The organism is Micromonospora sp. ATA51, from assembly GCF_016802855.1.
GTDB lineage: Bacteria > Actinomycetota > Actinomycetes > Mycobacteriales > Micromonosporaceae > Micromonospora > Micromonospora sicca.
In genome coordinates this window covers 1-43,478 of the sequence record NZ_JAEVHJ010000017.1, presented here as the reverse complement: position 1 = coordinate 43,478, position 43,478 = coordinate 1, and the positions used below count along the sequence as shown (strand labels likewise).

At 69.2% G+C, this 43,478-nt stretch carries 37 protein-coding genes and 4 pseudogenes; 18 read left to right on the top strand and 23 right to left on the bottom strand.

Annotated features, from left to right (window positions below; all coding sequences use genetic code 11):
* Nucleotides 1–100: 100 nt before the first annotated feature.
* Together JNW87_RS05400 and JNW87_RS05395 are read left to right on the top strand one after the other, a co-directional pair.
* Nucleotides 101–415 (top strand): annotated as a pseudogene (locus JNW87_RS05400) (Lsr2 family protein); the annotation flags it as partial.
* A gap of 1,401 nt (nt 416–1,816) precedes the next feature.
* Entirely contained in the window at nt 1,817–3,016 is a 1,200-nt protein-coding gene (locus JNW87_RS05395) for an acyl-CoA dehydrogenase family protein (protein WP_109801492.1), read from the top strand.
* A 7-nt stretch (nt 3,017–3,023) separates the two neighbouring features.
* Here the strand turns inward: JNW87_RS05395 and JNW87_RS05390 are convergent, their stop codons facing one another.
* The 7 genes from JNW87_RS05390 to JNW87_RS05360 form a co-directional block, all read right to left on the bottom strand.
* Nucleotides 3,024–3,623 (bottom strand): GAF domain-containing protein, encoded by a 600-nt coding sequence (locus JNW87_RS05390; protein WP_238453227.1) that lies wholly within the window; start codon nt 3,621–3,623, stop codon nt 3,024–3,026.
* Entirely contained in the window at nt 3,620–4,210 is a 591-nt protein-coding gene (locus JNW87_RS05385) for an ATP/GTP-binding protein (protein ID WP_109801490.1), read from the bottom strand. The genes JNW87_RS05390 and JNW87_RS05385 overlap by 4 nt, the downstream gene beginning before the upstream one ends.
* Complete coding sequence (locus JNW87_RS05380; protein WP_109801499.1) at nt 4,188–4,559, bottom strand: DUF742 domain-containing protein; 372 nt, start codon at nt 4,557–4,559, stop codon at nt 4,188–4,190. The genes JNW87_RS05385 and JNW87_RS05380 overlap by 23 nt, the downstream gene beginning before the upstream one ends.
* A gap of 2 nt (nt 4,560–4,561) precedes the next feature.
* Nucleotides 4,562–4,996, bottom strand: a complete 435-nt coding sequence (locus tag JNW87_RS05375) for a roadblock/LC7 domain-containing protein (protein ID WP_109801489.1) — start codon at nt 4,994–4,996, stop codon at nt 4,562–4,564.
* 32 nt (nt 4,997–5,028) lie between these two features.
* Entirely contained in the window at nt 5,029–6,618 is a 1,590-nt protein-coding gene (locus JNW87_RS05370; RefSeq protein ID WP_238453226.1) for a sensor histidine kinase KdpD, read from the bottom strand.
* A 627-nt stretch (nt 6,619–7,245) separates the two neighbouring features.
* Nucleotides 7,246–7,983: a hypothetical protein gene (locus JNW87_RS05365; RefSeq protein WP_146231040.1), complete on the bottom strand. Its 738-nt coding sequence runs from the start codon at nt 7,981–7,983 to the stop codon at nt 7,246–7,248.
* Nucleotides 7,984–8,453: 470 nt separating this feature from the next.
* Nucleotides 8,454–8,813 carry a metalloregulator ArsR/SmtB family transcription factor gene (locus JNW87_RS05360; protein ID WP_255543460.1) on the bottom strand — a complete coding sequence of 120 codons (360 nt, stop codon included), beginning with the start codon at nt 8,811–8,813 and terminating at the stop codon, nt 8,454–8,456.
* Between the two features lie 384 nt (nt 8,814–9,197).
* On the opposite strand from JNW87_RS05360, the pseudogene JNW87_RS40185 reads away from it, so the two are divergent.
* The 6 genes and pseudogenes from JNW87_RS40185 to JNW87_RS05330 all read left to right on the top strand — a co-directional run.
* Nucleotides 9,198–10,055: pseudogene (locus JNW87_RS40185) on the top strand (HAD-IC family P-type ATPase); the annotation flags it as partial.
* 184 nt (nt 10,056–10,239) lie between these two features.
* Nucleotides 10,240–10,896 (top strand): HAD-IC family P-type ATPase, encoded by a 657-nt coding sequence (locus JNW87_RS40180; RefSeq protein ID WP_375373465.1) that lies wholly within the window; start codon nt 10,240–10,242, stop codon nt 10,894–10,896.
* Between the two features lie 335 nt (nt 10,897–11,231).
* Entirely contained in the window at nt 11,232–11,690 is a 459-nt protein-coding gene (locus JNW87_RS05350) for a YcxB family protein (RefSeq protein ID WP_238453224.1), read from the top strand.
* A 441-nt stretch (nt 11,691–12,131) separates the two neighbouring features.
* Nucleotides 12,132–12,503: an SCP2 sterol-binding domain-containing protein gene (locus JNW87_RS05340; RefSeq protein ID WP_109805466.1), complete on the top strand. Its 372-nt coding sequence runs from the start codon at nt 12,132–12,134 to the stop codon at nt 12,501–12,503.
* A complete protein-coding gene (locus JNW87_RS05335; protein WP_238453223.1) occupies nt 12,496–14,580 on the top strand; it encodes a glycogen debranching N-terminal domain-containing protein in 2,085 nt (694 codons plus the stop codon). Before JNW87_RS05340 ends, JNW87_RS05335 begins: the two co-directional genes overlap by 8 nt.
* Before the next feature lie 11 nt (nt 14,581–14,591).
* Nucleotides 14,592–15,194, top strand: coding sequence for a cysteine hydrolase family protein (locus tag JNW87_RS05330; RefSeq protein ID WP_109805464.1), 603 nt, complete (start codon nt 14,592–14,594; stop codon nt 15,192–15,194).
* A gap of 709 nt (nt 15,195–15,903) precedes the next feature.
* On the opposite strand, the gene JNW87_RS05325 is transcribed toward JNW87_RS05330, so the two are convergent.
* From JNW87_RS05325 to JNW87_RS05300, 6 genes are all read right to left on the bottom strand, one after another.
* The gene (locus tag JNW87_RS05325) at nt 15,904–16,311 is read right to left on the bottom strand and encodes a hypothetical protein (protein ID WP_146231281.1); all 408 of its coding nucleotides are present in this window, start codon (nt 16,309–16,311) and stop codon (nt 15,904–15,906) included.
* Nucleotides 16,312–16,893: 582 nt separating this feature from the next.
* Complete coding sequence (locus JNW87_RS05320; RefSeq protein ID WP_238453222.1) at nt 16,894–17,886, bottom strand: hypothetical protein; 993 nt, start codon at nt 17,884–17,886, stop codon at nt 16,894–16,896.
* A 268-nt stretch (nt 17,887–18,154) separates the two neighbouring features.
* Nucleotides 18,155–19,096: a hypothetical protein gene (locus tag JNW87_RS05315; protein ID WP_109803974.1), complete on the bottom strand. Its 942-nt coding sequence runs from the start codon at nt 19,094–19,096 to the stop codon at nt 18,155–18,157.
* Between the two features lie 202 nt (nt 19,097–19,298).
* Complete coding sequence (locus tag JNW87_RS05310; RefSeq protein ID WP_238453221.1) at nt 19,299–19,598, bottom strand: hypothetical protein; 300 nt, start codon at nt 19,596–19,598, stop codon at nt 19,299–19,301.
* A 503-nt stretch (nt 19,599–20,101) separates the two neighbouring features.
* Nucleotides 20,102–20,782: a hypothetical protein gene (locus tag JNW87_RS05305; RefSeq protein WP_238453220.1), complete on the bottom strand. Its 681-nt coding sequence runs from the start codon at nt 20,780–20,782 to the stop codon at nt 20,102–20,104.
* A 160-nt stretch (nt 20,783–20,942) separates the two neighbouring features.
* Nucleotides 20,943–22,055 (bottom strand): hypothetical protein, encoded by a 1,113-nt coding sequence (locus tag JNW87_RS05300; RefSeq protein WP_238453219.1) that lies wholly within the window; start codon nt 22,053–22,055, stop codon nt 20,943–20,945.
* A gap of 541 nt (nt 22,056–22,596) precedes the next feature.
* Here JNW87_RS05300 and JNW87_RS05295 point away from each other — a divergent pair.
* Nucleotides 22,597–22,840 (top strand): annotated as a pseudogene (locus JNW87_RS05295) (XRE family transcriptional regulator); the annotation flags it as partial.
* A gap of 73 nt (nt 22,841–22,913) precedes the next feature.
* On the opposite strand, the gene JNW87_RS05290 reads toward JNW87_RS05295, so the two are convergent.
* Together JNW87_RS05290 and JNW87_RS05285 are read right to left on the bottom strand one after the other, a co-directional pair.
* Nucleotides 22,914–23,291, bottom strand: a complete 378-nt coding sequence (locus JNW87_RS05290; RefSeq protein ID WP_238453228.1) for a helix-turn-helix transcriptional regulator — start codon at nt 23,289–23,291, stop codon at nt 22,914–22,916.
* 85 nt (nt 23,292–23,376) lie between these two features.
* A complete protein-coding gene (locus JNW87_RS05285) occupies nt 23,377–23,676 on the bottom strand; it encodes a hypothetical protein (RefSeq protein ID WP_238453218.1) in 300 nt (99 codons plus the stop codon).
* Nucleotides 23,677–23,710: 34 nt separating this feature from the next.
* On the opposite strand from JNW87_RS05285, the gene JNW87_RS05280 reads away from it, so the two are divergent.
* Both JNW87_RS05280 and JNW87_RS05275 read left to right on the top strand, forming a co-directional pair.
* Entirely contained in the window at nt 23,711–23,914 is a 204-nt protein-coding gene (locus tag JNW87_RS05280) for a hypothetical protein (RefSeq protein WP_146231202.1), read from the top strand.
* A gap of 196 nt (nt 23,915–24,110) precedes the next feature.
* Nucleotides 24,111–24,335, top strand: a pseudogene (locus JNW87_RS05275) (transposase); the annotation flags it as partial.
* A gap of 29 nt (nt 24,336–24,364) precedes the next feature.
* On the opposite strand, the gene JNW87_RS05270 reads toward JNW87_RS05275, so the two are convergent.
* Nucleotides 24,365–25,873: a hypothetical protein gene (locus JNW87_RS05270; protein WP_238453217.1), complete on the bottom strand. Its 1,509-nt coding sequence runs from the start codon at nt 25,871–25,873 to the stop codon at nt 24,365–24,367.
* Between the two features lie 415 nt (nt 25,874–26,288).
* On the opposite strand from JNW87_RS05270, the gene JNW87_RS05265 reads away from it, so the two are divergent.
* Genes JNW87_RS05265 through JNW87_RS05245 form a run of 5 tightly spaced genes read left to right on the top strand, consistent with a single transcriptional unit; the run spans nt 26,289 to nt 31,852 of the window.
* The gene (locus tag JNW87_RS05265; RefSeq protein WP_109803982.1) at nt 26,289–27,323 is read left to right on the top strand and encodes a polysaccharide biosynthesis protein; all 1,035 of its coding nucleotides are present in this window, start codon (nt 26,289–26,291) and stop codon (nt 27,321–27,323) included.
* Nucleotides 27,320–28,453, top strand: a complete 1,134-nt coding sequence (locus JNW87_RS05260; protein ID WP_238453216.1) for an NAD-dependent epimerase/dehydratase family protein — start codon at nt 27,320–27,322, stop codon at nt 28,451–28,453. Before JNW87_RS05265 ends, JNW87_RS05260 begins: the two co-directional genes overlap by 4 nt.
* Nucleotides 28,450–29,688: a glycosyltransferase family 4 protein gene (locus tag JNW87_RS05255; RefSeq protein ID WP_238453215.1), complete on the top strand. Its 1,239-nt coding sequence runs from the start codon at nt 28,450–28,452 to the stop codon at nt 29,686–29,688. Before JNW87_RS05260 ends, JNW87_RS05255 begins: the two co-directional genes overlap by 4 nt.
* Nucleotides 29,685–30,809 (top strand): non-hydrolyzing UDP-N-acetylglucosamine 2-epimerase, encoded by a 1,125-nt coding sequence (wecB, locus tag JNW87_RS05250; RefSeq protein WP_109803985.1) that lies wholly within the window; start codon nt 29,685–29,687, stop codon nt 30,807–30,809. Before JNW87_RS05255 ends, wecB begins: the two co-directional genes overlap by 4 nt.
* 56 nt (nt 30,810–30,865) lie before the next feature.
* Nucleotides 30,866–31,852, top strand: a complete 987-nt coding sequence (locus JNW87_RS05245) for an LCP family protein (protein ID WP_238453214.1) — start codon at nt 30,866–30,868, stop codon at nt 31,850–31,852.
* A 63-nt stretch (nt 31,853–31,915) separates the two neighbouring features.
* Here JNW87_RS05245 and JNW87_RS05240 read toward each other — a convergent pair whose 3' ends face one another.
* The 3 genes from JNW87_RS05240 to JNW87_RS05230 form a co-directional block, all read right to left on the bottom strand.
* Nucleotides 31,916–33,034, bottom strand: coding sequence for a glycosyltransferase family 4 protein (locus JNW87_RS05240; RefSeq protein ID WP_236648278.1), 1,119 nt, complete (start codon nt 33,032–33,034; stop codon nt 31,916–31,918).
* 71 nt (nt 33,035–33,105) lie between these two features.
* Nucleotides 33,106–34,461 (bottom strand): glycosyltransferase, encoded by a 1,356-nt coding sequence (locus JNW87_RS05235; RefSeq protein ID WP_236648288.1) that lies wholly within the window; start codon nt 34,459–34,461, stop codon nt 33,106–33,108.
* A gap of 6 nt (nt 34,462–34,467) precedes the next feature.
* The gene (locus JNW87_RS05230) at nt 34,468–35,742 is read right to left on the bottom strand and encodes a lipopolysaccharide biosynthesis protein (RefSeq protein WP_236648297.1); all 1,275 of its coding nucleotides are present in this window, start codon (nt 35,740–35,742) and stop codon (nt 34,468–34,470) included.
* Between the two features lie 1,023 nt (nt 35,743–36,765).
* Here JNW87_RS05230 and JNW87_RS05225 point away from each other — a divergent pair.
* Entirely contained in the window at nt 36,766–38,238 is a 1,473-nt protein-coding gene (locus tag JNW87_RS05225; protein ID WP_238453213.1) for a M1 family metallopeptidase, read from the top strand.
* A 48-nt stretch (nt 38,239–38,286) separates the two neighbouring features.
* On the opposite strand, the gene argS is transcribed toward JNW87_RS05225, so the two are convergent.
* From argS to JNW87_RS05205, 4 genes are all read right to left on the bottom strand, one after another.
* Entirely contained in the window at nt 38,287–40,005 is a 1,719-nt protein-coding gene (gene argS / locus JNW87_RS05220) for an arginine--tRNA ligase (protein ID WP_109803989.1), read from the bottom strand.
* Between the two features lie 283 nt (nt 40,006–40,288).
* Nucleotides 40,289–41,347 (bottom strand): tryptophan--tRNA ligase, encoded by a 1,059-nt coding sequence (gene trpS / locus JNW87_RS05215; RefSeq protein WP_109803990.1) that lies wholly within the window; start codon nt 41,345–41,347, stop codon nt 40,289–40,291.
* A 91-nt stretch (nt 41,348–41,438) separates the two neighbouring features.
* Entirely contained in the window at nt 41,439–41,606 is a 168-nt protein-coding gene (locus JNW87_RS05210) for a hypothetical protein (RefSeq protein WP_201749849.1), read from the bottom strand.
* 41 nt (nt 41,607–41,647) lie between these two features.
* A complete protein-coding gene (locus tag JNW87_RS05205) occupies nt 41,648–42,082 on the bottom strand; it encodes a PRC-barrel domain-containing protein (RefSeq protein ID WP_109803994.1) in 435 nt (144 codons plus the stop codon).
* 186 nt (nt 42,083–42,268) lie between these two features.
* On the opposite strand from JNW87_RS05205, the gene JNW87_RS05200 reads away from it, so the two are divergent.
* Nucleotides 42,269–42,532 (top strand): SCO4848 family membrane protein, encoded by a 264-nt coding sequence (locus JNW87_RS05200; protein WP_109803991.1) that lies wholly within the window; start codon nt 42,269–42,271, stop codon nt 42,530–42,532.
* Nucleotides 42,533–43,478: the final 946 nt, after the last annotated feature.

The following is a 43,478-nucleotide window of genomic DNA, read 5'->3' as shown; positions in this document are numbered from 1 at the left end:
CGAGACCAACATCGCCCGCGCCACCCGACGCGCCAACCGCCGCCCACACGACCTCATCACCGCCGTGACCAGCAGCAACCCCAGAACGCAATGACCCTGCCTCGACGGGAGCAAGGCGGATCGCACCGTCGAGCTCAGCCTGGACGGCGTTTCCTACGTGATCGACCTCTCGGACCAGAACGCCGGGGCTCTCCGCAAGGCTCTGGACGAGTACATCAACGCCGGCCGGCGGATCGGTCGAGGCGGTGTCGACGCACGCCGGGCCACACGTCGGCCGGGGAGTCCCGCGGCTCCCGGGGCAGCCAACCGGGTGCGGAGTGGCGCGATCCGTGAGTGGGCCGCGCAGAACGGCTACAAGGTCTCCGACCGGGGACGCATTCCGACCTCGCTCATGGAGGCGTACAGCAATCGCTGATCGGTCTTGGGACCGCCCGTGAGCAGTCGGGCGGCACTCGGCTGGAAAGGCCACGTTGACAGGCCGAGTTCGCGGCGGCGTACCCGCAGGCCGCCACTACGAACTGAGGGGTGTTTACCGGTCCCTCGGTGACTGCGCGGGGCAGCGCCCACCCGGCCGATCAGGCCGGGGATATGCCCGCCGGTGCCGGCTGCCCGGTCAAGGCGTGGGGTGAGCAGCTGTTTTCGCCGACCGGCGCGGCCCGGTGTTCGACGGCGGCTGGCAGTACGACGCCCAGCTCGGATGAACTGCTTCTGCCGCCGCGATAGGCGGGTGTGTCGGCGTTTGAACGGCGCCCAGATGGCGCCACCGGCGCCTTGGTGGCCCTTGTCCGCGAAGGTCATCTCGCCGGCGCTGGTCAGGCGGCGACCAGGCCGCCGGCGCGGGCGGCGGGCAGATCATGGCTGGAGTCGAACAGGGCGGGTGAGGCCCCGATCAGCGACCACCCGGGGTCGGGGAGGACCTGCACGCTCACGCCGTGTCGCTTTGCTTGCCACAGTAGTAAGGGCCGCTGATCGGCGATCCAGTCGATCGGATCAACTTGCCGCCGAGGATCGCCTAGACCAGTCGGGTGACCCCGCCGCATCGCGTCGGCGAGGCCATCGGTATGAGCTGAGCCGGCGACAGCCTCCCGCAGGTACCGCCACACCGTTGTCACCGATACGCCGACTCTGGCGACCCCCGGTGAGGATGTCACCTTTGCCCAGGTGGGCGGCGGGAGCCTTCTCGTTGTCCGTGACGGCTGTCGCCGTCGGCAGCGATAGCGCGCGTCCTCTGCGGAGAGCGGAAACGCCCACCGTTTGGCCTGACTTGGGACTCAGCGTCCCAAGTACTGATAGGAGGGTGCTGCTGTGGATCTCCGCGGATACCATCAGCGGCGAACCGGTTGGGAGGCGGAGGATGAGACAGCAGGCCTCTTCTGGTCGCCGCATCATCATCGCGCCTGGTCAGAGTTCGAATACACGCACCGGCGCCCACCCCCTACGGTTGCGACCATGAGCGGCGCCAAGGCGACGGGCGGCGGTAGGAACCGGGGCCCCCTAAGCCGTCACAGCTGGCTCGCCGTCCGTGCTCGGCCATTCACGCATGGCGCTGGTGCTGCAGTAGCGGCCCACCTCCGAGCGTGGCTTTGCCATCGGTCTTTGCCATGAACCTGCCGACTTGTCCAATAGCCGCACCGGCGGTGGTGATTGGCCTGCGGCCGGGTCAGCGGCGCAGCCGAGCCCGAGTCGACCCGTCGAACCGCTGGCGCATCAACGGCGAACCCGAAGATGCGTGCGGCGGCGACCAGAATCTTGTGGCCTGGCCGGATTCAACCGGATCCGCCAAGGTCGGCAGGCGAACTCACGAGGGGATCTGCTCATGGACAGCTACTTCACCACGAAGCGTCACGAGCGTCTACGGGAGGAGGTGCGAACGTTTGCGGAGGCCGAGGTACGCCCCCGGATTCCGGAAATGGAAGCGTCTCGCTCGGTTCAGCACGAACTGTCGCGGTTAATCGCGCACCAGGGCTGGATCGGTGTCACGATCAGCCCCGACTACGGCGGGATGGGCCTGGGACACCTCGCGAAGACGATCATCATCGAAGAGCTGTCACGGGTCAGCGGCGCGATGGGCGCCATGGTGCAGGCCAGCCAGCTGGGCGTGGCCAAAATCGTGCACTTCGGCAACGACAGCCAGAAGAGGCAGTGGCTACCGGCCATCGCCGACGGAACCTGCCTGCCCACCATCGCGGTCACCGAGCCACAGTCCGGTGGCCATGTCCTCGGCATGGAGGCCACCGCCGTACGCGACGGCGACGACTACATTCTGAACGGCCGGAAGGTGTTCGTCGGCAACAGTCACGTCGGTGACCTGCACGGCGTGGTGGTCCGCACCGGCGCGGGCTCTCAGGGACTGTCGGCCTTCCTGGTCGAGTCGGACCGTTCGGGCTTCTCGCTCGGCCCGCATCGCGCGGCCATGGGCCTGCACGGCTTCAGCTTCGGCGAACTCGTCTTCGAGGACTGCCGCGTACCCGCGGCGAACCTGCTCGGCGTCGAGGGTGACGGCCTGGCCGTCGCCTACTCCTCCAGCATCCTGTACGGCCGGCCGAACCTGACCGCGGTCTCCCTCGGCATCCACCAGGCCCTACTTGAGGAGACCTCGGCATACGTCACCGAGCAGCACCGCTACGGCAAGCCGCTGGGTGATCTCCTCCCAATCAAGCTGAAGGTCGGGCAGATGCAGTCCCGGCTGATGACCGCCCGGCTGGCCGCTTATCACGCGGTGCACTTGCTGGACCAAGGCCTGCCCTGCGACGCGGAGTTGATGAACGCCAAGCTCATCAACGTCGAGTACGCCCTCGACTCGGCCCGTAACGCGATGGAAGTGCACGCCGCGTGCGGGCTCTACCCCGACCGGCCGGTAGAGCGGTATGTCCGCGACGCCCACCACATCTTCGCTCCAGCCGGCACCTCGGACGTCCAACTGATCCGTCTCGGCGAGGTGGCACTGGGCACGTCCAAGGGGCAGTGGTCGGAGCGGCTCGCCGCCCCTTTGCTGGAAGCGGCGGCCACTTCCTGACGTCGTCCTATCGCCGGCTGCGCTGGTTGATCCGTTCCGTCAGCTCGGCGGCCAGGGACTTGATGGTCTCCAGTCCCTGCCGTCCCCACGGGCGCGGCTCGGTGTCCACCACGCAGATCGTGCCGAGGGCCATACCGGTGTGGTCGATCAGTGGCGCGCCCAGGTAAGAGCGGATGCCGATCTCGTCGACCACGGGGTTGCCGGCGAACCGCGGGTAGTCGCACACGTCGTCGAGTACCAGCGCCTTGCGCCGGACCACGACGTGCGGGCAGTAGCCGTGGTCTCGTGACATCACCCGGCCAGGCTGCCCGGCGGCCGCGACCTCCGGCGTGGCGCTGGCTCGCCCGGCCGGGGCGGTGTAGAGGCCGGCGAAGAACTGGCGGTCCTCGCTGATGAAGTTCACCATCGCGTACGGGGCTTTGGTGATCTGTGCGAGTTTTTGGGCGAATTCGTCAAACTCGGGGTCTGGGCTTTCCCCGAGGCCGAGATCGCGCAGCCGCTGCACACGTTGCGGCGCTTCCTGATCAGTCGGCGTCAGTGACTGGTAGGCCGGGGATTCGTAGATCATTTCTGGCTCCATATCTGCTGCAGGTCTGACGCGTCTCACGCCGAGTGGGATGGGGAAGTGCCGAGTAAGTGCTGGAGCAGGGCGATCAGCACCGCGGTCGCGGAGCGGCTTTGACGGGCGTCGCACATGACGATCGGCACATCGGGTTTGAGCTCGAGAGCGGCCCGCACCTCCTCAGGGTTGTATTGGAACGAGCCGTCGAATTGATTGACGGCGACCAAAAAATCGATGCCGCGGGCTTCGAAGAAATCGACGGCTGCGAAGGAGTCCTGTAGGCGGCGGGTGTCGGCGAGGACCACAGCCCCGAGGGCTCCGGCAGACAACTCGTCCCACATGAACCAGAAGCGCTCCTGTCCGGGTGTGCCGAACACGTACAGGATGTGGCGAGGATCGACGGTGATGCGGCCGAAGTCCAGCGCCACCGTGGTGGTGGACTTGCCCTCCACCCCCGTCAGGCTGTCGGTGCCCACGCTGGCGGTGGTCAGGATCTCCTCCGTGCGCAACGGCCGGATCTCGCTCACCGCACCGACGAACGTCGTCTTACCGACGCCGAACCCCCCAGCGACGAGGATCTTGAGCGCAGTCGGGAACACCGGAGACAGTTCAGAGTCGTTGTTGTAGGCCATAGAGAACCGCCTCCAATACGGATCGGTCAGCGGGGTCTGCGATAGGGCTGGGAGCTCGGGTGCTCAGCGCGCCACAATCGACCAAGTCGGAAAGCACCACCTTCGTGATAGCAGCGGGCAGTTTCAGGTGTGCCGAGATCTCGGCGACCGTGGTCGGGCCGCCGCAGAGGCGAAGCGCCCGGGCATGGTCCGGCTCCAGGTGTCCCCGAGGTAACCGGCCGGTCGCCATCACCCAGGACAGCAACTCCATGTGCGTGCTGGGTCGGGTGCGCCCGTTACTGACCGTGTACGGGCGCACCAGGCGCCCCGCGTCGTCGTCGAGAAAGGGTTCGTCCTCCGGACCCACCATGGTCACCGAATAATGTCGTCAGAACTGGCGATCCCCGGACGCTTCGGCGTGGCCAGAAATGGACGTACGCTTTTCACCATTTGCGACATCTCATACCCGAGCACGCCGACGTCAGCCTCACGGCCGGCGAGCACCGCGAGGACGGCATTCGAGCCGGCCGCCGTGACGAACAGCAGGGCGTCATCGAGTTCCGCCACCACCTGACGGACGCCGTTACCGCCATCGAAACTACCTCCGGCGCTGCGAGCGAGGGAGAACAGTCCGGACGAGATTGCCGCCAGATGGTCCGCGCCGGCCCGATCCAGCCCGTGGGCGGCCATCGGTAGGCCGTCCGAGGACAGCAGCAAAGCACTACGGGTGTGGGGGACGCGCTCGGCCAGCCCGGACAGCAGCCACACGAGATCCTGAGATCGTTCAACGGGCGCATTGCTCCGCATGATAGGTAACCCTCCTTAACGGTGACGCGGGGTCAGCTGATGCCGTCTAGACGGCCCTCGGAACCGTCATTCCCGCCGGTTCCGGCTTCGCCCTGGCTGAAGGCCCTCGTGAACGTAGCCATCAGGGTGGGGTCGTGTTCAGCCACCTGTTCCACTGAGACAGGGGCACTGGGGGCGCCGTGCAGCTGCGGGGCCAGATGTGTCTGTGGTTTCCGGTGCGGTAGCTGCGGACGCGCGTCGCCGTCAGCGAACTGGGCTGTAGTCGGGTCGCTGGCCGCGGCCCCCTCCGCCGCCGTGCCCCCGGCGTAGCGGGCGGCCTCGCTAGCTGCCGGCAGCGACGCAGAAGAGTCGGTAGGAGAGGACAGGTAGTCCCAGGCCGCAGACGGCTGTGCCGTCACCTCAGCACGGATCCCCTCGCTGGGCATGGGAGTCCGGTCATGAACCCGAGGCGGGGCAGGCGCCGGTGAGTACGCCGGCGGTGGGGGCGTCGAGCCACTCGCGACCATCGCAAATTGTGGCTCGTGGCGTGGTGGTTGGACCATGGACTGCGGCTGCGGCTGCATCTCGTGCCAGGATTCACTCCTCTGCGGCGGCGCACCGAGCAGCCCGGGCGGCAGGATGAGCACCGCCTGGATCCCGCCGTAGATGTTGGTCTGCAACCGTACCGTGATGCCGTGCCGACGGGCGATGGCCCCGACGACGAACAACCCGATGCGGCCGTCGCGCAGCAACTCGCCCACGTCAATCCCGGTTGGGTCGACCAAAAGACGGTTGACCCGGTCCTGATCGGCGAGCGGCATACCCAGGCCCCGGTCCTCAACCTCCACTGCGATACCCGCCGTCACGGCCTGGGCACGCAGTAGCACCTGGGTGTGGGGGGCGGAGAAATTAGTGGCATTCTCAACGAGCTCAGCGACCAGATGGATGACGTCGGCGACAGCGTGGCCACCCAGCGTGCCCTCAATCGGTGGCACCAGCTTGACCCGCGAATACTGCTGGACCTCGGCCATAGCCGACCGCAACACCTCGGTCAGAGCCACCGGCCTGCTCCACTGTCGTCGAGAAACAGCGCCACCTAGCACCGCAAGGTTCTCCGCGTGCCGGCGGATACGAGTGGCAAGATGGTCGACCTGAAACAGACCCTTGAGTAGATCCGGATCCTCCACCTGGTTCTCCAGGTCGTCGAGCAACTGGATCTCCCGATGCACCAGGGACTGCAGCCGTCGGGCGAGGTTGACGAAGACCTCCACCTGGTGACCGGAGTTCGGCACGGGCGCCGCCGGTGTCACGGCTGATGCCTCTACGACGGCGACCTGGGCAGCATGCAGGACCTCGTCCAGTTCGCGCTGCAGAAGCGCGAATCCATCGTCGCCCCTGCCCGGCACGAGCTCCGCGGGTGACTCGAGCCGCTCGCCGCGGCGCAACCGCTCGATCAGCCACTGCACCTCAGCCCGGCGGTGAGTGGTCGAGGACCGCACGGCGCCGATCCTGGCGACGACCAGGCGATCGACCGCATTGGCTCGGTTGGCGGCGATGGCGATGACCACTACGCAGGCGATCCATGCCAGGACGAGAGCCCAGCCCATCCTGGCAGTGACCGTTTCCCCGGACGTGACGAGCACGCAGAGAACGGCGGTGGCCCCGAGCAACGCAACGACGGCGGCAGGAAGCACAGACAGCCACAAAAAACGCGGCCCCAAGCCACTGGCCGTGTACCCATCGCGTGCGGAAGGTTCGCCGTAGGGATCGTGTGCCCGATGGACGGCACGCGTGTCAAGAGGGGAAGACTCAGGCATCAGCATCCTCGTACCAGGAGGGAAACCGCTGGCAAATGCGGGCCATCTCGATCGACCGGCACCGTGCGGAGGCGGGAGATTGCTCTCGAATACAGGCAGTCTAGAACCTCCGGCCCCTCTCACTGCGGCGATGGACAACGGTCCGAATCCTATATGGACTACATCGCTTCTTAGCCTGCGGCCGCAACAGGACCCCTCACGTCTGGCCCAATGCTGCAGCGGCATACGACCGCGAACCGCGGCGAACTCAAGGTCGTCGTCTGCCCACCACATCCATGCCCTCACAGACATCATCGAGTCTGATGCTGCGCCCGGCAAAATTCCCAACGTCAGCTCGCCAGCCGGTAGGAAAGCGCCGTCTTGCCCGGCAGCGTTACGGCTTTCGCCTCCGTTGAACGCAGCCACGGCCGCCTCCTGGATCGGCAGCCCCATCCACAGGGGGCTTCGCGTTCGTCAGCGTTCGCGACCGGGCAACTCGGCGAGAAGCCGTTGGTACTCCTCGTGGCTGCCGACGGCGGCTCGGCGGTCGGGGTGACAGACGTAGTGTCGGATCGCAGCGGCGAGAAACCAGGCGTCGACGTTGTCCGTGCGCAGTGCGTGCCGGCTCCATGGAATGCCGCGCCGGCGCACCAACTGGGGTTGCGCGTAGGCCAGCCACAGTGTCGAGGGAGGGCCGACAGGCAGAGGGGTCTGGGCGACCGGTAGTGCCTCCCACGGCACTATGAGCGAGCCGAGGACGGTGCGTTGTTGTACGCCATGGGGACGTAGCTGTGGCCCATAGCCCCGCCAGGCCTCAACGACCAGCAGTGCGACGAGCAGAAGCCAGGAGACAGGGAGGAGGATCGATTCGGGTGTCCACGGAGTGCCTTGCCTGGCGGAGCGCATCAGAGCGCCGACCTCGGCCGAGAAGGGCGCGAGGGAGCACAGGGGCAGGAATACCTTCCATGCAGGCACCGGCGTGCCGAAGGCCGGAATCTGAGGCTGCACCACGAAGTAGGCCGGACGGGTCTGCCAGCTGAGGATCGCCAGGACCAGGAGCGCCACGGCAAGGAAGAGCAGCGGGAAGAACAGGAGCTGCCCCAGGGAGGGAGCAAAGCCCACCGCAACAGCGTTCCCGCCCGCTACGAGCAGGCCGAGCATCAAGACAGTGTGCCGGTGGCGGACTGTAGCAGCGAGGACCTTGCCGATCATGCCCGTGACCATAGGTCAAATAACCCGTTAGCTGACCGGCCGATGCAGCGCCGCCGAATGGGCCGCCAGCGCTGTACGCCCGCGACTGCCCGTCTTGGCCCGCTTCATTCCGTCCCATGCCGCGCTCACCCAGGGTTGTCTCACTCGACAGCTTCCGGGACGTGGTGACCGGGGGGTGATCGGCGTATCGAGGGGCGTCGGCGTTGGTCGTGCTGCCGGCGCCGTCACGGCTCGCTGGGTCCGGCGCCAAGGGTGTTGCCGAGCGCGTAGCCCCGCCCCGTCAGCAGCCGAAAGGAACGCATCGCCCACACCCTGCGGCACATGCTGGAGACCAGCCTCAAACCGGATGTGGTGCTGCTGGCCTTCGCCACCTGCTGGAACCGGCCGTCGCTCGAGGCCGTGATCCCATCGCGGTGCTGCTCGAACCCGTGGGCTTGACGACGTCCGGCAAGAAACTTTCGTGCTCCGGCTCAGGTGGCCGGTTGTGTGGCGGGACCGGTGTGAGGGAGCAGGTCACCGCGGGCGTGGTCGGGCAAGTCTCGGTCGGTGTGGTCGGCGTGGAACAGCGCCTCGGCGAGCAGGGCCTGGACGTGGACGTCGGCGGCGGAGTAGTAGACGAAGGTGCCTTCCCTGCGTCCGCGGACCAGCCCGGCCAGGCGGAGCTTGGCCAGGTGCTGGCTGACGGCGGTGGGGGCAGCGCCCACCAGGTCGGCAAGGCAGGCGACCGACGACTCGCCTTGGGGTGGGGCCCAGAGGATCTTGATGCGGGTCGGGTCGGCGAGCAGCCGGAAACCCTCGGCGGCGAGGTGAACCTGCTCGTCGTTGGGCATCTGGAAGTCCGGCAGCGACGCATGCACCGTCTAGCCTAGCCTTCCTCCGCTGACTGTCTTCCTAGCTGAATGTGTATCTGCGAAGGCATGCAGGTATGGTCGGTTGTTGTCACCCTGACGGCCGACACCACTCCCGCTCCGCCCGCGACCGCCGCAGCCCGCGCGCCTCGGCGGTGGGGTGCGCGGCTGTGGGCCCTCGCTGAGGCGCGCTGGGCTGCGGCGGCGACAGTGCTTTTCGCCCTCGGTGGCATCGCGCAGTTCGCGCATGCCCCGGCGCCGCTGTGGTAGACGCTGTATCTGGCCTGGTACGCGCTCGGCGGCTGGGAGCCGGCGCTGGCCGGATTGCGGGCGCTGCGGGAGTGGACCCTGGACGTCGACCTCCTGATGATCGTGGCGGCGCTCGGTGCGGCCGGCATCGGGCAGGTCTTCGACGGCGCGCTGCTGATCGTCATCTTCGCCACCTCCGGCGCGCTGGAGGCGTTCGCCACGGCCCGGACCGCCGACTCGGTCCGCGCCCTGCTTGACCTCGCCCCCGAGCGCACGACCCGGGTCCGTGACGACGGCACCGAGGACACCATCGACACGGCGGAACTGGCCGTCGGCGATCTGATCCGGGTACGGCCGGGGGAGCGGATCGGCGCCGACGCTGTGGTCGTCGACGGGGCCAGTGACGTCGACCAGGCCAGCATCACCGGCGAGCCGCTGCCGGTGGCCAAGCACCCTGGGGACGAGGTGTACGCCAGCACCGTCAACGGCGCCGGGTCACTGCTGGCCCGGGTGCACCGCCCGGCCGCCGAGTCGGTGATCGCCCGCATCGTCGCCCTCGTCGAGGAGGCCTCGGCGACCAAGGCCCGCACCCAGCTGTTCATCGAAAAGGTCGAACAGCGCTACTCCGTCGGCCCGGTGGTGGCGACCCTGGCCCTGTTCGCCGTCCCGCTGGCGTTCGGCGCGGCTCTGCAGCCGACCCTGCTTCGAGCGATGACCTTCATGATCGTCGCGTCGCCATGCGCGGTGGTACTGGCCACCATGCCGCCACTGCTGTCGGCCATCGCCCTCGCCGGCCGGCATGGCGTCCTGGTCAAATCCGCCGTGGTCATGGAGCAGCTCGCCGACACCGACGTGGTCGCGTTCGACAAGACCGGCACGCTCACCGAAGGCACCCCCCGGATCGCGGAGATCCACCTCATCGCCGACAGCGGTCACGCCGAGGACACCTTGCTGCGGCTGGCGGCCGGCGCCGAGCACCTCAGCGAGCATCCACTGGCCGCCGCAGTGCTCGCCGCGCCCGGGACCGGGGGCTGGCCGTCCCCGCCGCCCACGACTTCGCCTCCACCCCGGGCCGGGCGTCGCCGCCACGGTCGACGGGCGGCGGGCACGGGTCGGCAGCCCCACGCTGCTCGACGACGTCGCGCGGGTCGACCCGCAGGTGCATGCCCTCGTCGACACCTCGCAGGCGGCCGGCCGTACCGCCGTGGTGGTCATCGTCGACGACGCGCCCGCTGGCGTCCTCGCCCTGGCCGACCGGGTCCGCCCGCACGCCGCGGCCACGGTCACCGCCCTGACCACGCTGACCGGCACGACACTGGCGCTGCTCACCGGTGACAACCCCGGTGCGGCTGGCCGGCTCGCCGCCGAGGCAGGCATCGCTGACGTGCACGCCGCCCTGCTGCCCGCCGACAAGGTCGATCGGGTACGCGCCCTTCAGCGCGACGGCCGGCGCGTCCTGCTGGTCGGCGACGGGGTCAACGACGCCCCCGCTCTCGCCGCCGCCGACACCGACGTGGCGATGGGCCGACACGGCTCCGACCTCGCCCTGCAGACCGCCGACGCGGTCCTGGTCCGCGACGACCTGACCACACTGCCCGCCGTCATCGCCCTGTCCCGCCGCGCCCGCCGCCTGGTCACCACCAACCTTGTCATCGCCGGCACGTTCATCACCGTCCTGGTCGCCTGGGACCTCATCGGTCACCTCCCGTTACCCCTCGGTGTGGCCGGTCACGAGGGCTCCACAGTCGTCGTCGGCCTCAACGGCCTACGGCTGCTGCAATCCAGGGCCTGGCGTCGAGCGCTGGCCGCTCGATGAGCCGCCGCGCCGGGCGGGCGCGGGCGGCCAAGCCCTGCACGGTGACCGTGTGCCCGCGCGTCGACGAACTCCTGGCCAAACCCCGTGCCGGCCGGCCCAGCAGCCCTGACGACCACCTCGACTACCTGGACCAACGCGTCAACGACGGCGCAACGAATGCCACTCAGCTGTTTGCCGACTTCCGCACCTGCGGCTACCGCGGACAAGGGCTGATGGGCAGGTGGGCGACGGCGGCCCGTCGGTGCTCCCGCCCGCCCGCACGTATGATGCCGCGTCGGTGGGGACGGGTGCGGCCCGCCATCGAACGCCTCGGACGCATTACAGAGGAGAACGACATGCGCATCGAGGGCCGTGCGGCGCTGGACTACCCCGCCTACCGGCAGCTGGTGTGGGTGTCCGGCAAGGTGCGACTCCTCAAGGTGTGGGCAGCCGCCCTCCTGATGGCGGTCGGCGCGCTGCTCCTCACACCGGCAGCCGGCGCGGTGCTGCTCGTCGCGCTGCTGGTCGCCGCCCCGCTCTCCTTCGAGCTGTCGCTGCGGCGCGTCTGGCGGCGTCTGTCGGCTGGCGGGCCGGCCGTGGAGATCGGGTACGAGCTGACCGACGAGGGGATGAGGGTGTGCCTGGCCGACGTCACGACGCAGCACCGTTGGGAGTCCCTGCGGCCGCTGCGGGAGACGGGCCGGTATTGGCTATTCCAGGGCCTCCTGGCCCGACGTGCGGTCGCGGTACCGAGGGACGCCTTCAGTGCCGACGCGCGCGCCGAGGTCGGTGCCGTGTTCGCCGGGCTGCGCTGACATCCGATGCCCGCCGGGTCAGAGGCAGGCTCAACTCGGCCAGCAGCTGGACCACCAGCCGCCGCCAGAGTTTTCCCAACGACCTCACCCACCACAGCTGATCGCCCTCACTGACACCAACGTCAACGAGGCCAGGGGCGACCCGTACGCGTCTACCTGGCAGCCGCAATCAGCGCGGAGAATCCGATCAGGGAGCCGCCGCCGGCGGCCGCGTTGAAGGCGCCCGTGAGGAGACCGGCGGCAAAGAGCAGCGTTGCCTGCGAAGGATCCATCGAGTCTCACGCTAGTAGGTTGTCCACCGCACGAGCGCCATCCGGGGGCAAGCGCAGATCGGAACGGGCGGCAACACACTGGCAGGGAGGCCGGCTGGCGAACTTCACCTCTTTAGGGTGAGGCGGGGGCCGCGTGTCAGGGGCATCGTGGCTTTGAGGAGGGGTCACGATGGCTGACGTCACCCAGGATTTCTTCCGCAGCCTCGCGCACCGGGGGCACGATCGCCGGCTGACGGCGCTCCACGAGGGCAGTGTCCGGTTCGACATCAGCCAGGACGGGCAGGTCGACCATTGGCTGGTCTCCATCGTCAAGGGCGACATCACGGTGTCGGAGCAGGCGACGGGTGGGGACGCCGTCGTCCGGGCGGATCGGGCGGTGTTTGACCGGATTGCCAGCGGGGAGGCGTACTTCCTGACCACCGTGCTGCGCGGCGAGGCGACCGTGGAGGGCAGCCCCCGGCTGTTCGCGACCGTCCGAAGGCTGTTTCCGCCGCCACCTGCTTCCCAGGAGACGCGACGCCGAAGAGGTGACCATGAGTGAGAACCAGGTCGGCATCCTCGACGGAACCACCTTCATGGTTTGCGATCGGACGGGTGACATCGTTCCGTCACCGGACGCCCCGCACGGCCTCTTCGCTCACGACACCCGTTTGTTGTCGAAGTGGGTGCTGACAATCAACGGGGAGCGGCTGACCACCCTTTCCATTGACGACGTGAACTACTTCGAGAACCGGTTCTACTTGGTCCCAGGCGGCCAGGACGTCTACGTCAACAGCACCCTGGCCGTGCGCCGGAGGCACACCCTGGACACCGGCCTCCACGAGGACCTGACCATCCTCAACAACGATCGGCAACCTGTCGACCTGACCCTCCGGGTCGAGGCGGACGCCGACTTCGCGGACCTCTTCGAGGTCAAGGACGCGACGAGGAAGCAGGGCCGGCACTACCGGCGAGTCGACGACGGGCGACTGGTGCTCGGCTACGAACGGGAGCGCTTCCGACGGGAAACCATCATCTCCGCCTCGGCGCCAGCGGAATTGGACGATGACGGCTTGACGCTCAAGGTTCACATCGAACCCCACAGTCGATGGTCTGCCCGACTCAGCGCCCTGCCGGACCTTCCGATGCCGAGAGGTCTGGAGCGGCTCACGATCCCAGGGCGAGCGGCGCGAACGGGCCGGGACAAGCACCGCGATCTCCTGGAATGGCTGGACCAGGCACCGCGTCTGGAGTCCGACTGGGAGCCACTGCGCAGCACGTACCGGCAGAGCCTCATCGACCTGGCCGCGCTGCGCTTCAGCCCGTTCCTGGCCGACGACAAGAGCGTGCCAGCCGCAGGACTGCCCTGGTTCATGAGCCTGTTCGGTCGGGACAGCATCTTCACCAGCCTCCAGGCGTTGCCGTTCGCACCCGAACTCGCCGCCACCACCCTGAGAGTGCTCGCGTTCCGGCAGGGCAGCCGGGTCGACGACTTCCGGGAGGAGGAACCCGGCCGGATCCTGCACGAGATGCGGTACGGCGAGATGAGCATCTTCGAGGAGACCCCACACACTCCGTACTTCGGCAGCGCAGACTCCACTCCCCTGTTCCTCGTGCTACTGGATGAGTACGAGCTGTGGACCGGCGACGCCGACCTCGTGCGCTCGGTCGAGCAGGAAGCACGTGCGGCGATCGACTGGATCAACGACTACGCCGACCTGACCGGCAACGGCTACATCTCCTACGAGCGGCGCAACACGAAGAACGGCCTGGAGAACCAGTGCTGGAAGGACTCCTGGGACAGCATCTCGTACCGCGACGGCCGGCTGCCGGCCTTTCCCCGTGCCACCTGTGAGCTGCAGGGGTATGCGTACGACGCGAAGTTGCGCACGGCTCGGCTGGCTCGCATGTTCTGGAACGATCCGGCGTACGCCGACCGGCTGGAGCGGGAGGCCGCCGACCTCAAGCGGCGCTTCAACCGGGACTTCTGGATCGCCGACGGCGGGTACATGGCGCTCGCCCTCGACGGCGACGGCCGCCAGGTGGACGCCATGTCGTCGAACATGGGCCACCTGCTGTGGAGCGGCATCCTCGAGGTGCAGAAGGCCGCGGCCGTGGTGCGTCATCTCATGTCGCCCGCCCTGTTCAGCGGTTGGGGCGTGCGCACGTTGGCCGACAGCGAGGCCCGCTACAACCCGATCGGGTATCACGTGGGAACCATTTGGCCGTTCGACAACTCGTTCATCGCCTGGGGACTGCGGCGCTACGGGTATCCCGACGAGGCGGCCCGGATCGCGGCCGGAATCCTGGACGCCGCGGCCTTTTACGACGGCCGGCTGCCCGAGGCGTTCGCCGGGACCGCCCGCGCCGAGACCAGATATCCCGTCAACTACCCCACGGCGTGCAGCCCCCAGGCATGGTCCGCTGGCGCCCCGCTCCTGCTGCTGAGAACGATGCTCGGACTCCGGTCGGTCGGCGATGATCTGGTGATCAGACCTGCCCTTCCCGCTAATCTCGACTTCGTGGCGCTGCTGGACATACCCGGCCGGTGGGGGCGTCTGGACGCCTACGGCAGAGGGCCGGCCGCCAATGGCCGACGCGGGTACCAGCCGGCGCCGCAACAGCTCTCCGCCCCGTGACGGGAGGGTCAATGCAGGAGATCGACCGGGCGCGCACCGCCGTCCTGGGCGTTCATTGGCAGCACGAGGTCGTCAGCCCCGACGGGATATTCGGCCCGTTCTTCGCTGGGCAGGTCACCCGGCACCGGGTCGCGACGCACGCGGCTCGGGTCGCCGATGTGGTGCGGTCCAGCGGTGGCCTCGTCGTCTACACGCGCGTCGCCCACCGACCCGGCTACCCGGACCTCATCCCCAACACCCCCGCCTTCGCGATGATCCGCCAGCAGCAGGCCTTCCTCGAAGGCACCCCGAAGACCCGGATCATCGAGGAAGTCATGCCGCAGGCGGGCGACGTCGTCATCACTCACGTCCGGCTCACCGGCTTCTTCGGCACCGAGCTGGACACGATCCTGCGCGCCCGGGGCATTGACACAATCCTTTTCACGGGTGTGGCCACCAACCTCTCCGTCACCGGCACTGCCTACGAGGCGGTCAACCACGGGTACCGCATCGTGATCGTCTCCGACGCCTGCATGGCTGCGACCGACGACGCGCACCAGGCGAGCCTGGCAACGCTGGGGCAACTCGGCCAGGTGGCCACCACCGACGAGGTCGTCCGCAGCCTGATGGGCTGACCCGGCTACCTAACGAAGCCCGAACGGCCCGGGCGCCGCCTCGCGGCCGGCGGCGCAGCGGCCCGCAAGGGAAGGGGAAATTCTTCCTGTAGAGACGCATCTATGACGGGCCGAACGTGTGGGTCCTTCCGTCTGGACGGCTCGTCGATATTTTCCTCGATGGGCCGTCCGGGGTTCGGCGGCGACTTACGCCGAGGCGGCATGGCGTCCCGAGTGCAGAATTTTCGACCGAAGGGGCCGATGCTGAACTCCCACAGGGTGCCCACGCGAGCGCGGGTAGGGAACGTGCCCCCGCCCGCCACCGAGACTCAGCGCACCAACCGGTGGTGGGCCTATGCGCTAGTCAGCCGCGGATCAGGGCGACGACGCGGGCGAGTTCGTCAGGGGTGACGCGGGCGTCGAGGAGGGCGAGGCTGGTGCCGGCCGGCTGTTGTTGACTGGCCAGCGGGGCGGCGGTGTGCGGGTGGTCGATTCGACGATCATGGAGCCTCCGGCAGCGTCAGGGTCACTGTTGCGGATCGGCAGGGAGAGACCGGACGGGACAGTGGGAGGTGGGAGGCCGGCCGTCCCGCCCGGCTGAACGGACAGCCAGCGCGCCGTAGCCGTCCTTTCTGGACGGCGTCGCCTGGTGGTGGGCTGCTGTACAGGCTGATGTCGCCGGGAAGTCAGGTCACGGGCCGCTCAACCGCCGCGAGGGCGCCGCGTGTCCTTATGCGTTTGGCATTGGTGGCCGACCGTCGCAGCTGATCGTCGCGGTGACGGTCACCCAGGCGATCCGTTGGTCGTTGAAGTCGACCTCGGGGTGCGCGACCATGACTGCGCTGGCGGTGATCTGCCTCTTGTCTGGGCTGGTCTTCGTCATGAGGGAGGCTTTATCGGAGTAGTTCGCGTCCGGGTGACTTGCGATGGCCTTGTGCGTGTTGCCCCGTTCGTCCTTGAACGTCAGGACGAGCCTGCGCCCAGTAACGCGGGCGGGATCGAAAGGATTGGTATGGTCCTCCACCACCTGTATGGCCAGTCCACCATCGCCTGCGGTTGGACGGTCATCGAGTAGGTGAGTGCCGGCCGACCAGTACAAGGCGTGGTCGTACCACTGGCACTGCACGCGATGATCCATCACGTCCCATCTGACGTCGCCATTCCACCCGTCCCGAATCCGCACACGAGCAGACCCGCCGTAGACGACTCCATCCGGGGCAGGGCGATTGGACCTTGGCCGCGGCTCGGGCAAGGGCGGGAGTCGGGGCAACGCCGGCTCGGCCTTCGAGGGACCGTTCCATCTGAGCTGAGTTGCTGGCGACGGGACCGCCGCTTTCGTGGTTTGGGGTGGAGTGCGGTGCGGTGCCCGCGTGGCGATTGTCGGAGTGGAGCTAGCCGGGTTCTGTGCTCCGGCGTCGCTCGCGATGTCGGAGGAGCAACCGGCTGTGGAAGCGATGATCAGGCTGACCGACGTCGCAAGCATCCGTTGCCGCATGGCTTTCCATTCAATGCGCGGAGCCGCTGTTCGCGACCAGCCCGTGGACACCCATCCTAATCGATCGCCAGTTGACGCGTGACCGCGGCGGCAGCAGGCGCGGCAGCCTGCGACACGGCGGAGCTGCCGAGGACCCACAGCGTCGGTCTGCGCGGCAGCCCGAGGCAACGGACGAACCCCTGCCACTCGTCGAGCTGACGGTTCGCCTGCCTAGGTCAGACCCCGCTACCGCCCGGGCTGTTCGGCCAGAACCCTGCAGTTGTTGCCCGCTGCCGCGAGTAGGGCGCCCGCGGTGTCGAGCCGGCCGACCGCGCGGTGGGTGGCGGCGAGGGTTTTCCACTGGAGGGGGTCAACGGTCAGCACCGCTGCGGCGGGATGGTTGACCAGGAGGTCGAGCCGGTCGGTGTCGGTGACTGATCGGGCTGCTTCGGCCAGGCACATCACGGGTAGCCCGAAGAGGCAGCCCTCGTCGGCGACCTTGGCGATCGCTTCGCCCACGGCGGTCGAGCCCTCGGTGAACGCGAGGATGGCGGATGTGTCGAGGATGAGCCGGATCGGAAGGTCGTTCAGGGCGGGGGTGGGCTGGTCTGGTTGTGCGGGTGGGGTGGATGAACGGTCGCGGTGCCGGCGCTGCCCCGGGGTGCGCCACATGGGGTAGGTGGTGGTGCCGTCGGGGAGAGTGAATGGTTCGAGGGGGACGTAGCCGTGCCGTGCGTAGAGGTCTCGGTCGGCGAGGGTTGCCGCCTCCGTGTAGGTGGGCAGCAGGGCCTGGCCCATTCGGGCGTTGCTGGTGGCGAGCAGGGTGCTGGCACGTCTGACCCGGTACGGCTTTGGCGCGACGGTGAAGAACGCCAGGTGGTTGTGGGGGCCGTCGGGTCGGTGCGTGTGCAGAACGTCGTCGAGGTGCAGGAATCGGTCCACGTACTCGCCGCAGGCGACAGCGAGCCGCTCGCCGTACCCGGTTGGTGGTGAGAGGGGGCCGTAGCGGTGCAGCCACACGGCGGCGGCGGAATGATCCTGCAGGAGGTAGGCCTCGCCGAACAGCAGCGCGTGTTCGGTCCAGACGCGGAGGACGGCGCTGAGGATGTCCCGTCGGCGGTGTTCGTCGGGTACGAGCCATGCGCCGATCGTGCTGTCGGCGAAGGGGCCGACGACAAGATCGACGATGTGGGGGATGTCGTGCCAATGGGCGCGGCAGACGGGCAGGTTGTTGATCACGCGGTTCTCCGGGTAGCAGATGCGGCTGGTCAGCGATGGCGTTGTCGCCGGGCTGCGCAGAGTTCGGGGACGTTATGACGCCCGGCGGCAGAGGCGGCTTCTTCTTCACGAACCGTGCGGATGAAGCCAGGAAGGTACGGGCAGAAGCGGTTCCGCGGGACTGGGTAGGCGGGACCGGACCCCAGGTGGCAGCGGCGATGACGGCGCCTGTGTGAGGCGAATGGTCGTCGTGGCTGTCCCGGCTCGGGGCGAGGATGGCCGGGGTTGCTCAGGCGGGTCTGGTGTCCGGTTGACCGGAGCGGCTCGCGAGCTTCTCGCATCCGGTGACGTAACCGCCGGCAGGCTGCAGGGCCGGGGCCGAGGAGCGCGGCGAAGCGTCAGCCGGGACTCCTGTCCCGCTGGCAGCGGAGCCGTGGCCGGCAACGCTGACGGGAGCGCCCCCAGTCAACCCGAGGGCGTGGGCCAGGTCGCCTGCCCACGGCACCTGACTTGTCCCGATCGCCTTCAGGGACCGGGGGTCAAGGTTTGCTGTCACGGACGTCCGCGCCGTCGGCGGGACTTCCGGCTGGACCGCGGCCATCGGTGGTACGGGGCGGGCGATCGTGGTGGGCGTCGCGGCCGGCGGCGTCTCATCCGTCGACGGCGGCGCGTCGACGGCGGGGCCGGTGGGAGGCGTCGCAGGCGCGGCGGGTGAGCCGATGATCGGCTGGGCCAGGCCGAGCACCGGCGCCAGAGCGGGCGGTAGAACGTCAACGATCGGCTCGGTCACTGGCCGGACGACCGTGCCGACCGGTTCCAGCAGGCCTGTCCCGGCGATTTCCTCCACAACGGGCGACGCCAGGCCCACGACCGGACGCGTCGCCGAGGCGACTGCCTCGACGACCGTTTCGGCGTCGGCGGCTGCCGTCGGGTCCACCACCTGGCCTACGGCAAGTTGCACACCCGCCGACTGCTCACCCGCCGGCATTCGCACCGGCAGGTCCAGGCCCGCCAGCTGGCCCCGGCTTGCGACCGTTACCTCGCCGCCTGCGCGGCCTGCCGCGCTCTCCATCGCGGGGCCGGTGAGCGAGAAGGGCTCACAGCCCAGGGAGCTGCCGAGAAGGGTTCCGCCGGCGCTGAGCCGGTCGCCGAGGGTGCAAGAGGCAGCGGGTCCGGCCGCCAGAGCAGCGTCATCCGCAACCGCCTCATGAAAGCCCCAAAGACCGACCACGCCTCCGATCAGGAGAGCGCCACGCAGCGTCCACCGAGCCAGCCGGCCTGGACACCGCAACAACAGGCACCTCCGACGGGAACGCCTTCGTTCACCCCAACGCCCTGCGATTGTGCCCGCAGTGACCGTTCAGACACCCTCCGACACGCCGTGCGGAATCGACGCCACCGCCCAGCCCGACCCACGCGCGCCGAGGCGGCCGTCAGTCGCGCTGCAGCCCCGACAGTTTTTGTGCTGCCTCCGCCAATGCCCGGGCGGACTCGTCCTGGCCTGCCAGGGCTTTGCGTAGCGCTTCTACCGCTGGGCCCTCGCCGGCAGCAGCGGTGGCGTCCATCAGCTCCAGGATGCTTTTACACAGGGCGATTGTGGTGGCGCGCAGCAGGGCGGCCAAGGCGGCCGGGTCCCTGACCTGCACATCGCCCTCCAGCGCCTCGGCCAGGCGAAAGGCGGTGTCGCGCAGGTCCATGGCGTGCTCGGCATACCGAGGAAGCGGCGTCGACATGGGTCAATAGTGTCAGGGATCGGCTGTGGCTGCTCGACCCTAGCCACACCGCAGGGCCAGAAAACGCTGTGCCTGCGTGGCGGGTCGGCGACCGAGTTCTGAGCGCCGCGTACCAGCGAGCGGCAGGAAACGTTCGCCCTGGATGCCTGCGTTTGTGACGGCGTCCCGGCTGGCCTTGGGAGCACAAGAGGCTGCTCCGGGCTGACTGCGGTCCGTGTGACGGAACGTACTGGTTGTGTGCTGCCGCTTCGGGGATGCCCGCCGTGGAGCGGCATTGCCTGCGGTGGCTGACGTGGTGCGACGAATCCTTCATCAGCCTGCGGAGTGGGACTGGCCCGACGGTCGGGCGCAGGATGCGAGTACAGGCCGTCCGCGGTCTGTTCCAACGGGTCGCAGCGGTCGGGCCCATGCTGCTGATCCTCGTGTCTGGTCCTGCTGGTGATGCGGCCGTTCTGCGGCCCGCTGACCGGGGCGGCGGGGCCGCCCCGGTCAGGTCGGGTGGATCAGCGCAGCGCCCACCGGGTCGACGGGTTGTTGCAGGGTAGGACGTGTCGACTCCGCACGGGCGAGCGGGCGTTCCGGCTGGACCGACCGGTCCAGAACGGCGACACCCGCCACATCGAGTGTGCGGTGGTGTGGCCGTCGACCGGGACGGTGTCCCGGTGGGTGTATCCGTGCCGCCGAAACAGCTCGCGGTCGGCGTCGGTGAAGGCCTCCGCGTAGGTGGGCAGGCTGAGTGTGTCCATCCACTGCTGCGCTCCGGCGAGAACCGCCGCGGCGTGGCCCGAACCCGCGGGGCCTGGCGCGGCGAGCAGGGCCAGGTGGTTGTGCGCCTCGGTGGGACGCCGTGCGGCGAGGGCCTGGTCGAACTGGAGGAACCTGTCCAGATGCTGACCGCACGCGTCGGCGAGCCGGTCGGCGTACCGGGCGGGGGGCGGGATGGGCCGGTAGCGGTGGAACCAGACGGTGGCGGCGGTGCCGTCCGAGAGCAGGAACGCGTCGCCGAACAGCAGCGCGTGTTCGGTCCAGATCCGGGCCACGGCGGCGAGGATGGTCGGCCGGCGTCGCTCGTCGGGGACGAGCCATGCGCCGAGGGCGGTGGGGGAGAGTGCCTCAGTGACGAGATCGGCGATCCGGCCGATGTCGCGCCACCGGGCTCGGACGACGGGCATGCTCACGTTCATTGGGTAACTCCTGGTCACCATTGTGATCGGGGTACGTCGGGGAAGGATGCCGGCGTCGTCGCGGGGCCTCCGCGGGCCGGCGCGGGCCACCAAGGGCCGTCAGGAACACGGGTACGCAGAGGCCGTTGGTGCCGCGCGGCGGCACGCAACGGCCCGCCGGTCAGGCGGGCCGGGTGCCCGGGCGGGGCGAGCGGGAGGGGAGAGCTTCGCCGCCGGTCGGGTGGCAGCGGCGCCCCGCCAGGCTGGGCGGCGTCCACACCGACGTGGGGGCGTCGGCCGGGCTCCCGTGGACAGCACCGAACGTGCTGGATCCACTGGTACCGGGGAAGGGCGTGGCGGGCGCGGAGTCGGCGTCCGGCCGCAGCGGCTGCGGCCCGTCCGACCGGGCGAGGCGCGAGAGCTGTGTCGTGGTGTGCCAGTGCGTCGGGGCGCTGGCGGAGGTAGGTCCCGAGGCGGACCTGGCCGGTGCGGCGACCGGTCCGGTGGCAGGGCCGGTGCAGCCCGGGCCGCCGGCCAGGCTGGTCGGCGGCGTCATCGCCGGTGGTGCGGTGGCCGGCGGGTCCAGAAGGTCCGTCACCGGATCGAGGGTTTCGAGCACAGGATCCAGCGGATCGAGCACCGGCTCCAGCCCTCGCCAGACGGGCGAGAGGACCGGGGCGAGCGGCTGGGTCACCGGACGGAGGGCGTCAGCCACCGGCATGAGCACACCGGCCCGCACGGGGTCCGTGACCGGGCGCAGCGCGTCGGCCACCGGGGTGAGCACCCCGGACCGGACCGGCTCGGTCACCGCGCGCGGGGCGTCACCCACCGGTGTCAGCACGTTCCCGCCGAGCAGCCCGGTGGCCGGGCGGGGTGCCTCGGCGGCGGGCTTCGGCGTGCCGACCCGTGCGGGTGGCTCCGCGTGGCGGGCCGGCGGTGTGGACACCCAGCCCGGTCGGGTTGCCGCCTGGTCCGTGGCCGGGCGGCTCGGTGCCGTCCGGTTCGGTGGTGGCACCGCACGGGCGCCTGGTTCCATCGGCGGGGTGGCTGGGGCCGCAGCGTCGCCGGTGGGCCTTTCCGGTGTCGGCGTGGGCGTCGGCGCCTCGGCGAGGACCGGGCGGAGGACGTCGCTGAGCAGGTCGACGGCGGCGTCGATCGGCGCGGCCGGCGGACGGTCGGCGGCGTAGGCGGCCGCGCTGGTGGCCTCGTGGGCGCCCCACGCCACAACGACCCCGCCGAGCAGGAGCCCGAGGCGCAGCGCGGCCCGCGTCCACCGCCCGCCCCGTCGAGTCATCCCGGCACCCCTCCGACCCTCGGCCATCGCCGACGATCAATCGCCCGCACTCTACCGAACGCGGTCCATCGATTACAGCGTGCCGCTGATCGGGAATCGGACGCGTCGCGCCCGGACCGCAGGTATGGACGCTCCCGACGCGGGCTACCACCGGCATGCATCGACGGCCTGGCGCAGCGCACTTGACCTGTCGGCCGCCCGCCTCGTGCTGCCAACCCGGGAGGACACCGAGACTACCCTGCGATGAGTTGGCCAGCCGAACGACAAGACCGGCACGAACCGCTGTGGGGCGGCAGGGGCGAGAACCACCCTCCGGGGGTCGGGGAGGGGTCGGGTGTCCCGCCCCTGTCGCCGCGGATGCGCGAGTCCGCGCATCCGGAATAGATGCGTCAATAGGGGGTTTCACGTTATATCTTTCGCAGTCCGGGCGCGGATGCGATCGGTCGACCGACGAGCCAGCAGGCCGGGTTGCCGAGCAGCCGCAACAGATAACTGGCGGTGCGTTATTGACTTCAACCGCTGCAGCGACGCCTCAACGCGGGCTGCGGCTGGCGTGCCCGGGCCGGGACGGCTGCGGAGCCCCTCACCTGACGGCTGCCGCCACGCGACCAGCTGGGCTCCCGCGCTTCGCGACGAATATCGAGCTACATCGGGGCCTGACGATGGCGAAGGCCGGCGACCCTGCCGGCGGCGTCGCGTACGCGCGGCGAGCGTGGGAGGCGCTACCGGCTGAGCGGCGGTCGCAGAGTCTCGCGCTGATGCTGCGCGAGGTCGAGGGGGCATAGAGCAATCCGCTGGCCGCCGATCAGCGTCAGTCCCTGGCAGAGGCCGGAGTGAAGGGCGGTGACTTGTCACGTGTCAGCGGGTTCTCCGCGCTGATCGCTTACGTGGGGGGGTCAGCAGATCCGCGATCGTGGCGATCGCGGACGGCACTAGCCGGTAGTACGCCCAGACACCGCGCTTCTCCCGCTCCAGCAAGCCGGCCTCGGTGAGGATTCGCAGGTGGTGACTGACCGTCGGCTGCGAGAGGCCGAGCGGCGCGGTCAGGTCACAGACGCACGCCTCGCCCTCGGGGGCCGACTGGATCAGGCTGAGCAGCCGCAGCCGGGCGGGATCGGCGAAGGCCTTCAGGACCCCCGCGAGCCGCTCGGCATCGGCACGTTTGATCGGCTCGCCGGCGAGCGGCGAGATCTGAGGCATAGTCGTTCCAGCCAACGCAGTTCCCACATATGCCATCCTTCCACCAGCAGCATCCACCCACGCGCCCATCGGCAATACACGATGTCTACGAGGGTGTTTCAAATGGTCTGGTCTGGACGGCCTAGCGGCGCGACAGCGGCGACCGCAGCCGGGCCCGGTGCCCGGACGTCCGCAGCCTACGAACCTCCATCTCGATGCGCCACCATCTGTAGGCCCAGGCGATCACGGCCCCGATGAAGCAGATAGCCGCGACGACCGGGAGTTCGGCGCAGAGTGCAAGCGCGCCGGCCAGCGCCGCGACTGCCCCGGCCACACCGAACCAGGCGATCTTGCGCTGGTAGAAGGCGCGCAGCGTTCGACGAAAGTCCCGCCGGCTGGATCGAGTCGTAACCTCAATAGTATCCAGCGGCGGCTGTTGCACCGGCGCAGTGTGGCAAGATCCTAGAGTGACACCCATGTCGGGCCGGCCGGAACGCATACGCCGAGAGCTAGGTGGCTTCCTCAAGGAATACGGCCGCAGCTCTCGGTCTCGCAACGGCATGGATCCAAACGATCGCCAGTACAGCCGAAAGCTGGAAACCCAAATCAAGCGGATGCGCCCGGAAGACCTCGACCTCCTGATGCGAGACGATGAAGACGAGGACCACGAGCCGCACTGACAGTTTGGAAGGTGACTTGAGCTGCGATGCCTTCCCTCGTCGCCGCGCTGTCGAGCAGCCTGACCAGTGGCAATTGGAGCCGGCGACTGGGTGCGCAGCCCCTTAGAGGTCCTAACAAAATGATCTAGGGGTTTTGTCTCTTGTAGATGGTGATCTACAGTGTTCGGCCGTGAGGCGTGGTGAGCAGCCGCCGTGGATCGTGCCGGACGGGCTGTGGCAGCGCATCGAGCCGTTGCTGCCCAAGCCGCAGCGCAACCCACGGTATCCGGGACGCAAGCGGATCCCGGACCGGCAGGTGTTGTGCGGGATCTTGTTCGTGCTGCACACCGGCATCCAGTGGGAGTTCCTGCCTCAGGAGTTGGGATTCGGGTCCGGGATGACCTGCTGGCGGCGCCTGGAGGAGTGGAACCGGGCCGGGGTTAGTTGGGTCGCGGTCGGCCGGTACTGCCGTCATCCAGGAGTCGGGGCCGTGTCCGCGGCGGGCGGTGAGCAGGTTGGCGAACTCGCGAACCCCGTCGGCCAGGGAAGACAGATCTGTTGTGTAAGGGCCTGACCTCTCGGTCCTTGAGGGCTGGCCACCGGCACACGCGCCGACACGGCCCGCGTCCCTGGTCGGCCCCTGCGGTTGGCTCCCACCGCCGGTGCCCGGACCCCCGCCGATTTGCGGGCCGCCCGGTCGCGGGTCTGCGGCCGGCACAGGAGGAGCACCATCAGGGTGACCACTCCGGCAACGGATTCCGGGGACATGCCAAGCTGGTTGTTCGCCGGGACGTACGCGATGAAGATCCAGAGCTGTGCGAAGAGCAGTAGAGGTAGGGCCCGCCGCGAGAAGGCCGCCTCCAGCCATACCCGGGCGAAGAGCCAACCGACCAGGGCCATAAAGAGGGCGGCGCCGGGAAAGGTGAGGTCGGAGGCCAGCCACGGGTAGGCTGTCGCCCAGTACAGCTCGGCCGACCAGCCGGTCATGCTCTCCGTCCGCTCGGGATAGCTCGTGTTGGTCAACGCGTCGGCGCCCAACCGTTCCTCGGCGAGGGCCGCCGCGGCGGGGGCGCTGCCGAGGCCGCGGGACCACTCGAACGGCGCCTGGAGGTTGTACGCCAGGCCCAGGTAGCCGTGAGTCGGATAGAAAACCAGGGCAGCCAGGCCGTCGGCCACCCGGGGACCGGCCAGGCTTGCTACCGCCGGGCTCGGTTTGACGAGGTCGCTTGTGCCGAACTCGCTGGTGCGCGCCGCTTGGCTGAAGACCATGTAGGCGGTGAAGGCGGCGGCGATTGCGGCGCCGACGGTGAGCGCTGTGCGGCGACGGGAGCGCGCGCGTCGCTGCGGCGCGGCTGCGAGGACGAGCAGGCCTGCCGCCAGCATGACCGCGACGTCGCCGAGGCCCTTGAGGGTGCCGATGTAGAGGTAGTAGGTCACGTTGAGGATCAGGCCGAGCAGGCCGGCCGCACGTGCCAGCCAGGGGAGGTGGCGCCAGTAGACGACCAGGAGTGGTGCCAGTGTGGTGCCGCAGACGCCGAGCAGTGCCAGGAGTGACAGGATCGGGTTGCCCTGCCCGACTCCCTGGTCATATGCCTGCAGCTTGTGCAGGTACGCCGCTGCGGGATCCTGGACGCTCGACCAGACGTTGCCCGGCCCGGTCGCCCCGAGCGTAGCCAGCCGGATGATGCTCAGCACGGTGTAGTAGCCGGCTCCCACGAGTACCAGGTGCCGGATCCGGGCGGCCCGGGTCGGCGTGACGGCCGTCGACTGTCCTCCGGGGACGCGCAGGACGCGGGCGGCGTAGCCGAGGGCGAACAGGCCCGTCGCGCTAAGCACGAAGGCGCACAGCCGGCCCGGGTTGGGTACCTGCTGCCCTAGACCACCGAGCCAGAAGGCGCCGAAGGTGCCGAGCATCCAGGACAGCGCCAGGATCAGCGGCAACCACGCCTTCAGCCGTGCGGACTTCCGTTGCTGCGGCACCGCGTGGCTAGCGTCGTGCCGGGCAGGCCAGCTCGATGATTCAGGACTTGTTCCGGGACAACCGGACGTGCCCTGGTCGGCGTGGTCCGCCCGTGGGTGCGGCCGCATGTCCGAAATGCGTTCCGCTTCTACGACTGTCACCTTCAGTACCTTCCGGTTGGCCTTGCGACCCTTGCCAGACCAGCCCACCGGCTGCGCGAGGGGTGTGATACGGCAGCGCGCCGCCGGTCCGACGTATGGCCTGGCCCGTAGCGGCTCCGGTCCGCTGCAGCTCCACCGAGCCCCTGCGAGGATTCTACCGTAATTTCATGGTTTGCGGCTGTTTGCCACTTTTGTCCGGTTGCATCGGGTAGATCTTTGGTGAGCAACAGTCCCCGCCGTCGACGGCCGGGCAACCACCTACGGGAGGATCCCGATGACACTTCTGGAAACCGACGCCCGGGTCCTGATCACGGGCGGAACCGGCTCGTTCGGCCACACCATGGTCCGCAGGCTCCTTGACCGGGGGGTGGGCGAAGTACGGGTCCTCAGCCGGGACGAGGCCAAGCAGGACGCGATGCGCCACACGATCAACGACGAGCGGGTGCGCTACCAGGTCGGCGACATCCGGGACTTCGAGACGGTGCTGCGGGCAACGCGAAACGTGGATCACATCTTCCATGCCGCCGCGCTCAAGCAGGTCCCGGCCTGCGAGTTCTTCCCCGTGGAGGCAATTCGCACCAACGTGCTCGGCAGCGCCAACGTGGTCGAGGCGGCCGAGCGCAACGCCGTCCGCTCCGTCGTCTTGCTCAGCACCGACAAGGCCGTCCAGCCGGTCAACGCGATGGGCATGACCAAAGCGGTGATGGAGAAGCTCGCCCAGGCCCACGCCCGCACCCACGACAGCGCGACGACGGTGTCCTGCGTGCGGTACGGCAATGTCATGTACTCCCGCGGCTCGGTCATTCCCTTGTTCGTGGAGCAGATCAAGGCAGGGCGGGCACCGACCGTGACCGATCCGGACATGACGCGCTTCCTGATGTCGCTGGCGGACTCGGTACGGCTAGTGGAGCACGCGTTCCGGCACGCTCGGGCTGGCGATGTCTTTATCCACAAGGCCAGCGCGTGCACAGTGGGGGACCTGGCCATGGCTGTCTGCCAGTTGTTCGACGTGCCCGAGAAGCTCGACGTTGTCGGCACGCGCCTTGGGGAGAAGCTGCACGAATGCCTCGCTAGCGCGGAGGAGGTCGCGCGGGCCGACGACTTCGGCGACTTCATCAGGGTGCCGGTGGATGCCCGAGGGCTGCAGTACTCGCCGTACGGTGCCGAGACCGCGGGCACGGCCGGCACCTCGGATTTGACTTCGGCGCACGCACCGCGACTCGACGTACCGCGCATCAGGGACCTGCTGCTCGGCCTTCCCGAGATCCGGGCCGAGCTGGCCCTCCGCGAACCGGTTCTGGTGCCATGAACATCGTCCTGACCGGCGCCGGCGGATTCCTCGGGTGGCACGTCCGGGTCCTGCTTCGTGCGATCGGTTGGCCCGAGCCGGTGGTGCTGACACAAGCCGACCTGACCCGCCCGGCGGACGCTGCCGACCGGGTCGGCGGCGCGGACCTGCTCCTGCACCTCGGGGGCGTCAACCGGGGGAGCCCGGCCGAGCTGGCCGCCGGCAACCTGGGATCGGCGGCGGCGCTCGTCCAGGTCCTGCGACGGTGCCCTGTTCCGCCGAAGCGGGTCGTGTTCGCCAACTCGGTGCAGGCCGGCAACGGCACGCCTTACGGAGACACCAAGGCCGCCGCTGCCGCCGCCCTGGCCGCCGCTGCGGACGTGGGCTACGACTTCGACGACGTCCTGCTGCCGAACCTGTACGGCGAACACGGCCGCCCCTTCTACAACTCGGTGGTCGCCACCTTCTGCCGGGTGCTCGCCGATGGCGGCAGGCCGGAGGTGGCCGGTGACCGGCAGCTGGACCTCGTGCACGTCCAGGACGCTGCCGCCCGGCTCATCGGCGCGCCGCCCGGGCACGCCTGGGACCCGAGCATGCCGCCGGTCCGGATCGACGTGGCGCTGCTCGCGGCATGGTTGACCGACTTCGCGACCACCTACCGGTCCGGGGAGATCCCGGCACTGTCCGACAGGCACGCGGTACGGCTGTTCAACACCTACCGGTCGCACTGCTTCCCCAGCCACTTCCCGCTGCCGCTAACCCGCCGCAGCGACGTGCGGGGAACGTTGGTGGAGACCATGAAGGTGCACGGCGGCGGCGGCCAGACTTTCGCCTCGACCACCCGACCAGGAAACAGCCGCGGCGATCATTTCCACCTGGCGAAGGTCGAGCGCTTCGCGGTCCTCCGCGGCACTGCCGAGATCCGTCTCCGGCGGGTCGGACACCGCGAGGTCGTCCGCTTTCCGGTCAGTGGGGACGACCCGGTGGTGGTGGACATGCCGACGATGTGGGCACACGAGATCACCAACACCGGCACGGAAGAACTGCTCACGCTCTTCTGGGCCAACGAACTCTTCGACCCAGCACGTCCGGACACCTATCCCGAGCCTGTGGCCCAGCCATCGCTCCCGGCCGCGGAGACGCCGGCATGAGGATCGGCCTTGTTAGTCAGTGGTACCCACCGGAGCCGATCTTCATCCCCGGCGAACTCGCCCGCGCGCTCTCCGAACGTGGCCACGAGGTACGGGTGCTGACCAGCTTCCCGAACTATCCTGGCGGACAGCTCTACCCCAGCTGGCAGCAGCGCTGGCGGGACACCACGACCACCGGGAACCTCACGGTGCGGCGGGTACCGCATCGCCCCAGCCACGGAAGCTCGGCGACCGGCCGAATGATCAGCTACCTGTCGTTCGCAGCGACGAGCACCCTGGCCGCGCTGCGCTACCTGGCACATGTCGACGTGCTGTACGTCTACCACCCACCGGCCACCACATTCGCCCCGGCGGCAGTGCTGCGCCGGCTCAACCGGATCCCGGTGCTGCTGCACGTACAGGACGTGTGGCCGGAGTCGGTGACGGCATCCGGGTTGGCGCCGACCGGCACCGCTGGCCGGTTCCTGACCACCGCGCTGAACGCGACCATGCGGCGCCTCTACCGGGACGCCTCGGCGATTGCGGTCATCGCCCCGTCGATGCAACAGCTCCTGGTTGAACGGGGAGCCGAACCTGACCGGCTCCGGACGGTGCTCAACTGGACCGACGAGACGCTGTTCCGACCGGTACGGCCGACACCGCAGGCGCGCGCGGCGATCGGTTACCGCGGCCGCTGCACCGTCATGTTCGCCGGCAACATGGGCCAGTTCCAGCACCTGGAGACGGCGATCCGGGCCGCGGCCGCCATCGAAGACCGGATGGATCTCGTGCTGGTCGGATCCGGAGTCGACCAGGAGAACGCCCGCCGCCTCGCCGCCACCCTCGGCGCCAGCAACGTCCGGTTCCTGGACCGACGCCCTCCGAACCAAATGGCCGAACTGTACGCCGCCGCGGACTGCCAGCTCGTCTGCCTCCGCGACCTGCCCGCGTTGCGCGCAACCGTCCCGTCCAAGCTACAGGCCGCGCTGGCCTGCGGATCGCCCGTCGTGGTGTCCGCCGCCGGCGACGTCGCCCGGCTGGTCGAGGCTGCCGGGGCCGGGCTCACCTGCCCGCCTGAGGACTGGCCGGCGCTCGCCGACCGGTTCACGCGGATCGCGGCGTGGTCCCCCGCCCAGCGGGTGGCCGCTGGTGCCCGGGCGCGGCGCTTCTACCAAAAGCGAATGGCGCTGCACGTGGGCGTCGACCAGATCGAGGACATGCTCACCAAAATCGCTAAACAGGAGGTCGGAACATGACCCGGGTGATGACTGTAGTAGGCACTCGGCCGGAGATCATTCGCCTCTCGCGGGTGATGAGCCAGCTGGACCGAACCGTCGATCACGTACTCGTTCACACCGGGCAGAACTGGGACCCGACGCTGTCCGAGGTCTTCTTCGCCGAGCTCCGGCTGCGTGAGCCCGACCGGTTCCTGCGGGTCGACACCTCCTCGGTGGCCAGGGTGTTCGCCGGCGTACTGACCGGCGTCGAGCAGGCGATCAACGAGCTGCGTCCCGACGCGCTGCTCGTGCTCGGCGACACGAACAGCTGCATCGCTGCCCTGATCGCTCGGCGGATGCGCGTACCCGTGTACCACATGGAGGCGGGCAACCGGTGCTTCGACCTCAACGTGCCCGAAGAAACCAATCGCCGGTTGGTGGACCACGTCGCCGACTTCAACCTGGTCTACACCGAGCACGCCCGGCGCAACCTGCTCGCCGAGGGTCTGCACCCCCGCCGCATTCTGCACACCGGTTCACCGATGCGGGAGGTGCTCGACCACTACCGCGACGACATCCGAAGATCACGGATTCTCGAGCAGCTCGAACTGGCCCCGAAGGGGTACTTCGTGGTCAGCGCGCACCGTGAGGAGAACGTCGACAAGCCCGCGCGGCTGAAGCGGCTGCTCGACTGCCTGCGCGCGGTCCGGGACGAGTGGCAGTTACCGGTGCTGGTATCCACCCATCCGCGTACCCGGAAGCGGCTCGAGGCTCTAACGGTGGATGCCACCACATTGGACGGGATCGCGTTTCACGAGCCGTTCGGTTTGTTCGACTACGTCCAGCTCCAACGGCACGCGCGCTGCACGCTGTCGGACAGCGGCACGATCAGCGAGGAGAGCGCCATCCTCACCTTCCCGGCGGTGACCCTTCGGGAGTCGATCGAACGTCCGGAGGCGCTGGACGCCGGCGGGATCATCATGACCGGCCTGGAGCCGCAGGGGGTGCTTGAGGCGGTCCGGGTGGCGGTCGCCCAGTTCTCCGTTGACGGTGTGCCGTGTCCGTCCGACTACCAGGTGCCGGACACGTCCCGCCGGGTTGTCGACTACATCCTGTCCACGGTCCGGCGCCACCACGACTGGGCAGCAATCCGGCGCTGAGAATGTCGTCCGTCCACCATCGGCCAACACATCGAACCCTACAGCGAGGTGACCAGGTGAGAATTCTTTCACCCGCTCGATTCAACCGCTGGACCCGAGCGGGAGCACTGATCGCGGTCCTCGCGTTTCTGCTGACGGGCGTCGGCGTCGGGGGCTGGCTTTACCTGCGGTCCATCGACAGGAGTGTCAAGAGAGTAGACACCTTCGAACAGATTCCCCCCGACCAGCGGCCGGTCCGGGCCGCGGACTCCGCTCTCAACTTCCTCGTCGTCGGCACGGACGAGGCCGATCCGGGAGGCGCGCGGCCGCGAACGGACACCATCATCCTGGTCCACGTTCCGCACAGCCGGGACCGGGCGCAACTCGTCTCGATTCCCCGCGACACCTGGGTGACCGTGCCGGCCTCACCGGGCGGTGACCAGCCAAGGCCGGCGAAGATCAACGCCGCGTACGCCTGGGGCGGCACACCGCTGCTCGTGCGTACCGTCGAGAGCGTCACCGGCGTCCGGATCGACCACGTCGTCATCGTCGACTTCGCCGGATTCGGCCGTGTCATCGATGCTCTCGGAGGCGTGGACGTCCCGGTTGACGCCCCGTTCACCTCGTTCAACGCCAATGGCGCGGTGTTCCAGCCCGGCACCCACCGGATGACCAGCGCGGTGGCCCTCGAGTACGCGCGCGAGCGCCACCAGTTCGCCGACGGTGACTTCAGTCGGGTCCGGCACCAGCAAGCGATCCTCGCGGCGGTGCTACAAGAGGCCACTCGCAAGGGTGTCCTGACCGATCCGGCCCGCCTCAACAGCTTTCTACGCGCCATCGCGGGCGCCGTGCAGGTCGACGAGAACCTCTCCATCACCGACACCGTCTGGGGCCTCCGACAGATCGGGGCCGACAGCCTCGTCATGCTGACGAGCCCTTCGGCCGGAACCGGCATGGTCGGTGACCAGAGCGTCGTCCTGCCCGACCGGGCAGCGGCCGCCCGGCTCTACCAGGCGATCAGTACCGACACCATGGACCGGTGGTTGGAGGAAAACCCTCGCTGACGCCCGCCGGCGGACCCGAACCTCGGTACGCCTCCCCCCCCGCCAGCGGAGCCCGACGGCCGTTCAGCGACGCAGGCCGTCGAAGAAGGCGCCGAGGGTGGCGGCGTAGGCGCGATAGTCGAACGACTTCAGCGCGCGTTCCCGGGCCGCCACGCGCATCAGAGCCCGTTCACCGTCGCTGAGCCCAGCCGCCCGCCGGATCACCTCCGTCAGGCTTGCCACCGAGTCGTCGGGACAGACCAGCCCTTCAACGCGGTGGTGGAGGTACTGCCCCATGTCGCTGGTCAGGTTGGCGAGCACGGGCACACCGTTGGCGAGACTCTCACAGAACTTCGTGGAGAACCCCGCGTTCGAAGCGCGCTCGGGTCGACGAAGCAGCACGCTGAAGTCGGCTCGTTGCAGCGCGAGTGGGACCTCGCGCTGCGCCAACCGCCCCATCGCCCGTACGTTGTCGGGCAGCCGTCCGCCGACCATGGCGCGTACCTCGTCCACCGAGGGACCGAGAACCCGCAGCTCGACCGGCGCCTCGACGCTGTGCGCCCGCTCCACCGCGGCGACCACGTCGGCGAGCAGATCCTTGTTGTTCCTACCCGGGTTCCCCGCGTACACGAGGGTGAGGCCGGACCCCCGCTGTGTCCCGGGCGCGGTGAGGGGAAGGTTCCGCACGTCCAGAGTCGGAGGAACCCGGACCACGGCGCCAACCCGCGCCGCGTAGTACGTCGCAAGCCACGTGCTGATGGCGACGACCCCGTCGCACCGTGGGTAGTGGTACTGCAGCGCCAGCTTCATGCTCACGTGCAGCGGGCCGAAGGTCCCGCCCCGGACGCACCGCCCGTTGTACCAGTCCACGACATCGATCACCAACGGCACCCGATGACGCTCGCACCATCGCCTCAGGTGGAAGGCGTACTGCGCCTGCCCCCCATGGACCAGCACGTGCGACGGCCTTGTCGGCTGCTCGTCCAGCCAGCGCACCGTGCGTCGTCCCCAGGTGATGAGCATCCGTACGGACGCGTCGATCAGACCCGCTCCGGCCGCCGGTGCCTCACCGAGGCCGACGTGGGACACCGATCCCGGCCCCTCGACCCCGGGCAGTACGGTGGGAGTCCGCGGCTCCGGATCACCACTGGCCACCACCACGTGCTGGCCGGCGGCCGCCAGGGATCCGACGAGGCCGAACACTCGCCGAGAACCCGGCTCCCCCCATGGGAAGAGGAACGGGCCGACGCAGGCTATCCACTCCCCGGATCGTCTCATGACCAGCCCCCTGCGCCGACCTGCCGCCGTTCGCCCTGCTCCGCGGCCTTACGAAGAACGTCCGCGAAGCGCGCCGCCACTCGTTCCCTGCGGTGGTGACGCTCCGCGTGAGTCCGACCGTTACGGCCGAACTCATGCCAGGAGGACGTGTCGAGGCACAGCTTCCACAGCTGCTCGGTCACCAGGTCGGGGTCCTGCACACCGACAACGACCCCGGCTCGCGCCGAACGGATGTACGCCATCGAGGCGAGCTCGGCCGGACCGTGACCAAAGATCGGCCTGCCGGCGGCAAGGTACTGGGGAATCTTCGTCGAAACCGAGTAGCGCGTGTACCGGCGGGTGTCCTCCGCGAAGCTCTCGACGTGCACCAGAATGTCCGCAGCGGCCAGAGCATCGGACACCTCGTGGCTGGCGAGCGACCGTCCAAAGTGCACCTGTGGGTGCCCGGCGAAGGCCCTCCGGTAGCGTTCGACGTCCTCGGCAGGGCAGTGCATGGTCAGCCGGACCGGGTTAGCAGCCGCGCTGATGGCCTCAGCGCTGGCCGCGATGTTCAGCAAGGACCGCCAGCGGTCCAGGTGAAGCGCCCCGACGTAGACCAGGTTCGTCACCGGACGGTCCCGGCCGACTGGCTGCGGCTGCGGGGTTGCGAAGAAGTCAGCATCCACCGAGTTCGCGAAGATCTCGAAGGGAATGCCGTACCGCCGCTGGTACTCCTCGGCCATAGGCTCGCTGATCGCCATGCCGGCGGGTGCGAGTCTGATCAGCTTCCGGACCGCCGACCGCAACGCCCTCTCGGCTATGCCGCCCAGTTCACCGTGGGGGTACAGCGTCGCCGGCCAGTCGTCGGTGAAGTGCGGTACGAGTGGCACCCCGCAGACCTCGGCCGCACGGAAGGCCAGCCTGGTCAACCGGACGCTGCCGAGCATCGAGTAGACCACGTCGGGTTGGTAGTCCCGCAACCAGCGCACCACTCGAGGCGGGACGTGCAGCGGGCTGAGGTCGGCCAGGGCGACGAGGTGCGCGTAGACGGCCGCGACTGCGCGACGTCTGTCGGCGGCCTCGCGGACGGCGGCGATCGCCGGGATGCCCTGCAACGGTGTGCTGCCGTTCCAGCCGAGCATCCGCAGGGCGTAATACTGCGGCGGCAGGTAGTGCTCCCGCGGCGGGAAGTGCAGGAGTTTCTCGCATACCTCCGTCGACGGCTCGGTGCTGGCCGTGTAGACCTGCGCGAGTCGGTCCTTCGGCCAGCCATGGAAGAGGTTGGACAGGGTTATCGTCGTGCCGGTGGAGCGGTCAAAGGGCATGTGCCCCACCACCAGCACCCTGGGCACAACGTCATGTTGGGATTCCATCGCACATCACCTCTCGACTGTCCTCGGGCGCACACCGAGTGCCAGCGCCCGGCGGTAACCATGGATCGCCGCCGGGACGACCGTCAGCACGTAGCAGGCCGTTGCGACGTACGGCACCGCCGTGATGCCGAACCAGCGCGTCCCATACCACTTGCCAACCACGGACAACGCGAGGTAGGCCGCGTATCCGACCAACTGCGGACGGACCACCCCGGCCGCGTTCTGCACCATGAACACCGGCGACGTGGCCGCCAGCGTCAGCCACCACACCGCCATGCCCAGTAGGAGCCAACGGTCCCCGAACGGCACTGACAGCCAGGTGACGAAGAGCTGTTCACCCCAGGCCACCAGGACCACCGCCGGCAGCAGGACGACGGCCGTGGAGACCACAGTCATCCGGCGCGCGATACGCCGCACCCAAACCACCCGCCCGCCGGCGAGAGCCTCGCCGTGCGCCGGCCAAAACGGCTGGTTGACCAACACCACGACGACGCCGAGCTGGGTGAACAGCTTGGCCGGGACGGCGTACGCCGTGACGTCAGCCAGCCCCCTCGTGTGCGCGATGATCAGACTGTCTGCGTTGTCGGCGAGCGTCATCAGAATCGTGACGACGCCAAACAGGCCACTGATCCGCAGCAGCTCCCGGCCGGTGGGCGGATCGAGGGCACCCCACCTCGGCGTGAGGTCGGGCAGATCCCTGGCGAAGGTCCAGCCGGTGTTGACGATGTTGGTGAGCACCGGGCCGGCGACGGCGGCGGCGACCACCGCCCGGGCGGGTAGTCCGGCATGCACTGCCCCGAATGCCAGCGGTAACGACATGGCCACCCCGGCCGCCTGCCAGATATTGCTCCTCGCCCCCATCCCGTACGCGTACTGGACGCGGCTCACCAGGGACAAGGGCATGTTCAGCAAGAACGCAGTCAGACCTATCAGCGTCACCGCCCGGGCATCGGCGGGCGACACCGAATCTGGCGCATTGAATATGGTCCGCCATTGGACAAGGTCGGAGACGAGCCACAGCAGCGCGCAACCCGCCACGGCGATCCCCGACACCATGGCGTACGCGCTGGAGACGTAACGACGGGCCAGGCGCGAGTCGCCGCTGGCATGACAAGGCGCCAGCCTGGTGAGCAGGCCATTGCCCAGTCCCAGGTCGGCGAAGGCGGCCATGCCGGTCAGGGCTATCACGGCCATCCACAGCCCGTAGAGATCGGGTCCGAGGTACGACAGCGTTACCGGTACCAGCATCAACGGCACGACGGCGCTGACCGCCCGCGCCACGACTGCGCTGGCGATCCAGGGAGCGAGTCGGCTGGTGCCGAGCCCAACCGGTTCGCGCCAGCCGGGCCGGGTGCTCTGGGGCTCGTGTATTCCGATCGGAGGCGTCCCGGATGGCGCGGAGCTCTCTACGAGCCCACCCGCCAACGGATCAGCCAGATGGTGGTCCGACCGGGAGGAGGTGCGACCGGCGGTCACCGGGGCGCGTCCGCGGCCGGTACGGGCCCGGCGCCGGGGGCTCCGGTACGTGCGGGCACCGGGGGGTAGGGCCGCACCCCCGGCGTCTGATCCATGTCTCGCCCCCACCCCGTCGAGTCAACACGAGGCCCAACGGAGCACTAGGGCATAAGTTACGCATATCGGACTGCAACCCTTCGCAGTGCCGGCCAAGGTGCACTACGGAGGCGGCCGCATGTCCTGTCGATCGGCCTGCCGGCCCGCAAGGCGCGCCCGCAAGCTCCAAGAAGCATCGGGCGTAGTTGACGGCGGCTGCTGCTGATGTGTTGGGTATCGGCGCATCAGGGGATCCCTTGGTGCTCGGATGGTGATCGGACGTCGGTGGACCGGCGCGGACGCGCCACTCCCTCGGCCGAACTTCAGCCTCTTCCACGACGATCTGAATCCATTGCTGTTAATAATGTATCGCCCGGACCTGCTGGGATCCGCCGAGATGGAGTCGGACCGAGTGGAACCGAAATGGGGTGTTCGAGTCGACGTCGTATCGCATAGACAATCATCTGTCTACGGATCAGAAGGTTAGGGGTTCGAGTCCCTTCGGGCGCACAGCAAGTCAAGGGCCGGTTTCCCGTCACGGGACCGGCCCTTGATCGTTTTGACCCCCACGGCTGACCCCTACGCCTACGCGTCGAAGTGGGGGGATCCGTGGGCAGTTTCCTGGACCGCTTCCGCAAGGTCGACCGAGGTGAGCCTCCTCCGGGTATGAACCGGGAAGGCGAGTTGGAGGGCACGCGCTGACGGTTCGCGGGCCGCCCCCACGGACGACGCCGACTCCCGTACGGTGCGCTGATGCGTCACCCCGTACTCCTGACCCTGCTCCTACCGCCGCTGCTCGTCGCCGGCTGTACATCCGACCCGACGACCCCGGCAGGCGCCTCCTCGTCCCCCTCGACCAGCCCGAGCCCTACCGCGCCGGCGGTCGACTACACGCCCTGGCAGGCGGGGCGTTCCACCCCGGTGGCCGACCCGATCTACCCGGCCCGCGGGACCGCGGCGCTGGACGTCCTGCACTACGGCCTGGTCCTCGACTGGGCGCCGCCGACGAAGACCCTCGCCGGCACCGCCACCCTGCGCATCCGGCCCACGAAGGACGCGCCCAGCCTCGTCCTCGACTTCATGCCGTACCAGGTGGACGGGGTGACGCTGGACGGGACGACGGTGACCGGCACGGTGGCGAAGGAGAAGCTGACCGTCGCCGCCCCGGTCACCGCCGACAACCCGGTCACCCTGGTGGTGAAGTACCACGGCAAGCCGAAGACCACCCCGATGCCGTCGCACCGCAAGGATGTGGAGGCCCTGGGGCTGACCGTCACCAAGGAGGGCGGCCTCTGGACCATGCAGGAGCCGTTCGGGGCGTTCACCTGGTATCCGGCGAACGACCAGCCGTCCGACGAGGCGCTCTACGACATCCAGGTCACCGTGCCGGCGGGCTGGTCGGCGATCGCCAGCGGCACCCCCGCCAGCCAGTCCGGCACCACCTTCACGTACCGCAGCGTCGACCCGGTGGCCAGCTACCTCACCACCCTCGCGGTCGGCAAGTACCAGAAGCTGACCGTCAAGGGACCGCGCGGGCTTCCGCTGACCTACTGGTACCGCAAGGGCACGGACGACAAGCTGCTGCCGTACCTGAAGAAGTCCCCGCAGTACATCGCCTGGCTGGAGAAGCGGTTCGGGCCGTACCCGTTCCCGACCGGCGGAGTCGTGGTGGTGGACTCGGCGTCCGGCATGGAGACCCAGCAGATGATCACCATGGGCCGGAAGATCGAGAACACCAAGGCCCGCCGCGACCGCTGGGGCGTCGACCTGCTGCACGAGTACGCGCACCAGTGGTTCGGCGACTCCGTCACGCCGACCACCTGGACCGACCTGTGGCTCAACGAGGGTTTCGCCACGTACGCCCAGGACCTCTACACCCAGGACACGTTCAACCTCAGCGACGCCAGCCTGGACCGGTACACGCGCCAGGCCGACGCCGCGCTGCGCAAGAAGCTGGGCCCGCCCGGCAAGCCCAACCCGAAGAACTTCGCCGAGGGCAACGTCTACCTCTGCCCCGAGGCGATGCTCCGGGAGATCCACAACCAGATCGGTGACAAGAAGTTCTTCGCGCTCGCCACCGCCTGGGTACAGGAGCAGAAGAACACCCACCAGGACCGCGCCTCGTTCATCGCGTTCGTCAACAAGCAGACCGGCCGCGACTTCACCAAGCTGATCAACACCTGGCTCGACTCGAAGACCACCCCGAAGTCCATCACCGTGAAGTGAGCGCCGCCGCGTCGCGCCGGACACCGTTCCGGCGCCGACGCGGCCCGATCACATCCGCTCGGGCGTACGGATGCCCAGCAGGTGCAGGCCCTGCCGCAGCACCCGGGCGGTCAGGTCGCAGAGCACCAGCCGGCTCCCCCGTACCGGCTCCTCGGCCCGCAGCACCGGGCAGCGCTCGTAGAACGCGCTGAACGCGGTGGCCAGCCGGTGCAGGTAGGCCGCCAGGTGGTGGAACTCCAGGCTCCGCTCCACCTGGGCGACCACCGCGCCGAAGCCGACCAGCTCGAAGGCGAGCGCCCGCTCCGCCGGCTCGGCCAGCGAGACGCTCGCGTCCGGCCGGGCCGCCACGCCGGCCCGGCGGAAGATCGACCGGATCCGGGAGTACGCGTACTGCAGGTAGGGCGCCGTGTTGCCGTCCAGCGACAGCATCCGCTCCCAGTCCAGCACGTAGTCCCGCTGCCGGTCGTTGGAGAGGTCGGCGTACTTGATCGCGCCGATGCCGACCGCCCGGCCCACCTCGGCCGCCTCTGCGTCGCCCAGCTCCGGGTTCCGGCTCCGGGTCAGCGCGGTCGCCCGGGCCACCGCCTCCTCCAGCAGGCCGACCAGCTTCACCGACTCGCCGGCCCGGCTGCGCAGCATCCGCCCGTCCGGTCCCAGGATCGAGCCGAACCCGACGTGCTCCGCCCGCGCCGGCGGGGTCAGCCAGCCGGCCTGCTCCGCCACCGCGTACACCATCTCGAAGTGCCGCCGTTGCGGCAGGCCCACCACGTAGAGCAGCCGGGTCGCGCCCAGCTCGCCGGTGCGGTGCCGGATCGCCGCCAGGTCGGTGGCCGGGTAGCCGTACCCGCCGTCGGACTTGCGGACGATCAACGGCAGCGGCTCCCCGTCCCGGCCGACCGAGCCGGGCGGGAAGACGCAGGCGGCGCCGTCGCTCTCCCGGAGCAGCCCGAGCCGGTCCAGCTCCGCCACCACCGGGCCGAGCAGGTCGTTGTAGCTGCTCTCGCCGTGGAAGTCGCGGTCGGTCAGGGTCACGTCGAGCAGGTCGTAGACGGTCAGGAAGTAGCGTTCGGACTGCTCGACGAGGAGCCGCCACAGCCGCAGCGTCGTCTCGTCGCCGCCCTGCAAGGACACCACCCGCAGCCGGGACCGCTCCCGGAACGCCTCGTCGGCGTCGAACTTCGCCCGGGCGGTCTTGTAGAACGAGTCCAGGTCGCCCATCGACAGCTCGTGCGTCGCCTCGGCCTCGCCCAGGTCGACCAGGTGCTCGATCAGCATGCCGAACGGCGTGCCCCAGTCGCCCAGGTGGTTGGCCCGGACCACCCGGTGCCCCAGCGACTCCAGCAGCCGGGCCGCCGCGTCGCCGATCACTGTCGATCGCAGGTGCCCGACGTGCATCTCCTTCGCCACGTTCGGCGCCGAGTAGTCGACCACCACCGTCTCCGGGGCCGGGCTGGCCGGCACGCCGAGCCGCGGGTCGGTGGCCAGCGCGGAGACCAGCCCGCCGAGGGTCCGCTCGGCGACGGCCAGGTTGATGAAGCCCGGTCCGGAGACCTCCGCCGCCGAGCAGAGGTCACCCAGCTCCGCGCGTGCCAGGACCTCCGTGGCGATCGCCCGCGGTGGCCGGCCGAGCCGCCGGGCCAGCGCCAGCGCCGCGTCGGACTGGAAGTCCGCGCGCTGGGAGCGCCGCACCACCGGGTCGACCGGTACGCCGGCCACCGCCGTGAACGCCGGCGCCAGCCGGTCGGTCAGCAACTTCTCCAGATCCATGGGTACGCCGATCTCGCTCGGATCCGCCTCACGCGGATCTCCGGACGGGGGATGCGGGCGGACCGAGGACGATCGGCGAAGACCGGCGGCTCGATCCGCCGGTCGCAGGAAGGACGTGCTCAGCGCAGGCGGTCGAAGGATCGCCGGCGTCGCGCCGCACCGACCGAAACGTCGCAGGACGTCGGCGCGAGGGTGCGGGAGCTGGCCATGGAAGCAGCCTAACCGGCCGGCCCGGGTACGGCGCAAGGCGGTACCCGAGCCGGCTGTCCGCGTACCCGGAAGGTCAAGCCGGCGTGGCGGCGGCCTTGCGGTACCGCTCGGCCCGCCGCCGCACCTGGCTGTACGCGCTGGTCAGACCCATCGCCCGGCGGACCTCCACCAGGGTCCGGCGGACCTGCTCCCGGGTCCGCTCGGTGCCCTCGAAGATCAGCTGGTCGACCAGGCCGCGCTCCGCCTCGAACCGGGCCCGGCGTTCCCGGATCGGGTCGAGGAACCGGTTGAGCGCGCCCGCCAGCTCCTCCTTGACCTCGACGTCGCCCACCCGACCGGCCCGGTACCGCGCCTTGAGCTCGGCCACCCGGGCCCGGTCCGGGTTGAACACGTCGTGGAACGCGAAGACCGGGTTGCCCTCCACCGTCCCGGGCACGTCGGCGCGCACCCGGTTCGGGTCGGTGTACATCCCCATCACCTTCCGGCGGACGGTCGCCGGGTCGTCGGAGAGCGCGATCGCGTTCCCCTTGCTCTTGCTCATCTTCCCCTGGCCGTCGGTGCCGACCAGGGCGGGCGTGTCGGAGGCGACCAGCTCCGGCACCGGGAAGACGTCGCCGTAGAGGTGGTTGAACCGGCGGGCGATCTCCCGGGTCACCTCGACGTGCGCCGCGTTGTCCCTGCCCACCGGGACGACCTGCCCCTTCACGCAGAGGATGTCGGCGGCCTGGAGAACGGGGTAGCCGAGCAGCCCGTAGGGCATCTCCTCCTTGCCGGCGTCCCGGGCCATCTCCTTCAGCGACGGGACCCGCTCCAGCCGGGGCACGGTGACCAGGTTCTGGAAGAGGGTGTTCAGGTCGCCGACCTCCGGGATCGCCGACTGGAGGTAGAAGGTGGCCCGGGCCGGGTCGACCCCGGCGGAGAGGATGTCGGTGACCATCTCGCGGGCGTTGTGGGCGACCTGCTCGATGTGCTCGCGGGTGTTCTTCGTGGTGAGCATGTGCAGGTCGGCGATGATGAAGAAGCTCTCGTACCGCTGGTGCAGCTGCACCCGGTTGGCGATGCTGCCGACGTAGTGGCCGAGGTGCAGCCGCCCGGTCGGGCGGTCGCCGGTGAGCATCCGTGCTGCGGACATGGTGGTACGCCTTTCGTGCCGAGGATCGGGTGAGGAACGCGCGGGCGCGCGGAGAGACCCGGGGTGTGCCCGGATCAGTGGAGTCGGCTCGTCAGAGCGCGAACCGCCATCGCCCGCCGGCGCGGAACCGCAACCCACCGGCACGGAGTACGTCGAGGATCTGCTCCCGACCGTCGTCGACGCGGAGCGGGAGAACCGGCGGGGCAACCGCCGGGAGACCGTCGACGGTCTCCGGGGCGCTGGTGCTCGGCCGGACCATGGCTCCACGGTAGCCGTCGGGGCGTCCCGACGGGAGCCGGGTCAGCCGTGGCGGTAACTCTCCTCGTAGTAGCTGCCCACCTGGTCCCGGTACGCCGGCCGGTCGAAGTCGTCCGGGTCGAAGGCGGGCGAGTTCCGCACCTGGTCCCGGGTGCGGTCGACGTGCACCGTGCGCTCCAGGTGGTCGACCCTGGCCACGGTCCCGACCGGCAGCAGCACCTTCCGCCCGAAGATCCACGGACCGGCCTCCACCACCAGGTACCGGGCGTCCGCGCTCGCCTCGTCGACCGAGCCGATCCGGCCGTCGGTCGCCTCGACCCGGTAGCCGGTGAGGTCGACCGGCGTGCCCGGTCCGGGTGCGTCCGGGCCGCCGCCACCCGCCGGCCGCTGCCGCGGCACGTCGGACGGGGTGGTCTCGTCGTACCCGCCGGCCAGCGCCGAGGGGTCCCGCCAGGTCCAGGGATTGAAGGGCTGCACGGCCACCTCCGGTACGTCGTAGCGACTCCGGAAAATTGCCCGGCCGACCTCCGGCGGAAACACCCCGGCATTTCCCGGGGCCCCCCACTCCGTCAGGAGATACCTCAGCTGCTTCTGACCTCCACGCCCCGCCGGCCCGCCCTCGCCGTCGGCCGCTGACCTGCCCCGCTGGCATACTGGCCAGCCATGGTGCTGTCGCGTGGCTGGTCGCTCTTCCTGGTCGGGGTCGGGGTCTGGACCTGGGTGATCTGGCCGAGGTTCGCGGTCGCCATCTGGAACGACCCGCGTTCCTGGTCCACCGGCACGGTCGGCGAGGGCGCGGCCACCAGCTTCCTCTGGGTGCACGCGCTGCTGATCGCCGCGTCGCTGGCCATCGGCACCACGGTCGGCGTGCTCGGTGTCCGCGGGTGGCGGGCGGCCCGCCGCCGCGCCGGCCGCCCGTCCGCCTGACCTCCACTTCCCCTCCCGGGCGCCGACCGCTCGTTGCGCCGGAGAGCAGGGCCATTTGCCGTACGCCGAGCTGCCTCGCCTCGCCGTCGACCGTGGGCAGCAGGTCGGCGCCCGAGCGGCCCGGGTCCGATCCGAACGTGGTGGCCGGGAGCGGCAGGGGAACAGACAGCGCCGGCAGCGGGTTGCACCCCCTGTCAGCGGGTCCGTCGACCCCCCGGCCGCCGGGAACCGACCCGGCCACACCGCCGCTGAGCAGCGGAAATAGTCTCGCGGTGATGATGTGACGCGGGACGCTACCCACGGATTTGACGATCAAACCCGCAGACGCGTAACTTTCTCTCTGCCAGCGCGGAACGGACGAAACAGGCGAAAGACCTGACAGGCCGGAGCGCGGGAATGACCCCCAGGGGCGGATGGTTACACTCATCAGGAACCTGGGACCGGGCGGTGCCCCGGATTCGCCGAGAGGCGGATTTGGCGAGGCGGAACCGACCGGGTAAGGTTGTCGATCGGCAGGGAAGCGGACGAGTTCGCGGGTGACCGCGGCGGCCGTCCTGCCAAATCCGATGATCAGGCGCAGCGGTTCGCTGCTGCGCGTGCTCATCGGCGCCAACCCGTACCAAGCGTGACACACCGGGACACACCGGTTGACACGCGGAAGACGGCGAGGTAACGTAGTAAAAGTGCCCGGCGCGAGAGCGGCGGGTGCGGACGGACGAAATGCCCCGGATGGGGGTCCTACTGGGTGGGGCTTCTGGATGGTGTGTGGTTGTTCTTTGAGAACTCAACAGGGTGCTTGATAAGCCAGTGCCAAATTGATTTATACCCCGGACTGGCAGTTCTCCTTTGGGGGGATTGTTGGTTGGGATTCCTTTGGCAACACTTTTTGTTGCCGGGATGACTGTTTCAACAGGTTTTTGTTGGAGAGTTTGATCCTGGCTCAGGA

What these genes read in the sequence shown, in the direction of transcription:
- JNW87_RS05360 (WP_255543460.1), bottom strand. Translation starts at nt 8,813, where the DNA reads ATGCCCAACGACGAGCAGGTTCACCTCGCCGCCGAGGGTTTCCGGCTG.
- JNW87_RS05335 (WP_238453223.1), top strand. Translation starts at nt 12,496, where the DNA reads ATGAGTGAGAACCAGGTCGGCATCCTCGACGGAACCACCTTCATGGTT.
- JNW87_RS05300 (WP_238453219.1), bottom strand. Translation starts at nt 22,055, where the DNA reads ATGACTCGACGGGGCGGGCGGTGGACGCGGGCCGCGCTGCGCCTCGGG.
- JNW87_RS05260 (WP_238453216.1), top strand. Translation starts at nt 27,320, where the DNA reads ATGAACATCGTCCTGACCGGCGCCGGCGGATTCCTCGGGTGGCACGTC.
- JNW87_RS05210 (WP_201749849.1), bottom strand. Translation starts at nt 41,606, where the DNA reads ATGGTCCGGCCGAGCACCAGCGCCCCGGAGACCGTCGACGGTCTCCCG.
- JNW87_RS05325 (WP_146231281.1), bottom strand. Translation starts at nt 16,311, where the DNA reads ATGGATCATCGCGTGCAGTGCCAGTGGTACGACCACGCCTTGTACTGG.
- JNW87_RS05200 (WP_109803991.1), top strand. Translation starts at nt 42,269, where the DNA reads ATGGTGCTGTCGCGTGGCTGGTCGCTCTTCCTGGTCGGGGTCGGGGTC.
- JNW87_RS05225 (WP_238453213.1), top strand. Translation starts at nt 36,766, where the DNA reads ATGCGTCACCCCGTACTCCTGACCCTGCTCCTACCGCCGCTGCTCGTC.
- JNW87_RS05365 (WP_146231040.1), bottom strand. Translation starts at nt 7,983, where the DNA reads ATGATCGGCAAGGTCCTCGCTGCTACAGTCCGCCACCGGCACACTGTC.
- JNW87_RS05350 (WP_238453224.1), top strand. Translation starts at nt 11,232, where the DNA reads ATGCGCATCGAGGGCCGTGCGGCGCTGGACTACCCCGCCTACCGGCAG.
- JNW87_RS05305 (WP_238453220.1), bottom strand. Translation starts at nt 20,782, where the DNA reads ATGAACGTGAGCATGCCCGTCGTCCGAGCCCGGTGGCGCGACATCGGC.
- wecB (WP_109803985.1), top strand. Translation starts at nt 29,685, where the DNA reads ATGACCCGGGTGATGACTGTAGTAGGCACTCGGCCGGAGATCATTCGC.
- JNW87_RS05385 (WP_109801490.1), bottom strand. Translation starts at nt 4,210, where the DNA reads ATGGCCTACAACAACGACTCTGAACTGTCTCCGGTGTTCCCGACTGCG.
- JNW87_RS05280 (WP_146231202.1), top strand. Translation starts at nt 23,711, where the DNA reads ATGTCGGGCCGGCCGGAACGCATACGCCGAGAGCTAGGTGGCTTCCTC.
- JNW87_RS05310 (WP_238453221.1), bottom strand. Translation starts at nt 19,598, where the DNA reads ATGTCGACGCCGCTTCCTCGGTATGCCGAGCACGCCATGGACCTGCGC.
- JNW87_RS05290 (WP_238453228.1), bottom strand. Translation starts at nt 23,291, where the DNA reads ATGGCATATGTGGGAACTGCGTTGGCTGGAACGACTATGCCTCAGATC.
- trpS (WP_109803990.1), bottom strand. Translation starts at nt 41,347, where the DNA reads ATGTCCGCAGCACGGATGCTCACCGGCGACCGCCCGACCGGGCGGCTG.
- JNW87_RS05380 (WP_109801499.1), bottom strand. Translation starts at nt 4,559, where the DNA reads ATGGTGGGTCCGGAGGACGAACCCTTTCTCGACGACGACGCGGGGCGC.
- JNW87_RS05340 (WP_109805466.1), top strand. Translation starts at nt 12,132, where the DNA reads ATGGCTGACGTCACCCAGGATTTCTTCCGCAGCCTCGCGCACCGGGGG.
- argS (WP_109803989.1), bottom strand. Translation starts at nt 40,005, where the DNA reads ATGGATCTGGAGAAGTTGCTGACCGACCGGCTGGCGCCGGCGTTCACG.
- JNW87_RS05235 (WP_236648288.1), bottom strand. Translation starts at nt 34,461, where the DNA reads ATGGAATCCCAACATGACGTTGTGCCCAGGGTGCTGGTGGTGGGGCAC.
- JNW87_RS05330 (WP_109805464.1), top strand. Translation starts at nt 14,592, where the DNA reads ATGCAGGAGATCGACCGGGCGCGCACCGCCGTCCTGGGCGTTCATTGG.
- JNW87_RS05375 (WP_109801489.1), bottom strand. Translation starts at nt 4,996, where the DNA reads ATGCGGAGCAATGCGCCCGTTGAACGATCTCAGGATCTCGTGTGGCTG.
- JNW87_RS05255 (WP_238453215.1), top strand. Translation starts at nt 28,450, where the DNA reads ATGAGGATCGGCCTTGTTAGTCAGTGGTACCCACCGGAGCCGATCTTC.
- JNW87_RS05265 (WP_109803982.1), top strand. Translation starts at nt 26,289, where the DNA reads ATGACACTTCTGGAAACCGACGCCCGGGTCCTGATCACGGGCGGAACC.
- JNW87_RS05395 (WP_109801492.1), top strand. Translation starts at nt 1,817, where the DNA reads ATGGACAGCTACTTCACCACGAAGCGTCACGAGCGTCTACGGGAGGAG.